We start from the raw sequence: 45,181 nt of genomic DNA on the forward strand, positions 1-45,181 counted from the left end.
CCGCGAGGCGCGACGGCGACGAGTGGGTCATCAACGGGGCGAAGACCTTCATCTCCAACGGCATCCTCGCCGACTTCGTGATCGTGGTCTGCAAGACCGATCCCGAGGCGGGACCGCTGGGATTCACCCTGATCGCCGTCGAGCGCGGCACCGAGGGCTTCGAGCGAGGCCGCAACCTCGACAAGATCGGCCTCAAGGCGCAGGACACCGCCGAGCTGTTCTTCGACAACGCCCGCGTCCCGGTCAGCAACACGATCGGCGAGGAGGGCAAGGGCTTCCTGCACCTGCTCGAGAAGCTGCCGCAGGAGCGCCTGACGATCTCGGTCGTCGCCGCCGCCGCGTGCCGCACGATGCTCGACATGACGCTGGACTACGTCAAGGAGCGCAGGGCGTTCGGCAAGCCGATCGGCTCGTTCCAGAACTCGCGGTTCACCCTCGCCGAGCTCGAGACCGAGCAGCAGATCGCCCAGGTGTTCGTCGACCGCTCGATCACCGAGCTCAACGCCGGCACCCTGACGGTCGAGGACGCCGCGATGGGCAAGTGGTGGACGACCGAGCTGCAGAAGAAGACCGCCGACCAGTGCCTGCAGCTGCACGGCGGCTACGGCTACATGTCGGAGTACCCGATCTCGAAGGCATACCTCGACACTCGCATCCAGACGATCTACGGCGGCACGACCGAGATCATGAAGGAGATCGTGGGACGCTCGCTGGGCGTCTGACCTTCACTCCACAGCCCGCCCCTCGTCTCCTTCCAAGCGGCGAGGGCCGCGGCTATTCTGGCCGCATGAGCGACGCGCAGACCTGGACCACGATCGGCGGCATGTTCACGTTCATGCTCGCCTTCGTGGCGCTCCTCGTGCGCATGTTCGGTCAGAACCTCGATGTCCGGTTCGACGCCCTGACGGCCGTGATGACGGCAGGGTTCGAGCAGGTCGACGCCAGGTTCGAGCAGGTCGATCGCCGGTTCGAGCAGGTCGATCGCCGGTTCGATCAGGTGGAGCGCCGGCTCGACCGCATCGAGGGGCGCGTCGACGCGCTCGACCGCGACGTCACGGTCATCACGCGGCGCCTGATGGGCGGGCCCGACACGGCCTAGGTGCGCCGGCGCACCGTCTCGCGCTTGGCCTCGTCGACGGCCGTCTCGTACGCCGTCACGAGGGCCTGGATCGTCAACGGCTTGAAGCGCTCGACGAGGGCCGTGATGTCCTCGGGCGGACGTCCGGACGAGCGCAGCTGGGGCCACCACATGGTGCGGAAGACCTCGGTGATCTCTTTCGCGACGGCCTTGCCGGCCTCGTCGAAGATGCGCCGCGATGCGAGGGCGACCTCGATGGGCATGTCGGTCTCGATGAACTGGATGCCGACCGCGAGGTGCGCGGGGGCCACGTGGAAGACGTCCTCGGTGGGCGTGGGCTCGACGACGCCCAGCGCGATCAGCATCTCCAGGTCGTCATCGCTGAGGGCGCGCCCGGCCCGCACCTCCAGGGCCGCACGGTCCAGCTGCTCGGGCCGGTCGGCCATCCACGGCGCAAGCAGCGTGCGGTGCAGCGCGACCTGCTCCGGGGTCGCATTGCCGGGGATGTTCTCCAGGTAGCCCTCGATCGCCGACAGCGTGAACCCGTGCGCCTGGAGCTCGCGCACGAGCTCGAGGCGAGCCAGGTGGTCAGGTCCGTAGAACCCGTTGCGACCCTCGCGGCGCGGAGGCGGGATGAGCCCGCGGCCGGCGTAGAAGCGGACGGTGCGCACCGACATGCCGACGCGCGACGCGAGCTGCTCGACGCTCATCGTCTCGGCGGGGGTCGCGATCATGCTGTTGAGACTATTCCACGCCGTCCTTCGTGACGTGTGCCACACCGACCCGTCCCTTGGACTTTGACAGTGTTGGTGTCACAATCGAGGGTGTCACTGTTGGTGACGACACTCTTCTGATCCTGTGAGGAACCCCCATGACCGAGGCCTTCGTCTACGACGCCATCCGCACCCCGCGTGGTCGCGGCAAGAAGACCGGCTCACTGCACGAGGTCAAGCCGATCTCGCTCGTGACCGGCCTGATCGACGAGATCCGCACGCGCAACCCCTCCCTCGACACCGACGGCATCGAGGATCTCGTCCTCGGCTGCGTGTCGCCGATCGGCGACCAGGGCGGCGACATCGCCAAGACCGCCGCCTCCGCGGCCGGTCTGCCCGACACCGTCGCCGGCGTGCAGCTCAACCGCTTCTGCGCCTCGGGCCTGGAGGCCGTCAACCAGGCCTCGGCCCGCGTGCGCTCCGGCTGGGAGGACCTGATCCTCGCCGGCGGCGTCGAGTCGATGAGCCGCGTGCCGATGGGCTCGGACGGCGGCGCGTGGGCCATGGACCCGCACACGGCGTTCACCAACGACTTCGTGCCCCAGGGCATCGGCGCCGACCTCATCGCGACGATCGAGGGCTACAGCCGCCTCGACGTCGACACGTTCGCCGCCGAGTCGCAGGCGCGGGCCGCGAAGGCCATCGCGAACGGCTACTTCGCCAACTCCGTCATCCCGGTCAAGGACGGCTCGGGCCTCACGATCCTCGACCACGACGAGTTCGTCCGCGAGGGCACGACGGCCGAGAGCCTCGGCGGCCTCCCCGCGTCGTTCGCGCAGATCGGCGACCAGGGCGGGTTCGACTCCGTTGCGCTCGAGAAGTACCACTGGGTCGAGAAGATCGACCACGTCCACCACGCCGGCAACTCCTCGGGCATCGTCGACGGCGCGGCGCTCGTGCTGCTCGGCACCGAGGCCGCCGGCGAGCGTCACGGCCTCAAGCCGCGTGCGCGCATCCTGTCGGCCGCGGTCTCGGGCTCCGAGCCCACGATCATGCTGACGGGCCCCGGACCGGCCAGCCTCAAGGCGCTCGACCGGGCCGGCCTGAGCATCGGCGACATCGACCTGCTCGAGATCAACGAGGCCTTCGCGGCCGTCGCCCTGCGCCTCATGAAGGACCTGGGCGGCTACCCGCACGACCAGACCAACGTCAACGGCGGATCGATCGCGATGGGTCACCCCCTCGGCGCGACCGGCGCGATGATCCTCGGCACCCTGATCGACGAGCTGGAGCGTCGCGACCAGCGGTACGGCCTGGCCACGCTGTGCGTCGGCGGCGGCATGGGTATCGCCACCGTCGTCGAGCGCCTCAGCTGATCCTCCTCCCCCTTTCGAAAGAGACACACCTATGACTGAAGCAGTGCGTTACGAGGCCGAGGGCGGCATCGTCAACCTCGTCCTCGACGACCCCAACCAGAGCGCCAACACGATGAACCAGGACTACGCCGACTCGATGGCTGCCGCCGTCGACCGGCTGGCCAAGGACATCGCGAACGACCCCGAGTCGGTCAAGGGCGTCATCATCTCCTCGGCGAAGAAGACCTTCTTCGCCGGCGGTGACCTCAAGCTCATGACCCAGGCGACCCCGGCCGACGCCGAGCGCCTGTTCGACGAGGTCGAGGCCATCAAGGCCACGCTCCGCAAGCTCGAGACGATCGGCAGGCCCGTCGTCGCGGCGATCAACGGCGCGGCCCTCGGTGGCGGCCTCGAGATCGCGCTCGCGGCGCACCACCGCATCGCGGTCGACGGCGGCTACTCGGTCGGCCTGCCCGAGGCGACCCTCGGCCTGCTGCCCGGCGGTGGCGGCGTGACCCGCACGGTCCGCATGTTCGGCATCTCCGACGCGCTGATGAAGTTCCTGCTCCAGGGCCAGCAGCTGCGTCCGTCCAAGGCGCTCGCCGAGGGACTCGTCGACGAGCTCGTCGCGACACAGGACGAGCTCCTTCCCGCCGCGAAGGCGTGGATCGAGGCCAACGTCGACAACGAGGAAGCCGCGACCCAGCCCTGGGACCGCAAGGGCTACCGGATCCCCGGCGGCACGCCGTCGACGCCGAAGTTCGCGGCGTTCCTGCCGGCGTTCCCCGCCAACCTGCGCAAGCAGACCAAGGGCGCGCCCTACAAGGCTCCGCGCAACATCATGAGCGCCGCGATCGAGGGCTCGCAGGTCGACTTCGAGACCGCGACCCGCATCGAGTCGCGCTACCTGGTCGAGCTCATCGTCGGCCAGCAGTTCAAGAACATGACGCAGGCCTTCTTCTTCGACCTCGGTGCGATCAACGCCGGCAAGTCGCGGCCCGAGGGCATCGCGCCGACCAAGGCCGAGAAGATCGCCGTCATCGGTGCCGGCATGATGGGCGCCGGCATCGCGTACGTCTCGGCGAAGGCCGGCTTCCAGGTCGTCCTCAAGGACGTCGAGCTCGCCGCCGCCGAGAAGGGCAAGGCGTACAGCCAGACCATCGTCGACAAGGCCGTCTCGCGTGGCCGCCTGACGCAGGAGAAGGCCGACGAGCTGCTGGCCCGCATCACCCCGACGGCGGACTACTCCGACCTCGAGGGTGCCGACTTCGTCATCGAGGCCGTCTTCGAGTCGGTCAAGCTCAAGCACGACGTGTTCGGCGAGCTGCAGAAGGTCGTCAAGCCCGACGCCCTGCTGGGCTCCAACACGTCGACGCTGCCGATCACGATCCTGGCCGATGGCGTGGAGCGCCCCGAGGACTTCATCGGGATCCACTTCTTCAGCCCCGTCGACAAGATGCCGCTGGTCGAGATCATCGCGGGTGAGAAGACCTCGGACGAGGCCATCGCCCGGGTCATCGACTACACCAAGGCGATCAAGAAGACCCCCATCGTCGTCGGCGACAGCCGTGGCTTCTTCACGAGCCGCGTCATCGGCACGTTCGTCAACGAGGGCATCGGCATGCTCGCGGAGGGCGTCTCCCCGGTCAGCATCGAGCGGGCCACGACGCAGGCCGGCTTCCCGGCTCCCGTCCTGCAGCTGACCGACGAGCTCAACATGGAGCTCATGGTCAAGATCCGCAACGAGTCCAAGGCCGCCACCGAGGAGGCCGGCGGCACGTGGGACGCCCACGCCGCCGAGAAGATCATCGACACGATGATCGAGCTGGGTCGCCCCAGCCGCCTCAAGGGCGCGGGCTTCTACGAGTATGTCGACGGCAAGCGCCAGGGACTGTGGAGCGGCCTCGCCGAGCAGTTCCCCGTCGCGGAGACGCAGCCGGCGTTCGAGGACCTCAAGGAGCGCCTGACGTTCATCATGAGCCTCGAGACGATCAAGTGCCTCGACGAGGGCGTGCTCCGCACGACCCAGGACGCCAACATCGGCTCGATCTTCGGCATCGGCTTCCCCGCCCTGCAGGGCGGTGCGATCCAGTACGTCAACGGCTACGAGGCCGCCGACGGCTCGATCGGCATCGAGGCCTTCACGGCTCGCGCGCAGGAGCTGGCCGCGACGTACGGGGACCGGTTCACCCCGCCTGCCTCGCTGCTGGAGAAGGCCAAGAACGGCGAGACGTTCGTCTGAGTCGTTCGACCGTCTGACCACGACGCCCCCGGGACCGCGAGGTTCCGGGGGCGTCGTGCGTCCCGGCGCCGGTGCACCAGTCGCCTCGCCGGCCCGGGAGGTGCATGAGTCGCCCCATCGGGTGAGTGGCGGTGCACGAGTCGCCTCATCGGGCGAGGTAGGGCGACTGATGCACCGCCCAGGGACGGCTGGGGCGAGGTGGGGCGACTGACGCACCGCCCTGCGGGGCCCGGCCCGGAACTTCGCGAAGTTGGCTAGGCAACCCTAAGTTAGAGTGGGAGCATGACCGTCCTTGACCGCCCGGCGAGCGCCCGCGAGGCGTCGCCGCGTCAGCGGTCGACCGCGACCCTCGCGACGGGGCTGGTGATCCTGATCGGGATCCTGGCGGTGATCTGCTTCCTCAGCATCACGTGGGGATCGCGTGGCGTCGGACCGACGACGATCTGGAAGGCGTTCGCGGACTACGACCCCGACAACGCTGCGCAGACCGTGATCCGCGAGCTCCGCGTCCCCCGCACCCTGATCGGGCTGTTCGCGGGTGCGGCCCTGGGCCTCAGCGGCGTGATCCTGCAGGGCGTGACCCGCAACCCGCTCGCCGACCCCGGAATCATGGGCATCAACGCGGGCGCAGCGGCATTCATCGTGTTCGCGATCATGGTCCTCGGAGCGCAGGACGTCAGCACCTACGTGTGGTTCGCGTTTCTCGGCGCGGGGCTCGCGACCGTCACCGTCTACGGCATCGCCTCGCTCGGCCGGGAGGGCGCGACCCCCGTCAAGCTGGCCCTCGCCGGGGCCGCCGTCACGGCGATCCTGACCTCGCTGACCTCCGCGATCGTCATGACGAACGTCGAGGCGCTCGACCAGCTCCGGTTCTGGCAGGTCGGTTCGCTCGCCGGGCGCTACTTCCCGGTCTTCTGGCAGACCGTCCCGTTCCTCGCGGTCGGCCTCCTGGTCGCGCTGGGCTCGGGCCGGGCGCTCAACGGGCTGGCCCTCGGAGAGGACCTGGCCCATGCCCTGGGCCAGCGCGTGCGGCTGACCCGCCTGGTCCTGTTCGTGACGGTCGCGGTGCTGTGCGGAGCGGCCACGGCGGCCTGCGGGCCGATCGTCTTCATCGGCCTGATCGTGCCGCACGTGGCCCGAATGCTGTGCGGGCCCGACCACCGGTGGCTCCTGCCGTACGCCCTGGTGCTGACGCCCAGCGTCCTGCTCGCCGCCGACGTCATCGGCCGACTCGTGGTGTCGCCCGGCGAGCTGCAGGTCGGCGTCGTGCTGGGCCTGCTCGGCGCGCCGGCGTTCATCGCCCTCGTCCGCTACCGCAGCCTGACGGAGGTGTGAGTCGCATGACGATCCAGCTCGACGCACCCGCGGTCGTCCGCGCCGGCCGTCGCTCCCGCCGGCGTCGCTCGGCCGTCGTCACCGCGGTGCTGGCCGTCGCAACGTTGGGGCTGTTCGTCCTGACCCTGATGGTGGGCAGCTTCGCGGTCTCGGTCCCCGACGTCGTGCGGTCCCTGCTGTCCCCGGGCGCCGACCCGTCGGCCGACTTCGTCGTCCGGGACCTGCGCCTGCCGACCGCCGCCACGGCCCTCGGGGTCGGGATCGCGCTGGGGATCGCCGGCACGGTGTTCCAGAAGCTCCTCGGCAACCCGCTGGCGTCACCGGACTTCGTCGGGATCTCGTCGGGGGCCAGCATGTGCGCGGTCTCGACGATCGTCCTGTTCGGTGCCAGCAGCACCGTCGTCTCCGGCTCCGCGCTGGCCGGCGCCCTCGCGACCGCCGCGCTGATCTACGTCCTGGCGTGGCGCGACGGGATCTCGGGCTACCGGTTCGTCCTGATCGGCATCGGCGTCTCCCAGCTCATGCTGTCGATCATCGGCTACATCGTGGCCCGCGCCGACATCCACGAGGCGCGCGAGGCGATGACGTGGCTCGTCGGCACGGTCGGGCTCGCCGGGACCGGCGAGCTGCGGGTCCTGCTCGGCGCGCTGATCGTGCTGGTCCCCACGGCCCTCCTGCTGGAGCGCCCGCTGCGGTCGCTCGAGCTCGGCGACGGCGCCGCCACGGCACTCGGCACCCGGGTCGAGCTGAGCCGGTTCGCCCTCCTGGCCCTGTCGATCGTGCTGGTCGGCCTGTCGGTCGCGGTGGCCGGTCCGATCATGTTCGTCGCGCTCATCGCCGGTCCCATCGCCCAGCGGCTCGCGGGCCCCGCAAGCAGCGTGCTCGCGTCCGGGCTGGTCGGTGCCGTCATCGTCCTGGCCGCCGACCTGGTCGCTCAGCACGTCGCACCGACGGCCCTGCCGACGGGTGTCGTGACCGGCATCGTCGGCGCCCCCTACCTCATCTGGCTCCTCGCCACCGTCAACCGGGAAGGACGCGGCGGATGACCTCACACGACCTGCGTGCCACCAACCTCACGCTCGGCTACGCCGGCACCGACATCGTCAGTGACCTGGACGTCACGATCCCGGACGGCCGGATCACGGTCATCGTCGGCGCCAACGCCTGTGGCAAGTCCACCCTGCTGCGTGGCCTGGCGCGACTCCTGCGCCCCCGTGGCGGTGAGGTCCTGCTGGACGGGAAGTCCGTGCAGGACATGCGCAGCGTCGACGTCGCCAAGGTGCTGGGCCTGCTGCCCCAGGCGCCCGTCGCGCCCGACGGCATCACGGTCGGTGACCTCGTGGGGCGCGGCCGCTATCCGCACCAGGGCTGGTTCCGTCGCTGGAGCGACGAGGACGGCCAGGCCGTCGCGGCGGCGCTCGAGGCGACCGGGACGGCCGATCTCGTCGACCGCCACATCTCCGAGCTGTCCGGCGGCCAGCGTCAGCGGGTCTGGGTCGCGATGGCGCTGGCGCAGGACACCGACCTGCTCCTGCTCGACGAGCCCACGACGTACCTCGACATCAATCACCAGGTCGAGCTGCTCGACCTGCTGACGGACCTCAACCGGGCCTCGGCCAAGACCGTCGTCATCGTGCTGCACGACCTCAACCTGGCCTGCCGCTACGCCGATCACATCATCGCGATGAAGCAGGGCGCGATCGTCGCGGAGGGCCCGCCGCGCGAGGTCGTCACCGCGGAGGTCGTGACCGACGTCTTCGGGCTGGCGTGCGAGGTCGTGCCGGACCCGGTGAGCGGGACACCCATGGTGGTGCCCCGGGGTCGCCACCACGCGGCCCGTGAGGTCGTCGAGGCGCTGGCGTAGCGGTCGCCTCCGTCCAGTGGTTGGCTGGACGGATGGACGACACTGTCGAGCTCGCGATGTTCCCGCTCGGCTCGGTGCTGTTCCCGGCCATGCCGCTCGCGCTGCGGGTCTTCGAGCCGCGCTACCTGCAGATGCTGCAGGACGTCCTGCCCGACGAGACGTCCGAGTTCGGCGTCGTGCTGATCGAGCGCGGCCAGGAGGTCGGCGGCGGGGAGAAGCGCTTCGACCTCGGGACGATCGCCCAGATCGCCGACCTCAAGGTGGCCGACGGGCATCTCGCGCTGATGGGCGAGGGCACCCGACGCATCGAGGTGGTCGAGTGGCTCGCCGAGGACCCCTACCCCCGGGCCCGGGTCCGAGAGCTCCCGCCGCTGGTGTGGGACGACGCCGAGCGGGAGCGGCGCGACCAGACCGAGGCGCTCGTGCGGCGGACCCTGGCTCGGGCCAGCGAGTTCGACGACCAGGCCTGGTCGCCGAGCGTGCAGCTCAGCGCCGACCCCGTCGACGCCCTCTGGCAGCTGGCCGCGATCGCCCCACTGGGTCCGCTCGACCAGATCGGGCTGCTGCGGTGCGAGACCTCCCGCGACCTGCTCGACGCGATCTTCACCGCGACCCAGGACGCCGGCGAGATCCTCGACGCCCGCGGCCCTGTCTAGGCTCGGACCATGCTGATCCTGCGGGCCGCCGGGGGCACGGTCGAGATCTCCGAGCACGGGGCCGAGCCGCACTCCCTGCGCGGCCCCGACGGCCACGAGTACCTGTGGCAGGCCGGGGAGGCGTGGCGCCGGCACGCGCCGATCCTCTTCCCGATCGTCGGGCGGGTGCCGGACGACACGATCACGGTGGATGGGCGCACGTATCCGCTGACGCAGCACGGCTTCGCCCGCGACCTGGAGTGGGACGTCATGGCGACCGACGACTCGTCCGCCACGCTCCGGCTCCGCGACAGCGACGGGACGCGGGCGCGCTTCCCGTTCGGCTTCCAGCTGACGGCGCACTACGCCGTGGACGACGACGGCCTGCTCACGACGTACGAGGTGACCAATCCCGGTGACACCCCACTGCCGGTGTCGCTCGGCTCGCACCCCGCGTTCGCCTGGCCGCTGGAGCCGGAGGCCGCCAGGACCGAGCACGTGGTCGTGTTCGACGAGCCCGAGCCGGCACCCGTCCGGCGGCTCGACCACACGCTGGTCCTGCCCGGCTCGGAGCCGACGCCCGTCGACGGGGCGGTCCTGCGACTCGATCCGACGCTGTTCGTCGCCGACGCGATCGTCATGGACCGGGTCGTGAGCCGTGGGCTGCGCTACCTCGCGCCGTCCGGTCGGGGTGTGCGCCTGACGTGGGACGACGCGTTCGACGTCTTCGTCCTGTGGTCACCCCCGGACGGCGCGAACCTGCTGTGTCTCGAGCCCTGCGTGGGCGGCGCGGCCCCGGTCGACTTCGCCGGGGAGCTGCGCGACAAGCCCGGCGTCCGGCTGGTCGAGCCGGGTGCCACGTTCCGGGTGTCCTACCGGATCGACCCGCTCACGCCGTGACCCGGCGACGCCGGTGGCGTCACCTGACCGGCGCGACGTCCTCGTCCCCGTCGACGTCGGCCTGGCGCAGGCCACGGCCGAGCCGGGACGACCGGTAGCCGTACGCGAAGTAGACGACGAAGCCGATCGCCAGCCAGATCAGGAAGCGCACCCACGTCTCGACCGACAGGTTGACCATGAGCCACAGGCAGGTCACGATCGACAGGATCGGGATCAGGGGCACGGCCGGCACCCGGAACGGGCGGTGCAGGTCGCTGCGGGTGCGGCGCAGGATGATGACGCCCGCCGACACGAGCATGAACGCGAACAGGGTGCCGATGCTGACCAGCTTGGACAGCTCCGACAGGGGCACGAAGCCGGCGAGCGCGGCGACGAAGACGCCGGTGGCGATCGTGATCCGGTAGGGCGTGCCGAACCGCGGGTGCACCTTCGCGAACGCGACGGGGAGCAGCCCGTCACGCGACATCGCGAACAGCACCCGGGACTGACCCAGCATCAGCACGAGGATGACCGTCGTGAGTCCGGCGATGGCGCCGGTCGAGATGAGCTTGCTGGCCCACTCCAGGTCGTTGGCCTTGAACGCCTCGGCCAGCGGGGCCGCGGTGTTCATGCGCTCGTCGCTGTACTTCAGCATCCCGGTGACGACGAAGGACACCGCGGCGTACAGCACCGTCACGATGGCCAACGAGCCGAGGATGCCGCGGGGCATGTCCCGCTGGGGGTTCTTGGTCTCCTCCGCGGACGTCGCGACGATGTCGAAGCCGATGAACGCGAAGAACACGACCGAGGCGGCGGCGATGATGCCGTAGACCCCGAAGACCGAGGGCTCGACGCCGAACACGGACTGCAGCAGCGTCGAGTCGAGGCCCGACTCGGTCTCGGCGGGCTTCGAGTCGGGGATGAACGGGGTGTAGTTCGACAGCTTGATGAAGAACAGCCCGGCGACGATCACGAACGTCACGACGGCGACCTTCACGATGACCAGGACGCTCGTGAAGCGTCCCGAGAGCTTGGTGCCGAGCACGCCCAGCACCGTCAGCGCCAGGACGATCGCGATCGCGCCGAAGTCGGGGGTCGCCTCGTCACCGGCGAGCCACGTCGGCAGGTCGAACAACGACTGGAGGTACGCCGACCAGCCCCGCGAGACGACGGCGGCACCCAGGGCGAGCTCGAGCACGAGGTCCCAGCCGATGATCCAGGCGATCAGCTCACCGAGGGTCGCGTAGGAGAACGTGTAGGCGCTGCCGGCGACCGGCACGGTCGAGGCGAACTCGGCGTAGCAGAGCGCCGCGAGGCCGCAGGTGATGCCGGCCAGCGCGAACGAGATCACGATCGCCGGGCCGGCGTTGCTGAACGCCTGCTCGCCGGTCAGGACGAAGATCCCGGTCCCGATCATCACGCCGACCCCGAAGACCGTCAGGTCCCACGCGGACAGCTCCTTCTTGAGCCGGTGCTCGGGCTCGTCGGTCTCCTCGATCGAGCGCTCGACGGACTTGATGCGGAACAGATCCATGCGTCCCATCCTGTGTGGGCGGCCGGACGACCGCAACCGGCCCCAGGTGCTCGCCGCCTCAGCGGGTCTTGACGTAGCGCGCCCAGGCCAGGCAGAACGCGCCGAATGCCGCGAGCCCGATCGCGACGAGGGTCAGCAGCACGGGTCCGTACGGCTGGTCCCGCACGGTCTTGAGCGCGTCGTCCAGGCCACCGGCCTTGTCGGAGTCGTACGACAGCGCGGCCCAGCCGAACAGGATGCCGACGACGCCGATCGCGACGCCCTTGCCGACGTAGCCGATCACGCCGACCAGGACGATCCCGGAGCCGGTCGTGCCGGTCGTCGCGGAGTCCTCGAGGTCGTGGGTGAAGCCCTGCGTGACGCCGCGGTGGACGTGACGGGCCGCGACGGCGAGGATCGCGAGACCCACGACCACGACGAGGACCCGGCCCGCCGGCGCCGACAGCAGGCTCGCCGTGAACCCCTCCTCCTTGGAGTCGCTGCCGCTGGACCCGCCCGATCCCATCGCGACGCGCGCCGCCGAGAAGGCCAGCACGGCGTAGACCACGGCCCGGCCGAGCTCGCTGGCCCGCTTGAGGTTCCGCTTGGTGTCGTCGTCCTCCGACTGGTGCCCCCACGCGGCGGTCAGCAGCTGCCACACGACGAGCGCCGCCAGGCCGACCGCGGCGATCCACAGCAGGGTCTGGCCGAACGGCTGCTCGGCGATCGTCCGCAGGGCACCGCCGCTGCTGGCGTCGCCCCCGCCGCTCCATGCGATCTGCACCGCGATCCATGCGATCAGCAGGTGCACGACCCCGTACGCCACCAGCCCGATCCGGGCCGCGGCCTTGACCGTCGTGCTGTGCCGGGCCTGCTGGCCGGCGTCCCGTCCCTGTGCTGCCATGTCTGTCATGCGTGCTCCCTTCCGAACGTCCTGATCCTGCCACCGCCGGTCCGGGAGCGCCTGTTCTACGCGCGTCGCTGCAGTTCCTCGGCGGCCTTCGCGATGTTGCGCTGCATCGAGCCGAACACGATGCCGTGGAACGGGAAGATCGACCACCAGTAGAGGTGGCCCAGCAGCCCCTTGGGGTGGAACAGGGCGCGGTGGTGGAACGTCGTGGTCCCACCCTCGGTCGACCCGACCTGCATCTCGAGCCAGGCCAGGCCCGGCAGCTTCATCTCGGCACGGAGCCGCAGGAACGTACGACCGTCGGTCTCCTCGACCCGCCAGAAGTCGACGGCGTCGCCGACGGCCAGGTGGCGCGGGTTGCGCCGGCCCCGGCGGAGGCCCGGTCCGCCGACCAGCCGGTCGAGGACGCCGCGGACCCACCACGCCAGCGCCCAGGAGTACCAGCCGTTGCGGCCGCCGATGCCCTCGATGACGCTCCACAGGTGCTCGGGGCCGGCCTCGACCTCGCGGGTCCGCTCATCCTTGTAGAGCGAGCCGCCGGCCCAGTCCGGATCGGTCGGGAGCCCCTTCGCGGGGGCGCCGGCCGTCGATGCGGACGACCAGCTGGTCGGGACGTCGAGGTCCTGGATCCGGGTCAGCGCCAGCTCGACCGAGCGGTCGAACGTCGTGAGCCCCTCCGGCGGGTCCGGCACGTGCTGCTTGATGTCGGTCTCGCCCGCCACGACGGTGTTGCGCAGCGACTCGACCAGCGGGCGCGCCAGGCTCGCGGGCACCGGGGTGATCAGCCCGATCCAGTGGCTCGACAGCCCCGGTGTCAGGATCGGCACCTTGAGGATGCGCCGCTTGGGCAGCCCCGAGATCTCGGCGAAGCGCTGCATCAGGTCGAGGTACGTCAGGACCTCCGGGCCACCGACGTCGAACCGACGGCTGACCTCCGGCGGCATGTCGGCCGACCCGACGAGGTAGCGCAGCACGTCCCGGATCGCGATCGGCTGGATGCGGGTGTTGACCCACGTCGGCGTGACCATGACCGGCAGCCGCTCGGTCAGGTAGCGGAGCATCTCGAACGATGCCGAGCCCGAGCCGATCACGACCCCGGCCTGCAGGACCGTGGTCGGGACGCCGGAGCCGAGCAGGACGTCGCCGACCTCCCCGCGCGAGCTGAGGTGCTCCGACAGCTCCTCGTCGTCGGGGATCATCCCGCCGAGGTAGACGATGCGGCGGACCCCGGCGGCCTTGGCCTCGGTGGCGAACCGCTCGGCCATCTCCCGCTCGGTCGCGCCGAAGTCGCCGCCGGTCCCGATCGAGTGCAACAGGTAGTACAGCACGTCCACGCCGTCCATGGACGCGCGAACCTGGTGGGTGTCCGAGGCGTCACCGACGCAGATCTCGACCGACTCGGCCCAGTCGTGCGCGCGGGCCTTGCGCTCGTCGCGCACCAGCACGCGCACGTCGTGGCCGGCCTCGAGGAGCTGGGGGACGAGGCGACCGCCGACGTACCCGGTCGAACCTGTCACGAGACTGCGGGTGCGGGGCATGTGTCCAGTGTGGTCGGTCCGCCCCGACCCGCACGGTGACTCGGGCTCAGCCCTGCTTGCGGGCCCGCTCCTCGTACGCCGCCCGGGCTGCGGGGTCGGCGTCGGCGAGCACGCTGTCGGCGTGCATCGACCGGGTCAGCGCCTCGCGCAGGACGCGCGGCATGAGGTTGGCCGACTTCATGATGGTCTGGCTCCAGCGGGGGACCCACGTCTCGGCCCGCGGCTTGCGGATGACGCCCTCGATGACCGCGGCGACGTCGTCGGCGCTGACCGGCTTGACCCCGCGCGCGGCGGGGACGCCGGCGGACAGCTCGGTCGTGACGACGGTCGGCAGCACGAGGCTCACGTCGATGTGGTGTGGCGCCAGCTCGGAGCGCATCGCCTCGCTGAAGCCGACGACGGCGAACTTGGAGGCGGAGTACGTCGCACCGTCCGCCACCGCGAGCCGGCCGACGGCCGAGGACACGTTGACGACGTGGCCGCGGCCACGCTCGAGCATCCCGGGCACGACGGCCTTGGTGCCATGGATGACGCCGTGCAGGTTGACGTCGACGATCGCCTGCGTGACCTCGTCGGGCTCCTTGAGCAGCGAGCCGAGCGGCATGATGCCGGCGTTGTTGACCAGGACGTCGATCGGCCCGATCGACGCGACCTCGGCCAGGAACGAGCGCCACGAGGCGGCGTCGGTGACGTCGAGCGCCCCGGCCACGGTGCCCCCGCCGATCTCGGTCGCGACGGATCGGGCCAGCTCGGCGTCGCGGTCGCCGATCGCGACGCGGGCGCCGGCGGCGACGAGCCGCTCGGCCGTGGCGCGGCCGATGCCGCGCGCCCCGCCGGTCACGACGACGGTCAGGGTCGAGAGGTCGTTCTTCATGCGGTGGTCCTTCCGGGACTCAGGGGGCGCAGGTCGATGGGCTGGCCGTCCTTGGGGTACGGCAGCGAGGTGTAGCTCATGGGGGTCGTGTAGTCCGGGTCGACGGTCCACTCGAAGCGGCGCAGCAGGTGGTGGACGATCGTCTTGACCTCGGCGCCGGCGAAGAAGATGCCGAGGCACTTGTGGACGCCGCCCCCGAAGGGCTCCCACGCGTACCGGTGCACCTTGTCCTCGCGGCGGTCCTCCGCGAACCGGCTGGGGTCGAAGCGCTCGGGGTCGTCCCACAGCTCGTCCATGTGGTGCGACAGGTGCACCATGACCGCGACGAGCCGGTCGGCCGGGATCGTGCGACCCATGACGACGGTCTCCTTGACGGTCTTGCGGGCCAGGACCGGGACCGGCGGCACGAGGCGCAGGCTCTCCTTCATGACCAGGTCGAGCGACGTCAGACCCTCGAGCTGGCTCATCGTCGGATCGGCCGGCAGGCCCATCGACTCCTCGCGGCAGCGCTCCTGCCACTCGGGGTGCTGGCCGAGGAACCGCATGATCGTCGAGACCGTGATGGTCGACGTGTCGTGGGCGGCCATCAGCAGGAAGATCATGTGGTTGACGATGTCGTCGTCGCTGAACCGCTCGCCGTCCTCGGTCGTGATGTGGCACAGCACGGAGAACAGGTCGTCGCCCTCGGCCGCCCGCTTGGTCGCGAGGTGGCGGCGCAGGAACTCCTCCAGCACGGCCCGACCGCGCAGCGCCCTGCCCCAACGGGTGCCGGGGACGTCGGCCCGGATCAGCGACGTGGCGGACTGGACGCAATCGATGAACGCGTGGTTCAGCCGGTCCATCTCCTCGCGCGACGCGAGGTCCTCGCCGCCCATGAAGATCTTCATCGCCAGGTCGAGCGTCAGCTCTTTGAGGGCCGGGTACGCCTCGAAGCCGTTGCGCGGCTGCCACTCGTCGAGGCCGCGCTCGACGGCGGGCTGGAGCGCGGCGGTGTAGCCCTCGAGCCGGTCACGGGTGAAGGCCGCCTGCATGATCCGGCGGTGCCGGTGGTGCTCTTCGAAGTCCAGCAGCATCAGCCCGCGGTCGAAGAACGGGCCGACCAGGTAGCCCCAGCCGTCGCCGCTCGCGAACGCCTTGTCGGCGTTGCGGAGCGCCGCCTCGCACGCGTCGGGGCCCAGCAGGACGGTCCAGCGCTTGCCGATGAAGTCGATGTCGGAGACCGGGCCGTAGCCGTCGTAGTGGCGGCGCATCATGCGCAGCGGGTCGCGGATGTACGCCAGCGTGCTCCCGATGTAGGGGAGGCCTCGCTTGCGGGGTGGTGTCGTGCCGATCGTCGTGCTGGCGTCGAGTGCCATGTGGTTCCCCTATCTGACAGGATGCCCTGTCAGTTTGTGGTGTGGGCTCCCCGCCTGTCAAGATGTTGGGCATGGTCGAGGTCAAGCGCAGCTACGGCGGGGTGTCCGCCGCCGATCGCTCCGCCGGTCGTCGCGCCAAGCTGCTCGAGGCGACGATCGCGGTGCTGGCCGACGGGGGCGAGACGCGCACGACGATGACCGCGATCTGCGCCCGGGCGGGCCTGACCGAGCGCTACTTCTACGAGAGCTTCGCCTCGCGGGACGAGGCCGTGCTGGCGGCGCTGGACGCCGTCGCGGTCGAGATCGCGTCGGTCGCGGTCCAGGCCGTCGCCGACACCGGCGGGGACCCGGCCGACCGTGTCCGGGCCGCGCTGAGCGCGGTCGTCTCGCTCGTCGCCTCCCAGCCGGACAAGGGCCGGGTCGCGGTCGTCGAGTCGAGCGCGACCCCCGAGCTGCGGGCCCGCCGGCACGCCCTGCTCGGCTCGTTCGCCGAGCTCGTCGCGCACGAGGCGGCCGCGCTGTTCGGCGACGCGGCGTGGCCGGAGGACCGCGCCAGGGTGCACGGCCTGGTCTATGCCGCCGGGGTCGCCGAGCTCGTCGCGGCCTGGGTCGTCGGCGACGTCGAGCTGGAGCAGGACGAGCTCGTGGCCGCCGCGACAGACCTGTTCGTCGCGGTCGCCCGACGCCACTGACCCGGAGGCGCTAGCGTCGGGACAGGCCCCGTCCGCAGGAGGATCTGACATGTCCAGTGACACCGAGCGCTCCGTGGCGCTGACCCGCACGGGCTCGTCGCGCTACCGCGCGACCAACGTCCGCGGCACGACGCTCGACATCGGGGACGGGTCGAGCGACGACTTCACGCCCGTCGAGCTCCTGCTCGCCGCGCTGGCGGCCTGCACCGCGATCACGGTCGATCCGATCGTGGAGCGCCGGGCCGCGCCGGACGTGTTCGACATCGCCGTGCGGGCCGACAAGATCCGTGACGAGCTCGGCAACCGATTGGTCGACATACGGCTGCTGTTCGACGTCGCGTTCCCCGAGGGTGAGGCGGGCGACCGGGCCCGGGTGCTGCTGCCCGATGCGCTCCGTCAGGCCGAGGAGCGACTGTGCTCGGTCAGTCGCACCGTCGCGATCGGCACCCCGGTCGAGGTCGAGGTCCGCGACGCGCGCTAGGCGTGGTGGCGCAGCCGGACGTCCTCGTAGGCGAAGCAGTTCCAGAACTGGTGCGCCGGCTGCGGGGCCCCGGTGTGGCTGACCCGGCCCGGGCTCGCCGGAACGGGGGGACACGGCCGGTCGTACCAGTCGTTGCGCCGCACGAACCGGTCGTCCACGACGGTGCCGAGGTAGTGACCCTCGAGGTCCGCGGCGTCGTTGTCGTCCCAGGGGAACCAGCCGATCCAGTGGCCGTCGAGGTCGAACACATAGGGATCCGTCCAGGTGCGCCGAAACGCGACGGTGTGCCCTTCCATGTCGAACAGATAGACGCTCATCCGGATCCCCTTCCCTCCCCATCGACGTTACGTCGGGCCGGGGTCGGGACGCGGGAGTTTGGTGTGCGCGCCGCAAAATTGACTCGAAAGGACTAGTCCGTTCGGATCCGTGCCGGGATCAGGAGCTCCCGTCGAAGGCGTCCTGAAGTCCCTGGATGTCGATCTTGTGCATCTGCATCATGGCGGCCTGTGCGCGCCCGGCGGCCTCCCGGTCCGGGTCGGCGAGCAGCCGCTGCAACGCGGTGGGGACGATCTGCCATGACAGGCCGAACGCGTCGACGAGCCACCCACACTGCTGCTGCGTCCCACCGCCCTCGAGCAGCGCCGCGGTGAGGTCGTCGACCTCCTGCTGGGTCTCGACGCTGACGGCCAGGGAGAACGCCTCGGTGAGCCGGTAGTGCGGGCCGCCGTTCATCAGGGTCAGGCGCTGGCCCTGCAGGCTGATCTCGGCGATGAACAGCGAGCCGTCGGGGTGGCGCTGCTCCGAGAGCAGCTCGGTGGTGTCGAACACCTCGAGGTAGCGCTGGAGCGCCGCCTCCGCGTCGTCGTCGAACCACAGGAACGGGGTGACGGTGATGTGGCTGGTCATGACTGGCCTCCGTCGACCGGGGCGTGACGGAACGTGGCGGGGGTGGCCAGGAGGGCGTCGAGCTTGTGGAACGACTGGTTCCAGCCGACCTCGCTCATCTCGCGCAGCTGATCGGAGAACGGGCCCTGCCTCAGCTCGAGCCGGGTCCCGTCGCCCTCGGGGATGAACTCGATCGACAGCGACAGGCGAGTGCCGTCCGGCAGTCCCGGCACCCCCTGCGCCTCCTCGTAGCCCACGAGCAGCTGGTTCTCGACGACCTCGGTGAACGTCGCCGACACGGGAGCCCGCCAGTCGGGGTCGTCCTTGCCGACCATCGTCAGACGCCAGTGCCCGCCGGCGCGGGCATCGACCGACACCGTGTCACGGGGCACCCCAAAGGCCAGGGGGCCGAACCACGTCGCCAGCTGGTCCGGGTCCGTGAACGCCTCGTACACGAGCTCGGGTGGGGCGTCGAAGTAGCGCGAGATCGAGACCTCGTACGTCGCGTCAGTCATGGTGGATGCCTTCCGTGTCGATGGCGGCGGCCTGGTCCCGCCTCGCCTGCGTGATCTGCGCCAGATGGGCGTCGAGCCGGTCGAAGCGGTCGTCCCAGACGCCTGTCAGGTGCTCCATCCAGGACGTCGCCTCCTTCAACGGCTCGGGACGGAGGCTGTTGCTCCGCCACTGGGCCCGCCTGTCCCGGGCGATCAGGCCCGCGGCCTCCAGCACCTTGAGGTGGCGGGAGATCGCGGGCAGGCTGATCGGGAACGGCTCGGCCAGCTGCGACACGGTCGCGTCGCCCTGCCCGAGGCGGGAGAGGATCTCCCGACGGGTCGGGTCGGCGAGGGCCGAGAAGATGGTGCTCAGGTGGTCGGTGGCCATGTATTTAACGTATCGGTTAAATACAGGAAATGTCAACGACGGGCTCCGCGGAACGCGGTGGGCGGGTCAGTGCAGGGACAGGCTGGGGTCGTGGGGGCCCTTGGGCTCGACCCAGAAGTCCAGCGCGAGCTCCTCCTCGGTGCCCCCGTTGAGGTAGATCGAGAAGTCCGTGACGCCGGCGGCCTCGAGCACGTCGTCGTCGATCAGGAACCGGCCGGTGTAGTCGCGGCTCGGCTGGACGAGGATCTCGTACGCCGCGTCCGCCATGATCGCGGGTGTCCGCGAGTGTGAAACCAGGTCGGCGCCGACGACATTGCGGACCGCGGCGGTGTCGATCGCGGTCCGGGGCCACAGCGAGTTGGCGGCGATGCCGTGCTCCCGCAGCTCCTCGCTGAGCCCCAGCGTCACGAGGCTCATGCCGAACTTGGCGATCGTGTACGCCGTGTTGGTCGCGAACCACTTGGGGTCGAGCGTGATGGGCGGCGAGAGGGTCAGGATGTGGGCGTTGTCGGACCGCTTAAGATGCTCGATCGCGGACTTGGCCAGCAGGAACGAGCCGCGGGAGTTGATGTCGTTCATGAGGTCGTACTTCTTCATCGAGATGTCCTCGGTGCTGGACAGGTCGATCGCCGAGGCGTTGTTGACGACGATGTCGATCCCGCCGAATGCCTCCGCGGTCCGCGCGACCGCGTCGAGCACGAACGCGTCGTCCCGGATGTCACCCACCAGGGGGAGGGCATGGCCGCCGGCCGCCTCGATCGCCGCGGCCGCGGTGTGGATCGTCCCGGGGAGCAGCGGGTGGGGCTCGGTGGTCTTGGCGAGCAGGGCGACGTTGGCCCCGTCCTTCGCGGCACGGACCGCGATCGCCTCGCCGATCCCTCGGCTGCCTCCGGACATGATGATGGTCTTGCCTGCGAGTGACATGCCTCGATAGTGCCACCACTACTGTCAAGGTGGCCAGGGGTCCTCTAGCCTGAGGTCACCTAGGAGGAAACACATGTCTGAATCCGTGCTGGTCGAGGACGCCGACGGCGTCCTCACGATCACCTGGAACGATCCGGAACGACTCAACGGGATGACCGGCGACATGCTCGACGCCGCCTCGGACGCCGTCGAGGGTGCCCCCGCCGGCACACGGGTCATCGTCTTCACCGGCGCCGGCCGGGCGTTCTCGACCGGGGCCCGTCTCGGCGGAGAGCTCAAGGGCACCGAGCCGATGGACGTGGCCAACCGGCTGATCCGCGCCGTGACCTCGAGCCCCGTCCCGGTCGTCGCGGCCGTCAACGGTCCCGCCGCCGGCTTCGGCTGCTCGGTCGCGCTGGCCGCCGACATCACGATCGCGAAGCAGTCGGCGTACTTCCTCCTGCCGTTCACCAACATCGGCCTGATGCCCGACGGCGGCTCGACCGCGGTCGTCGCGGCGTCGATCGGGCGGGCTCGCGCGTCCGCCATGGCGCTGCTCGGCGAGCGGCTGCCGGCGGACGAGGCGGCCCGCACGGGTCTGATCCACACCGCCGTCCCGGACGAGGAGTTCGACGCCGCGGTCGAGGGCATCGTCGCCCGCCTGGCCGCCGGCGCCTCGGTGTCCTACCGCGCGACCAAGGAGGCCATCACCGCCGCGACCCTGGGCCACCTCGACGAGGTGCTCGACCGCGAGCGGGACCTGCAGGTCGAGCTGTTTGGCACGACCGACTTCGCCGAGGGCGCGACGGCGTTCATGCAGAAGCGCGCACCGAAGTTCGTGGGGGCCTGATGAGCACCGACTACGACGTCATCAACCAGGTTCTGACCAACCGGCGCAGCTGCCGGGGCTACCTCGAGGACGAGGTGCCCCGCGAGACGCTCGAGCAGGTCCTCGCCGCGGCGCAGCACTCCGCGTCGTGGTGCAACACCCAGCCGTGGCAGGTCCACCTCGTCTCGGGCGAAGCCCGCGATGCCCTGTCGAAGGCCGCGGTCGAGAACGTCATCGCGACGTTCGGCCAGCCGGCCCCGTCGGACTTCCCGTTCCCCGCGGCGTACAACGGCGTGTACGACCAGCGGCGCAAGGAGGTCGGCTGGCAGCTGTACGAGGCCGTCGGCGTGCAGCGCGGCGACCGCGACGCCTCGGCGATGCAGATGCTGCGCAACTTCGAGTTCTTCGGCGCCCCGCACATCGCGATCATCACGACGGACGCCGACCTGGGCGTCTACGGTGCGATCGACTGCGGGCTGTACGTCGGCTCGTTCATGCTCGCGGCGGAGTCTCTGGGGCTCGGGACGTGCGCGCAGGCCGCGATGGGGCAGGTCGCGCCCGCGATCCGCGAGTTCCTGGCCTTGCCCGACGACCGCCGGGTCGTGTGTGGCATCGCGCTGGGCTTCCCCGACCCGGAGCACCCCACGGCGCAGTTCACGTCGACCCGAGCCGCGATCAGCGATGCGGTGACGTTCGTCGACTAGGGGCGTCGCCGGTGGTCGTGCGTCACCCTTCCAGTGGTGGGGCGGTGCGACAGTCGCCCCATGTCGCCGGGATGGGCGATTCGCGCACCGCTCACCGGGGCTGGTGGCCGGGCCAACCCGCTCAGCAGGATGCGACCGAAGGTCGTCGAGTCAGTCGGTCCAGGAGTCCAGCACGTCGAGGTTGCGGAAGATCGCCGGCCCGTCGCACAGCTCGGTCATGCGGGCGGCGAAGGCCGTGGTCTCGGGGCGGTTGGAGTTCTCCATCGCCGTCTCGAACGACTCGAACTCGACGATGTTGAGGTAGGTGTTGGGACGGTCCCGGTCGGCCGTGATCGTCCCACGCAGGGCCAGGCCGCCGTCGGCCTTCTCCCGCCACTCGTCCCCGAGCGCTCTCACCTCGTCGATGCGCGTCGTGGTGAACTCAATGATCTGCACGAACCCAGCCATGTGGCCCTCCTCGGTAGAACTCGGTCCTAGCCAGCGTCGCGCGGGAGGAGGGCGAGCGGCCAGAGGCCAACGTCCTCGGGACACGATCACACCGGCGCGCCGGGGGAGTGCGCTCAGCCCCGCAGGGCGCCGATGCCCAGGACGGCGGCGAGGCCCAGCGCGCTGCGGGGCTCGTAGGCCGCGGTCCACAGCCCGCCGTGGGCGGCGTTGACCGCTTCGTCCTGCCACGGCTCGGCCTGCGGCGCGGCGCCGGCGCGCAGGTCGTACGCCAGCAGCGCGGCCATCAGGGTGTTGCTCGTGGCCGGGTCGAACACCTCGACGCCGAACCGGTGCGCCCCGGCGTACGCCGCGGCGAGCGCCTTGTTCTTGACGACCGAGCGCGTGCGCGTCGCCGGCGCGACGTTGAGCGAGACCATCGAGCCGTCGTGGCGGGCCGTCGTCGCGCGCCAGCGCTGGAGCCGCTTCGCGAGCGCGTAGTTGGGGCCCTGCTGGGGGACCAGGGCGTCGCAGAGGCCCGGATCGGCGTGCGGCGGATAGTTGCGGGTCAGCAGCCGCCCCCGGCTGACGACCCGCAACGGCGTCCGCAGGACCTTGGACACGCTGCGTCGGTCGTACGCCTCGTTGGCCATGGCGACCTCCTCGGCCGGCACCGCGAACGTGTCGGTCGGCGTAGCGAGGAACGCCAGCGCCGTGTCGGGCCGGTGGTGGGTGAGGTGCTCGGCGAGCGCGTCGGCCGCCATCGAGACCCGGACGTGGGTCGCGCCGTCGGCGTAGCAGTAGTTGCCCAGCACGAGTCGACCGCCGAAGCCGTCGAGCCAGTGGGCGACCGCGGGCAGCTCGGTCAGCAGGTCGGCGCCCGAGTCGTCGTCGCCGTTGGTCACGATCCGCGCGGGCAGGTGGGTACGCCCGGCGGACTCCTCGGCGAGCGTGCGGATCCGGCCCTGGACGTCGGCGCGGGGCAGGTCGAGCGCGACGACCTCGGCACCCCACCGCAGGAGCGCGCGGTAGGGCCCCATCTCGGCGCCGGCGCCCAGCACCACGACGGTGTCCCCCTCGAGCCGCAGCCAGTCCGGGTTGTCCTGCACGGTCTGGATCGCCTCGGAGAACGAGCGGGTGACGACACCGTTGCCGACCCACACGTCGAGCTGGTCCAGCAGCGCCCTACCGCTCAGCCGCTCCCCGCGGTAGGGGACCGACAGCTCGGTCTCGGCCGGACCGGTGCCCTGGACGGTCCGGGTGTGGAACGCCTGCGTCAGGGCCGTGCGGTCGATCGCGTCGTCGAGCGGCACGTCGTTGAACCGCATGAGCTCGTGAGCGCTGCGCAGCCCGTCCGCCGCGATGCTGTGAGCGGCCGGCGCCTCACCGATCCCGGCCTCGACCGTGCGGCGGAAGTGCGTCAGGTAGTTGCGGCGCCAGTTGGTCTCGTTCTCGACCGCCCGGGCGCCGACCGGATCGGCCTTCCTCAGGGCGGCGGAGACGACGGTGCGGGCGGCGGACGACGTGCTCTCCGATGGGAACGACACTCCCTCAAGCGGGCTCATGGCCCCCAGCCTAGGAGTGTCCTCGGGTTACTCACGAGTTCGACGACGGGCCGCGGATGCGCAGCGTGTGCGCACCCGCGGCCCGTCGAGCGGATGCCGGCTGTCGTCACGGCACGACCTTGACCGACTTCTTGGTGCTCGTCTTCTGGTTGAGCTCCGTCGTGCTGACGAAACGCACGCTGAGCGCGACCGTCCCCCTCTTGGTGAACACCGGCAGGGCGATCTTGACCTTGCCCTTGTTGGCCGCCTGGAGCGACGTGGTCGCGATGACCTTGCCCGCGGCGTACACCCGCAGCTCACCGACGGGCACGACCTTGGTGCCGGCGACGCTGACCCAGGTCGTGAGCTTCACCACGGTCTTGTTGACCTTGGGCCTGGTCGTGCTGCGGATGAACGACACCGTGGGGGTGGCCTTCTTGACCGTGAGCTTGACGGCCTTGGCGGTGCCCGGCCGGTAGACCGTGTTCCCCGAGTACGTCACGGAGACCGTGTGGCTCGCCACCGACAGCAGCGTGCCCGGCAGCGTCACCGCGGCCTTGCCCTTGACGAGCTTCGCCGGCGCCAGCGCCGTGCCGTCGACCGAGACCGTGACGGTCCCCGTCGGGGTGGCCGCCTTCTTGGTGGGGGCCGGCACGGCCACGGTCGCCTTGACCGTCTTGCCGTACGTCGTGCTCGTCGTGCTCAGGGACAGCCCGACCTTGGCCGCGGTCCGCCCGGGGACCGTGACCGTCTTGAAGGCGGACTCGTTGCCGGCCTTGTCGAACGCCCTGACCTCGACCTTCGAGGCGTCATCACCCACCGCGAGCGGCCCGGACAGCGTCGCCCAGGCGCCACCGTTGATCCGTCGTTCGACCCGGTCGACCGTAGACGTCGCGTCGGTGGCCGTCACGGTCATCTTGCGGGTCGTCTTGTCGAACGTTGCCGACGAGATGACGGGCTTGACGGTGTCGACCTTGGCGGCGAGGGTCTTGGTCGCCCCCTTCTCGTCACCGTCGACGGTCCGGTAGCGCAGGGTCTGCGCGCCGTCCGGGACGTCGACCGGAGCCGTGTAGGCCTTCCAGGCCGTGCCGTCGAACGAGTACTCCAGGGTCGCCGAGGCGGCGCCGCTGGCCTTCGTCAGCGTGACCTTCGGTCGGGTGACGTACCACCCGGCCAGGCCGTCGGGCGAGTCCTTGGCGATCGACGCGGAGGCGATCAGCGCCGCCGGCACCGCCACGGTCCCGATCTCCGAGACGTTGCCGGCCTTGTCGACGGCGCGGAACTCGATCGAGCTCGCCTCGTCACCCATCGGGAGCGGATCGGTGTACGTCACCCACTCGCCGCCGGCGGTCCGACGCTCGATCCGGTCGATGCCGGAGGTCCCGTCGGTCGCCGTCGCCTTGACCGTGCGGGTCGACGTGTCGTACGTCGGCGTGACGACCGGGTTGACCGTGTCGACCGTGAGGTCCAGCGCGTGGGCGGGCTCCTTGTCGTCGCCGTCCACGGTCCGGTAGCGCAGGGTCTGCGTGCCGTCCGGGACGTCGATGGGTCCGGTGTACGCGGTCCAGGTGTCCCCGTCGAACGAGTACTCCTGCGTCGCCGAGGCGGCGCCGCTGACCTTCGTCAGGGTGACCGTCGGCCGGGACTTGTACCAACCCGCGGCACCGTCGGGCGCGGCCGCGGAGACCGAGGCCGAGGTGATCAGGGTCGCCGGGACCGCGACGGTCGCGGTCTCCGAGACGTTCCCGGCCTTGTCGGTCGCCCGGAAGTCGACCGTCGCGGCGTCGTCACCCAGCGTGATGGGCCCGGTGTGGGCCTCCCAGCTGCCGCCGTTGACGCGCTGCTCGATCGTGTCGACCGCGGCGCCGCTGTCCGTCGCGGACGCCTCGACCTTGCGGGTCGCCTTGTCGAACGTCGAGGTGACGACGGGCTTGACCGTGTCGACCTTGAGGTCGAGCGTGTTGGTCGCCTCCTTCTCGTCACCGTCGACGACCCGGTAGCTGACCTTCTCGGTGCCGTCCGGCACCGGGATCGGTGCGGCGTACGGCGTCCAGGTCGTGCCGTCGAGCGAGTACTCGATCGTCGAGGTCGGGGTGCCGCTGACCTTCGTCAGCGTCACCTGCGGCCGGGTGAAGTACCAGCCCGCGGAGCCGTCAGGCGCTCCCGGGGTGATCGACGCGATCGAGACCAGCGCCACCGGGACCGACAGCGGGACCGTCGCCGAGACGTTCCCCGCGGCGTCGGTGGCCCGGAACTCGAGCTCAGCGGCCTCGTTGCCCGCGACCACCGGAGCCGTCACGGGCTCCCACGCCTCGGTGCCGACGACCCGCTTCTCGATCGAGGCGACGCCGGACCCGTTGGTGTCGGTCGCCGTCGCGTCGATCTTGCGGGTGGCCTTGTCGAACGTCGGGGTGACGACCGGCAGGGAGGTGTCGACCTTGACGTCGAGGGTGCGGGTCTCCTCGACCAGGCTGCCGCTCGTGGAGCGGTAGCGCAGCGGTCCGGCGCCGTCCGGGACGCTGATCGGTGCGGTGTACGGCGTCCACGTGGTGCCGTCGAGGGAGTACTCCGTCTGGGACGTCGCGCTGCCCGCGTCGACCGACAGCGTCACGCTCGGGTGCGTCTTGTACCAACCACCGGCGCCGTCGGGGGCCGCCGGCAGGATCGTCGCAGAGGTCTTCGGGGTCGCGTCGGTGGTGGAGAGCGAGAAGTCGTCCACCACGAGCGTGCCGTTGGAGAACATGTTGAGCCCGAAGCTGATGCCGGTGTAGCCGGCCGGGATCGCCTCGGTCGTCCACGTCGCCTGGGTGTAGTTCGCCGCAGCGGCGAAGTACGGGCTCGAGGTCCAGTACGTCCACCCGCCGGCCGCGGTCCGCAGGTACACGTCGTACTGCGTCGGGGCCGTCGAGGTGTACCAGCCCCGCAGCACGTACGACTTGCCCGGCGTGGCCGCCGGGGCGCACGTGCCGAGGTCCAGCGAGGGCAGCAGCTTGGCGTCGCCGTCCTGGTAGTCGGTGACGGTGACGCGCCCGGCGCGCTGGCCGGTGCGTCCCGGCGTCACGGTGTCGAGCACCGCGGTGTTGACGCCGAAGCCGCCCTTCTGCCAGCACGAGGGCAGCCCGGTCGAGCTGAGGGTCTCCATCCCGGGGTTGTTGAGTCCGCTGCCGTCCTGGGTCGGGACCGGGTCCGGGACCGTGACGACGGGCTTGACGTCCCCGCCGATCACGTCGCCGACGGTCTTGACGGTCGTGTTGTTGGAGGCGGCGCGGAGCTGCAGCCAGTCGAGGAACTCGGTGAAGACCTGTTCGGTGACCGACAGCTCGCCGCAGACGGCGCCGCAGAAGTTGTGGAACGTCAGCTGCACCCAGCCGCCGCCGGAGGATTCGGCGTTGGTCACCGAGTCCTGGAGGTCCTGCAGGGTCCACGTGCTGTCGACCTGGTCGACGGCCTTGGTCTCGTACGGCGCGGAGGGCGTGAACGACTCGGCGTACCCGCAGTCGTCGCAGCCGAAGCGGGACTTGATGTCGCCGAGGTTGCGGCCGCTGTTGTAGCCGCAGTCCCGGACCATCTCGTCGATCGCGGTCGTGGTCTCGGCGAACGGGTACGCGAAGCTGCGCACGGCGTAGCCCCACTCCGTCAGGTTGGCGCGGTCGAGGCAGATCTGCCGCTTGGCCTCGTCGGCCGGCAGGGAGGGCAGGCTCGTGTGGTTGAGCGTGTGGCCGCCGATCTCGTGACCATCGGCGGCGAGCGAGGCGACGTTCGCCTTGGTCAGGTAGCCGGCCATGCCGACCGTGCCGGAGTTGATGTAGAACGTCCCCGCCATGTTGTGCGCCTTCATGATGTCGGCGGCCGGCATCTGGTCGGCGTTGCCGTCGTCCCACGTCAGGCTCACGACGGTGGGTGGGTCGTCCGCCGCGGCGCCGGCCGGTGAGACCACGACCAGTGGCGCGAGGGCGAGAACGATGGCGGTCCACCACGCGATCCGGATCCGGCTGCGGCGACTGGGCCGGTGGCTGACACTTGACGATGCTGTTGACGTGCTCACGTTCCACTCCCCTAGGCGGACCCACGCCCGCGGTGGATCGACAAGGCCAGCATTCGGAGTCCGCAGCACGACCCGTGGTCGATTGCGTCAGCCATGTGGTCACTTGCACCGCGGCCCTGCGGGATCCCGCAGGGTCCGCAACGGGGGTGGCGGGGCGGCCCGGCAGGAGGCCGCGCGAGCCCCGCACATTCTTTTTTCGGGGTCCGACCCATCCACCGGGGGCGGGGTGACGAAGCAGGAGTGTGACCACGACCGCATCAGCACCCCGCACCGAGGCGCCCTGGTGGACCGGCGCCATCGCCGGCTTCCTGGCCGCCGCGTCGGGCGTCGCCGTGGGCACGGGCGTCGCGGCCCTCCTGCAGGGCGTCCCGTCACCGATCGAGTCGGTCGGCAACCGGGCGATCGACTACGCGCCGCCGTTCCTCAAGGAATTCGCGGTCAAGCAGTTCGGGACGGCGGACAAGCCGATCCTCATCGGGAGCGTCGTCGCAGCCCTGGCGCTGCTGGCGATCGTCGCCGGCGTCCTGGGTCGTCGTCGACCGCGGGTCGCGGTCGGCCTCGTCGCGCTGATCGGCGCCGTCGCGGTGCTGTGCGCCGCAATCGACCGCACCACGACCGCGAGCCGCGGGTTGACCCTCGTCCCGTCGATCCTCACGGTCGTCGTCAGCCTGGGCGCGCTGCTGCTCCTGCTCGCCAACCTCCGGGAGCGTGAGGCCGCAGCCGCCGCACACCCCCTCGGCCTGGGCCGCCGCGGCTTCCTCAAGGCGGCGGTCGGCGTCTCGGCGCTCGTCGTGGTCGGCGGCGTCGTCGGCCGGGCGTTCGGCACCGCCGCGGCGGCCGCCTCCCGTGCCGGCATCCGCCTGCCGGGTGCCGCGAGTCCCGCCCCCGCCGTCCCGTCCGGGGCGCAGGTCGACGTCAAGGGCGTCAGCGAGTTGGTGACCCCCAACCGCGACTTCTACCGGGTCGACACCGCTCTGCGCATCCCCGACGTGCCGGCCGAGGGCTGGAACCTGCGGATCCACGGCATGGTCGACCGCGAGCTCAACCTGTCCTACCGCGATCTCATGCAGATGTCGCTCGAGGAGCACCGGGTCACCCTGACCTGCGTCTCCAACGAGGTCGGCGGACCGTACGTCGGCAACGCCCTGTGGCTCGGCGTGCGTACCGCGACGCTGCTGGAGATGGCCGGCGTGCAGCCCGGCGCCGACGCGATCAAGTCCACCAGCGCCGACCGCTGGACCGCCGGCAGCCCGCTCGAGACCGTGACGGACGACCGCAACGCGATGGTCGCGATCGGGATGAACGGCGAGCCCCTCCCGCTGGCCCACGGCTTCCCGGCGCGGCTCGTGATCCCCGGCCTGTACGGCTTCGTGTCCGCCACCAAGTGGCTGACCGACATCGAGGTCACGCGGTTCGCGGACTTCAAGGGCTACTGGACGACGCGGGACTACACGGCGCTCGCGCCCATCAAGTTCTCGTCCCGGATCGACGTCCCGACGTCTTTCCAGGCGTTCCCCCAGGACCGGGTCCGCTTCGGCGGCGTCGCCTGGGCGCAGACCGTCGGCATCGCCAAGGTCGAGGTCAGCCTCGACAAGGGCGACTGGGTCGAGGCGGACCTCGCCCCCGAGGACACCGTCGAGACCTGGCGGCAGTGGAGCTACGAGTGGCGCGACGCCACCCCCGGCAACCACCAGCTCACGATCCGCGCCACCGACAAGGACGGCACGACACAGACTTCCGAGCGGGCACGCATTCGCCCGAACGGGACGACCGGCTGGCACAGCGTCCAGTTTCGCGTCGAGTAGCACGACACCCACCCACAAGGAGAAATTCAATGCGTACTTCCACCAAGAGCTTCGCCGTCGCGGCGGTCGCGTCGCTGTCCCTGTTCACGGCTGCGTGTGGCTCGAGCGACAGCGAGGGCGCCTCGGCCCCCGCCGAGGAGACCTCCTCGGCCGCACCCATGGACGACCCGGCCGCCGACCTCGTCGGCCCGGGCTGCGCCGACTACGCCAAGGCCGTCCCCGACGGCAAGGGCTCGGTCAGCGGCATGTCGAAGGACCCGGTCGCCACGGCTGCCAGCAACAACCCGCTGCTCAAGACCCTCGTCGCGGCCGTCAGTGGCAAGCTCAACCCCGACGTCGACCTGGTCGACACGCTCAACGGTGACGAGTTCACGGTCTTCGCGCCGGTCGACGAGGCCTTCGCCAAGCTGCCTGCCAAGACCGTCAAGGCCGTCTCGGAGGAGAAGGGCGGCGCCACGCTGTCCAGCATCCTGACCTACCACGTCATCCCCGGCCAGATCGCGCCCGCCGACATCGACGGCTCGTTCAAGACCGTCAACGGCGAGGAGCTCACGGTCTCCGGCTCGGGCGACTCGATCGACGTCGGCGACGGCCAGGCCACGGTCATCTGTGGTGGCGTCAAGACCGCCAACGCCACGGTCTACCTGATCGACTCGGTCCTCATGCCGCCCGCGGCCAAGTAGTTCAACACCCACGACCGGCGGGTCGGCCACCTCTGCGGATGGTCGGCCCGCCTCGTGCTGTCCCGGCCCGGCTAGGCTCCGGGGATGGGATCGATCCACCTCATCCGGCACGGCCAGGCCTCGTGGGGGGCGGCGGACTACGACCAGCTGTCCGAGCTCGGCGTCCGTCAGTCCACGGCGCTCGGCACGTCGTGGGAGGCGTCCGGCTGGTCCCCGACCGAGGCGGTCGCCGGGGGGATGAAGCGACACGCCCAGACCGCGATCGCCACGATCGACGCGTGCGGGGAGGGTGACGGCTACGACGTCGATGCCGGCTGGGACGAGTACGACCACGTCGCGCTCGCCCGGGCGCACGACCCCGACGCGGTGCACGTCGACGCCAAGGCGTTCCAGGTCGTGCTCAACGGCGCGATCGACGGATGGATGGCCGGTGACCACGCCGACGGCGAGACGTACGTGGACTTCCGGGACCGGGTCCGCGCGGCGTTCGACGCGGTGGCCAAGCGGGCGACCTCCGGGCGTACCGTCGCGGTCTTCACGTCCGGCGGGCCCGTCGCGCAGGTCGTGTCGCACCTGCTGGCCGGTGACGACTCGCTGTTCCAGCGGCTCAACGACGTCGTGGTCAACGCCGGCGTCACGACCGTCATCGTCGGGCAGTCGGGGCCTCGCCTGCTGGCGTTCAACGAGCACGTCCACCTGCCGCGGGACATGGTGACGTTCCGCTAGGTCAACGGGTCTCGCGGTTCGGATACCGGTAGTATCCGAACGGTGAAGATCGCCCCGCAGTCCCGCGTCCTGGTCACCGGAGCAGCCTCCGGCCTCGGGCTGGCCCTCGTCCACCGACTCGTCGAGCGTGGGTGCCGGGTGCTCGCGACCGACGTGCACGCCGACCGACCGTCCTCGCTCGCCGCGCTCGACGTCACCTACCGGACGCTCGACGTCACGCGGGACGTCGACTGGGCGACGGCGCACGACTGGGTCGTCGGGGAGTGGGACGGGCTCGACCACCTGTTCAACAACGCCGGCGTCGCCGCGGGCGGTCGCATCGAGCTGTCCGAGCTGGACCAGTGGCAGTGGATCGTCGACATCAACCTGCTCGGCGTCGTGCGCGGCTGCCGGACGTTCACCCCGATGCTGAAGGCGCAGGGCAGCGGCCACATCGTCAACACGGCATCCGCCGCGGGACTGGTCCACCCGGCCCGGATGAGCGAGTACAACGCGGTCAAGGCCGCGGTGGTAGCGCTCAGCGAGACGCTGTTCCACGAGCTCAAGCCGTACGGCGTGGACGTCTCGGTCGTGTGTCCGACGTTCTTCCGGACCAACCTGACCGAGTCGCTGCGCGGCAAGGACGAGGCGTCGCAGCGGATGGCCGCCAAGCTCATCGACCGTTCGCCGGTCTCGGCCGACGACATCGCGGCGGTCGTGCTGGCCGGTGTCGAGAAGGGCCGGCACCTGATCCTGACCGACCGGAACGGCAAGGTGGCCTACGCCGCGAAGCGTTTCGCCCGCCCGCTCTACTACCGGATGATGGCCAAGGCCTCGACCAGAATGTCCAAGGGAGACTGACATGCGCAAGAACGTCCTCATCACCGGCGCGAGCTCGGGGCTCGGCGCCGGCATGGCCCGCATCCTCGCCGCGAAGGGTCACCACCTCGCACTGACCGCCCGCCGGGTCGACCGGCTCGAGGCGCTGCGCTACGAGCTGCTCGCGGCCCACCCCGACATCGAGGTCGCGGTCCACGCCCTGGACGTCAACGACCACGACGCGGTGTTCCGGGTCTTCAAGCAGGCGATCGCCGACCTCGGTGGTCTCGACCGGGTCATCGTCAATGCGGGACTCGGCAAGGGGGGCCGGATCGGCACCGGCAAGTTCCAGGCCAACAAGGAGACCGCCGAGACCAACTTCATCGCAGCGCTGGCGCAGTGCGAGGCCGCGATGGAGCACTTCTACGAGCGCAAGGCCGGTCACCTCGTCGTGATCTCCTCGATGTCGGCGATGCGCGGGATGCCGTCGTCCATGACGACGTACGCCGCAACGAAGGCCGGCATCGCGATGATCGCGGAGGGCATCCGCTCGGACCTGATCGGGCGCAAGGGTGTCGACATCAAGGTCACGACGCTCTACCCCGGTTACATCGCCTCGGAAATGAACGAGGGAGTCCAGCAGGAGACCCGGATGATGGTGGACACCGAGACCGGCTGCCGGGCGCTGGTGAAGAAGATCGAGGCCGAGGTCGTCGACGCCGCCGTGCCGTCCTGGCCGTGGGCGCCGATCGGCCAGGTCATGAAGCACGCGCCGCTCGGCATCGTCCGCCGCATGGTCTGACCCCCACCCCTGGTGACGCGTGGGTTGCGCCCAGTGACGCGTGGGTTAGGGACAGTGACGCGCGGGTTGCGCCGGGCGCAACCCACTCCCCACCGGGCGTAACCCACTCCTCAGCGGGTGCAACCCACTCCTCAGCGGGTGCAACCCACGCGTCAGCGGGGGAGGTCGATGCGCAGGAAGCGGGGGCGGTAGAGGAACGGGTTGTCGTCGATCTTGCCGACGTCGGTGTTGTTCTGGCTGAACGAGACGACGACGGTGCCCTGCTTGGGCAGCAGGTCGGGGTGCGCCAGCGGCATGTAGCGCAGCGTCCCGGTCTCCTGGTCGGACGGGATCTTCGCGACGACGGGGCCGGCGACGAACGGTCCCGTGGGTCCCGGTGACGACCACACCACGAGGTCCGAGCCGAGGAACTCGTCGCGCTTGCTGACGGCATACCACCGGCCGCGCTGCTCGAAGACGCTGAGCGTCTGGGAGACGCCGCCCTGGGCCGGGATCAGCGTCGCCGCCCGGGCCGCCTGGGACTGCCAGGTGCTCCCGTCCCAGAAGCGCCAGCGCCTCGGGTCGAGGATGTCGTCGGGGCGGACCCGGGCCACCTCCAGGGAGAAGCCGAAGACGAGGTCCTCGCCGGGGGTCGCAGTGCCGTAGACGTACACCCAGCCGTCCTCGACCGTCGTCGCCGCACCCCACGTCGTCCGACCGGGATCCTCCGAGTCCGGGCCGATGTCCTTGACCTGCAGCAGCTGCGGGGTCTCGCCGCGGCGGACGATGAACAGGGCGATCGCCGGGCCGAGGTTCTCGAAGGCGGCGGCACCGTCGGGCTGGGCGGCCCCGCGCACCCGCTGTGACGCGACCCCGACGAGGTCGTAGCCCTTCTTCTCGACCTTTGCGATCGACATCGGCCAGTATCCGACCCCGTCGTCACGGTCGGGGATGAGGGCGCCGTGATCGGCCGGCAGCACGATGTCGGCACAGCGGTCGGTGAACACCAGCATCGAGTTGCGGACGAACCGCTGCCCCGCGAACGAGGCCGCTCGAAGCGTGTCGCCGAAGACCCACAGGCGCCGGCCGTCCTGCAGCGTGACATCGGCACCGACGTCCGCGCCCTGGAAGCCGGCGTCCCCGCGCAGCTTGGAAGTCAGCGTGTTGAGATCGCCCACCGAGGTCAGCGGGGTGATCGGCAGGCACTGCGTCTCGGAGGCCCGCGGGACGTCGGCGACCGACGGATCCCGGGGCGGGGACGCGAGCGAGATCGCGGTGAACATCACCGCCGCGGCGGGCAAGGTCACGAGCGCGACGCGCCACCGCCACGGCACGCGCTGGATGCTCATGCGGCCCACGCTTCCACACCCGCGTAGGTTCGGTGCCCATGAGGGGACGCCAGCTCACCGCAGCCGTGCTGCTGGGCCTGCTGCAGCTGGTCGTCGTCGTGACGCTCGCGCTGGACGGCCCTGACGACGACACGCACGCCGCACCGGTCAGCGTCGTCGCCCCACCCGTCGTCGGCACGACGGTCGTCGACCGGGTCAACGCCCTGCCGGGGCGACCCGTCGACGCGGTCGCGCTCTCGTCGCGGACCGTCGCGCTCGAGCGCGTCCGCACGGGACGCAGCGTCGCGGCGATCGTCGTCGACCTGCGCCGCGACACCGACACGGTGTACGTCGCGGGGGCCAACGGCACGCGGCTCAACCGGGTCGTGCGGCGCCAGATCGCCGCGGTGGAGGCCTCGTACGGACGGACCGTGCGGGTCCGGGACCTGGTGCCGGCGCGCAGCGGCGACGGGGACCGCCGGTACGTCTACGCGCTCACCGGGCTCGGCCTGCTGGTCGGCCTGCTGTCGGCGGTCGTCATCACGTGGCACCAGGGCCCGCGGGCGCCGACGCTGGCCCGCGGCGTCCGGCGGCTCCTGGTCAACACCGCGGTGGCCGTCGTGGCCGGTGGGGTGATGGCAGCGGCGGCGGCCGGCTACTACGACGCGCCCTTCGCGCTCTGGTGGCTGGTCACCGGGCTGACGGTGCTGGCCGGCGCGACGACGATGCTGGCGCTCGAGAGCCTGTTCGGGGTCTACGGCATCGGCGTCGCGACGACCGTGCTGGTCCTGGCGGCAGCCCCGCTGGTGACCCTGGTGCACCCGCTTCTCCTCCCCGAGCCGTGGGCCTCGATCACGCCGTGGATGCCGCACGGGGCGGCGTTGATCGCCGGGACGAACGTGGCGTACTTCGGTGGCGAGCAGCTGCTCCGCCCCGTGCTGGTGCTGGTCGTGTGGTCGGCCATCTCGGTCATGACGAACGTCGTCGCCCGCCGTGAGCTCCAGCGGGACGCCGCCACCACCCCGACCACGCCCACCGCTGACGGGTCACTTCCTACCCACTGACGGGTCACCGGTCGCCGGCGTGACGGCATTGCGCCAGCGGCTGACGACCGGGGCGCTGGACCCCATGAGGACCGCGGCGCGGTCGACCGGCTCGACGAGCGTCGCCCGCACGTCGGGGGCGATGCGATAGGGGCGGTGGCCGATGACGGACCCCATGACCTTGCGGAGGCGGGACACCTCGGCACGTACGGTCACGGTCCGGGCCGGGTCCCCGAACAGGTCCTCCGCCAGCTCGGACGCCGACCGGCCCCGGGGGTGGAGCAGAAGGGCCAGCAGGATCTCGCCGTGCCGGGGCGAGAGGTCGTGGGTCCACCGGACCCCCGCGGCGTACAGCGTGACGGTCGGGGCGCCGGCCGACAGGTCCAACGTGACCTCGGTCGGGAATTCCGCCGCGTTGTCGTCGACGAGCCGCAGCAGCCAGCCGCCCGGAAGCGGCTCGGACGAGACGAGGCCGAAGCCGGCGACCCAGGCGTCCCCGCCGATGAAGCCCGCCGGCAGGGCGACCCGGTCCGGTGGCACGAATCCCGTGGCGGCGGCCGTCGTGCCCTCCGCCGACACGACCAGCGCGCGGCCGCCGAGGCGGGCCAGGACCGGGGCCGCGATCGACCGCAGGGCCTGCAGGCGCTCCTGCGCCGCCGACCGGATCTCGAGCTCGGCCAGGCGGGCGGCGAGGGTCACCATCGACAACGTGCCGGCGTGCACCGTGTGCGCCGGCCCGCTCAGGTCGACGACGCCCAGGACGCGCCCGGTCGCCGGGTCGCGCAGCGGTGCGGCGGCGCACGTCCATGGTGTGTGCGACTCGGCGAAGTGCTCGGCGGCATGGATGTGCACCGGCGCCTCGGTCACCAGGGTCGTGCCGATCGCGTTGGTCCCGACGTTGCCCTCGGTCCACGCCGACCCGCCGACGAAGCCCAGCCGGTCGGCGTGCCGCAGCACCCCGGGCTGGCCCTCGCGCCACAGGACCCGGCCCTCGGTGTCGGCCACGACCATGAGCTGTCCCGTCGCCTCGCACGCTGGGAGCAGGTGCTGCCGCAGCAGCGGCATCAGCGGACGGAGCCCGCTGACCTCGCGCCGGCGGAGCAGCTCGTCACTGGCCAGCGGGGCGATCTCGGGTGCCCCGGCCGGGCTCATGCCCTGCGCGCGCATGCGCCGCCACGAGGCCCGGATCACCGAGCGGATCGGGCCCGAGGGGCGCTGGTCCTCCAGCACGGCCTCCCGGGTCGCGTGGGTCGCCCGGGTCCGGTCGTTCCCGTCGTACGGGGCCTGTCGGTCGGCGGACATGTCTCATCGTGCGGGCGCCGCGGTTGCGGTCCCGTTGCAACCTCCTGCAACTCTGTCGCCGCCCGGACAGGTGCGATGTGCTGTGGATCACACCCGAGGAACGGAGAGAGTCGACCATGACTCAGACCATCGAGCGCGGAACCGCCGCGCGTACCCCGCAGGAGCGGGTCGACCACTGGCTCGCGACCTTCGAGCACGCGCTGGCGGCCCGAGACGTCGAGGCCGCGGCGGCGTTGTTCGCGATCGACAGCTATTGGCGCGACCTCGTCGCGTTCACGTGGAACATCGCCACGGTCGAGGGTCGGGACGGCGTGGCCGACCTGCTCGGCGAGCGGCTCGCCGACACCGATCCGACGCGGTTCGTGACGACCGAGACGCCGACCGAGGCCGACGGCGTCACCGAGGCGTGGATCGAGTTCGAGACCGCGACCGGCCGGGCCAAGGGGCACCTGCGCCTCAAGGGTGACGAGGCGTGGACCCTCTTGACGAGCCTGCGCGAGCTCAAGGGCCACGAGGAGAACCTCGGCGAGCGGCGTCCGCAGGGCGTCAGCCACGAGCTGTCCAAGGGGCGCTCGTCATGGAAGGAGGAGCGCGCCGCCGAGCAGGCCGACCTGGGCTACGGCACCCAGCCGTACGTCGTCGTGATCGGCGGTGGGCAGGGCGGCATCGCCCTCGGCGCGCGACTGCGTCAGCTGGGCGTGCCGGCGCTGGTCATCGACCGTCACGACCGGCCGGGTGACCAGTGGCGCTCGCGCTACAAGAGCCTGTGTCTGCACGACCCGGTCTGGTACGACCACCTGCCCTACCTGCCGTTCCCCAAGAACTGGCCGGTGTTCGCGCCGAAGGACAAGATCGGGGACTGGCTCGAGATGTACACCCGGGTCATGGAGGTGCCGTACTGGTCGCGCTCGACGGTCCGCGGGGCGACGTACGACGAGGCCGCCGGGGCCTGGAGCGTCACGGTCGACCGGGACGGCGAGTCGGTCGAGCTCCGGCCGACGCAGCTCGTGTTCGCGACCGGGATGTCGGGCAAGCCCAACCTGCCCGAGCTGCCCGGCATGGACGTGTTCAAGGGTGAGCAGCAGCACTCGAGCCAGCACCCGGGCCCCGAGGCGTACGCCGGCAAGAAGGTCGTCGTCATCGGGTCCAACAACTCGGCCTTCGACATCTGCGGCGCGCTGTGGGAGAACGACGCCGACGTGACGATGGTGCAGCGCTCGTCGACGCACATCGTGAAGTCCGCGTCGCTGATGGACATCGGCCTGGGTGACCTCTACTCCGAGCGGGCCGTCGAGTCGGGGGTCACGACCGACAAGGCCGACATGATCTTCGCGTCGCTGCCCTACCGGATCATGCACGAGTTCCAGATCCCGCTCTACCAGCAGATGGCCGAGCGGGACCGCGACTTCTACGAGCGACTCGAGGCGGCGGGCTTCGACCACGACTGGGGGGACGACGGGTCGGGCCTGTTCATGAAGTACCTGCGCCGCGGCTCGGGCTACTACATCGACGTCGGCGCCGCCGAGCTCGTCGCCGACGGGGAGGTCAAGCTCGCGCACGGCCAGGTCGACCACCTCACCGAGACCTCGGTCGTGCTCGCGGACGGCACGGAGCTCGAGGCGGACCTCGTGGTCTACGCGACGGGCTACGGCTCGATGAACGGCTGGATCGCCGACGTCATCGACCAGGAGACCGCCGACCGGGTCGGCAAGTGCTGGGGGCTCGGCTCGGACACGACCAAGGACCCCGGTCCGTGGGAGGGCGAGCAGCGCAACATGTGGAAGCCGACGCAGGTCGACAACCTGTGGATGCACGGTGGCAACCTGCACCAGTCACGGCACTACTCGCTCTACCTCGCGCTGCAGCTCAAGGCGCGCTACGAGGGCATCCCGACCCCGGTCTACGCCCAGCAGGAGGTCCACCACCTCTCCTGACCTCCGCCAGGCCCACCCCAAGGTGACGCGTGGGTTGCACCCGGTGAGGAGTGGGTTGCGCCCGGTGACGCGCGCACTACGTCGCTCCTCACCGGGCGCAACCCACGCGTCACCGGGGTGGGGGGTCAGGTGAGGAGGGTGCGGGCGAGGGTGCCGACCTGGTCGGACTCGACGAGGAAGCCGTCGTGGCCGTGGGGCGACGCGACGACCGCGAGCGGTCCGGAGCCGGCGATCCCGTCCGCGAGCTCCTGCTGCTGGTGCAGGGGATAGAGCCGGTCCGAGTCGATCCCCGCGACGACGGTACGCGCGGTGATCCGCGCGAGCGCCGCCTCGGTGCCGCCGCGGCCGCGGCCCACGTCGTGACTGCTCATCGCCGCGCTCAGCACGACGTACGAGTTGGCGTCGAAGCGGCTCACGAGCTTGGCCCCGTGGTGCTGGAGGTAGGACTCGACGGCGTAGCGGCCGTCGGGCTGGACCTCGCGGCCGAAGCGCTCGGCCAGCTCGGCCTCGCTGCGATAGCTGATGTGCGCGATGCGCCGGGCCAGGTCGAGTCCGGCCGACGGCCCCTGCGGCCCGTCGTAGTAGTCCCCGTCGAAGTACGCCGCGTCGGCGCGGATCGCGTCGATCTGCGTCGAGGTCAGCGCGATCTGGTCGGCGGACGCCGCCGCACAGGTCGCGAGCAGGAACAGCCGCTCGACCCGCTCGGGGTGCTCGATCGCCCACTCCAGGGCCCGCATCCCGCCCGCCGACCCGCCGATGACGCCCCGCCAGCGGGGGATGCCGAGCCGGTCGGCCAGGGCGACCTCGGCACGCACCTGGTCGCGCACCGTCAGGGCCGGGAACGACCCGCCCCACTGGAAGCCGTCGGGGTCCCGCGATGCGGGTCCGGTCGACCCCTGGCACCCGCCGAGGATGTTGGCGGCCACGACGAAGAACCGGTCGGTGTCGATCGCCTCGCCCGGCCCGACGACCGCGTCCCACCAGCCCGGCGTCGGGTGACCCGGCCCGGCCGGTCCGTGCACGTGGCTGTCACCCGTCAGGGCGTGCAGGACCAGGACCGCGTTGGAGCCGTCGTACGTCCCCCAGGTCTCGTAGGCCAGCTGGACGTCCGGCAGCGTCACGCCCGACTCGAGGACCAGGTCGCCGAGGTCCTCGAACGCCCGGGAACCGGCAGGATCCCCCTCCCGCCACGCACCCGTGACGAGAGAGGGATCGATGGCCGCGCTGAGTGTCACTTGGCCGCGCGGAGTCCGGCGTCGAGATCGGCGAGGATGTCGTCGATGTGCTCCAGGCCCACAGCGAGGCGCACGAGCCCGGGCGTCACGCCGGTCGCGGCGTGCTCCTCGGGCGTGCCCTGCGAGTGCGTCGTGCTGGCCGGGTGGATCGCGAGGCTGCGGACGTCACCGATGTTGGCGACGTGGCTGAACAGCTCGAGCGCGTCGATGAACGCCTTGCCGGCCTCGACCCCACCGGACAGCTCGAACGTCAGCACGGCTCCGGAGCCCTGGGGGACGTACTTGTCGGCGAGCGCCTTGTAGGGGCTGCTGTCGAGCGAGGCCCAGGTGACCTTCGCGACGTCCTCACGCGCCTCGAGCCACGCGGCCACCTTGCGGGTGTTCTCGACGTGGCGCTCGATGCGCAGGCTCAGTGTCTCGAGGCCCTGGGCCAGCAGGAACGCGCTGAACGGGCTGATCGCGGCCCCGATGTTGCGCAGGTACTGGACCCGCAGCTTGGCGATGAACGCGGCCGGTCCGAGCGCGTCGGCGAAGACCAGGCCGTGATAGCTGGCGTCGGGGGTCGTGAAGCCGGGGAACTTGTCGCCGTGCGCGGCGTAGTCGAACGTGCCGCCGTCGATGACGACGCCGGCGACCGTGGTGCCGTGTCCGCCGATGTACTTCGTCGCGGAGTGCACGACGGTGTCGACGCCGTGCTTCAGCGGGTTGAGCAGGAACGGCGTCGCGACGGTGTTGTCGACGATGAACGGCACGCCGACCTCCTTGGCGACCGTCGAGATGGCCTCGAGGTCCAGGATGTCGCCCTTGGGGTTGCCGATCGTCTCGCCGAAGAATGCCTTGGTGTTGTCCTGCGCGGCCGCGCGCCAGGCGTCGGGGTTGTTGCTGTCCTCGACGAAGGTCACGGTGATGCCGAGCTTGGGGAACGTGTGGCGCAGCAGGCTGTCGGTGCCGCCGTAGAGGCTCGCGGAGGCGACGATGTGGTCGCCGGCCTCGGCGACGTTCGTCAGGGCGCCGGTCGTGGCGGCCTGGCCGGAGGCGAACAGCAGCGCCCCGATGCCACCCTCGAGCGCGGCGAGGCGCTGCTCGACGGTGTCCTGCGTCGGGTTCATGATGCGGGTGTAGATGTTGCCGGGCTCGGCCAGGCTGAACAGGTCGGCAGCGTGCTGCGTGTCGCGGAACTGGTAGGACGTCGTCTGGTAGATCGGCAGCGCCCGGGCTCCGGTCGTCGGGTCGGGCACCTGACCCGCGTGGATCTGCTTGGTCTCGAATGACCAGTTGTCGCTCATGGTGTCTCCTGGGGTACGAAGGTCTGTGTCCCGAGCCTGCCAGCCTCCCGCAGATTGGGCACCCTGTCTCACCATGTGAGCGGGTCCGGAACCTCAGCCCATGAAGAACGGCTGGGCGGTGCTCTCCAGCACCGACAGCCACAGGTCGCCGTCGGGGGAGACGCTGTGCGACCCGGCCGTGACGAACGGGATCGGGACGTTGACGAAGCGGTGTCGCCGGCGCCCGACGACCATGTCGGTACGCCCGGCCATCGCGGCGTGGACCGCGGTCTGCGCCAGGCGGGCGCAGTAGACCGAGTCGGAGGCGTCGGCGGGGACCGACCGGATCGCGTAGCCGGGGTTGAAGTAGCGCATCGTGAGCGGCTGGGCGCGGTTGGCGAAGTCCTTGCCGATCTGCTCGCGCAGGAAGCCCGCGATGTCGCCGAGGACCGCGTTGCCGCTGGCGTCGGTACGATCGCTCGCCGGGATCAGGTCCTGGCCGGCGCCCTCCGCCAGGACGATGACGGCGCTGCCCTTCTCCGCGACGCGCGCGGCCAGCAGCGCCAGCAGGCCGTTGTCCCCGTCGAGTGAGAAGTCGACCTCCGGGATCAGGACGAAGTCGGCGTCGTGGTTGGCCAGCGCGGCGTAGCAGGCGATGAAGCCGGCGTGTCGGCCCATGACCTTGACGATCCCGACGCCGCCGACGGCCGCCTCGACCTCGACCCGCGCGGCCTTGATCGACTCGGCGGCCTTGGCGAACGCCGTCGAGAAGCCGAAGCTCTGCCCGATGTGCGGGATGTCGTTGTCGATCGTCTTGGGGACGCCGACGATCCCGATCGACAGCCCGCGGCGCTCGATCTCGGTGCCGATGTCGTGGGCGCCGCGCATCGAGCCGTCGCCGCCGATGACCATGAGGATGTCGATGCCGACCTCGACGAGCCGGTCCACGATCGCGACGGGGTCCTGCGCCCCGCGCGAGGAGCCCAGGATCGTGCCGCCGCGCTCGTTGATCCGAGAGACGTACTCCGGCGTCAGCGTCACGACGTCGTGGCCGTTGGCCTCGATCAGGCCGGCGTAGCCGTGCTGGAAGCCGACGACGTCGCGGACGCCGTAGTGCGTGTGCAGCTCCAGCACGATGGCCCGGATGACGTCGTTGAGGCCCGGGCAGAGCCCGCCGCACGTCACGACGCCGACCCGGGTCGTGGCGGGGTCGAAGAAGATCCGTCGCCGCGGTCCGCCCGCCTCGAACGTCGGCAGCTCGGCCAGCGGGACGCCGCGCGCCGCGATCAGCTCGAGCGTGTCGTCGTACAGGATCCGGTCGGTCTCGCCGACGTAGTACTCGTTGGTCTCGCGACCACCGACGTACAGGGCGAGGGGGCTGTCGAGCGTGCTCGCGCCGAGGGAGCGGACCTGGAGATCGTCGAGGGTGACCACCCGCCCCATGCTATCCGAGGGAATCCTCAGGTTTTGCCGGGCTTCCGGCCGGTTCTCAGGGCGTGATGACCAGGCACGTCGACGTCGCGGTCGCCAGCAGGCGCCCCTGTGCGTCCTTGATGTCGGCCTCGACGAACGCCGCCCGCGACCCGGGCTTGGTGACCCGGCCGGTCGCGACGACGCGGCCCGTGTCGCTCGAGATGCCGCGCAGGAAGCTCACGTTGAGGTCGAGCGAGGTGTACGCCGTGCCGACCGGCAGCGTCGTCTGCACCGCGCAGCCGCACACCGAGTCGAGCAGCGTCGCGAAGAAGCCGCCGTGGACCGAGCCGATGGGGTTGTAGTGCGACTCGTCCGGCACCGCGGCCATGACCGCGGTGCCGGTGGAGACCTCGACGATCTCGAGGTTGATGTGGCTCGCGATCGGCGGGGGCGGGATCGTGCCGTCGACCATGGCCTGGAGGTAGTCGAGCCCGCTCATGGTCAACGCCTGCAGCGCCTGCGGCCGGGGGTCGACCCACGTGATGGTCTTGCTCTGCTGCGTCAGCTCGGTCATGGCGGCCTCTTTCGGTGCGGATCCGGATACCGTAGCATCTAAGTCTGCCATCCAAACTCAGAGGTGACGCACGTGACCTGGTCCGACTATGACTCGACGAGCTGCTCCATCGCGCGCACGGCGCAGGTCCTGGGCGACCGCTGGGCGGTCCTCGTGGTCCGTGACCTGTTCAACGGCGTGCGTCGGTTCGACGCGCTGCAGGCCCACCTCGGCATCGCCCGGGACGTGCTGACCAAGCGGCTCGCGCTGCTGGTCGACGAGGGCCTGGCCGTGCGGCGGCCGGTCGCGGTGCCGGGCGAGCGCACCCGGCACGAGTACGTCCTGACGCCCGCCGGCCGCGACCTGCGGGTCGTCATGATCGCGCTGATGGACTGGGGCGACCGCCACCGCGCGGGCCAGGACGGCCCCCCGATGCAGATCCGGCACCGCGACTGCGGCGCCCCGGTCCACGCGCACCTGGTCTGCGACGAGGGCCACGAGATCGTGCCGGCGACCCGCACCGAGCTCGTGCCGCTGGACGGCGCCCGGCTCCGCAGCGCCTAGCGTCCCCGGGCGGTCGCTAGGCGTACACGTAGTCCTCGAGTGGGAACGACCGTGCCTCGCGGAACGCGTTGAGCGTCGAGGTCGGGCGCAGCAACGTGGCCTCGCCGTGCTGGTTGAAGTAGTAGCTCCGCGACGTCGCGCAGCTGCCCTGCACGAACACCGAGTCGGTCAGGTTGGCGGTCATCCGGTCCAAGAACGCGGTGTTGGCCCGCTCGGTGACCTCGAACGTCGTCGCGCCTCGCCGCGCGACCTCCGACAGCAGCCGGTCCATGTGCAGCATCTGCGACTCGATCGTCGTGAAGTAGGACAACCCGGAGTAGGAGTACGGGCTGTTGAGCGAGATGAAGTTGGGGAATCCCGGCACGGCGACGCCCTCGTACGCCTGGAAGCGGCGCTCGCGCCAGAACTTCCCGAGGTCGACCCCGCCGCGCCCGATGACCTCGAACGCCGGGAAGTTGGTGTCCCACAGGTTGAACCCCGTCGCCAGCACCAGGGTGTCGATCTCGGTCCGACCGCCGTCGGTCGTGACGATCGCGTCGGGCTCGATCCTGGCGATGGGGGTCGTCTCGAGACGCACGTGGGGCCGGTTGAAGGTCGGGAAGTACGTGTTGGAGAACGTCGGCCGCTTGCAGCCGAACGAGTAGTCCGGCGTCAGCTGCTCCCGGGTCGCGGGATCGTCGACCTGGCGGCGCAGGTGGCGCAGCGCGAGCTTCTCGACGCCGCGGTTGAGCGCCTTGGCCCGGCGATAGCGCAGCACGCCGCTGACCATGATCGCCTCGAGGATCCCCGACCCGACGGTTCGGACGAGGCGCTGCGTCAGGGGCGCACGGGCGTACAGCCGCTGCAGCCACCGCGGGACCGCACCGTCCTGCTTGGGCGTGACCCAGATGGCGGTGCGCTGGAACACCGTGAGCGCGGCCAGCCGTGGCGCGATCTCGGGGATCAGCTGCACCGCGGTCGCGCCCGTGCCGATCACCGCGGCCCGGCGCCCGTCGAGGTCGAGGTCGTCGTCCCACTGCGTCGTGTGCACGACCGCGCCGGCGAACGACTCGATCCCCTCGATGTCCGGCAGCCGGGGCTGAGACAGGAAGCCCGTCGCGGTCAGCAGGAGCCGGGCGTGGACCCGCTCGCCGCCGGCGATGCCGACGGACCAGTGGCTGCGGTCCTCGTCCCACACGGCGCCCTCGACGACGGTGTCGAAGCGCATGTGGCGGCGGACGTCGTACTTGTGCGCGACGTGGGCCGCGTACTGCTTGAGCTCGGCGCCCGGCGCGTAGAGGCGGGACCAGTACGGATTGGGCTCGAACGAGTACGAGTACGTCGACGACGGGATGTCGACCGCCAGGCCGGGGTAGCGGTTGACGTGCCACGTGCCGCCGAGGTCCGACTCGCGCTCGAGGATCAGCAGGTCGTGCAGGCCGAGGCGGTGCAGCTGGATCGCGGCGCCGATGCCGCCGAAGCCTGCACCGACGATCACGGCGTCGTGGACGGTCCCGGGCATGGGCGCTCCTTGTTCAGATAATGTGACTATCTGAACAATAGCCGACCTTCGGGCAGGATGACGGCATGACGCTCGAGATCACGGTCCGCGGCACGGCCGAGCAGCACCACCCGGCGGAGCGCGCGACCGTGACGCTGGCGGCCGCGATCGAGGGCTCCGACAAGCGCCAGGTGTTCACCGACGCCGTGGCGATCCAGGAGCCCCTGGCCGGCCAGCTCAAGGACCTCGTGGGGCTGCAGGCGGTGCAGACCTGGTCGAGCGACCAGGTGCGTGTCTTCAGTCACCGGCCGTGGGTCGGCGACGGCGAGCGCGGCGACATGGTCCACGTCGCTCGCGTGCAGGTCCGTGCCGAGTTCACCGACTTCGAGCGGCTCAGCGGCTTCCTCGACTACTGGTCGGGGATCGAGGGCGTCGAGATCGGCGGCATCGGCTGGGACGTCACGACCAAGAACCGGCGCAGCTACGAGGCCGAGGTGCGCAAGGCCGCCGTCGACGACGCCGTCGCCAAGGCGCAGTCGTACGCCAACGCGGTCCGCCGCGGCAAGGTCACGGCGGTCCAGCTCGCCGACCC

General features: G+C 70.8%; 43 protein-coding genes. 22 read left to right on the plus strand and 21 right to left on the minus strand.

Annotated elements, in window-relative coordinates; genetic code table 11:
- Nucleotides 1–722 (plus strand): acyl-CoA dehydrogenase family protein (locus JWQ91_RS13300; RefSeq protein WP_297784936.1); only part of this gene is annotated, 722 nt, incomplete at its 5' end.
- Between the two features lie 65 nt (nucleotides 723–787).
- Entirely contained in the window at nucleotides 788–1,099 is a 312-nt protein-coding gene (locus JWQ91_RS13305) for a hypothetical protein (protein ID WP_297784939.1), read from the plus strand.
- Here the strand turns inward: JWQ91_RS13305 and JWQ91_RS13310 are convergent.
- Nucleotides 1,096–1,812, minus strand: coding sequence for a MerR family transcriptional regulator (locus tag JWQ91_RS13310; RefSeq protein ID WP_297784942.1), 717 nt, complete (start codon nucleotides 1,810–1,812; stop codon nucleotides 1,096–1,098). The genes JWQ91_RS13305 and JWQ91_RS13310 overlap by 4 nt on opposite strands.
- A 137-nt stretch (nucleotides 1,813–1,949) precedes the next feature.
- On the opposite strand from JWQ91_RS13310, the gene JWQ91_RS13315 reads away from it, so the two are divergent.
- The 7 genes from JWQ91_RS13315 to JWQ91_RS13345 all read left to right on the plus strand — a co-directional run bounded on the left by JWQ91_RS13315 (nucleotide 1,950) and on the right by JWQ91_RS13345 (nucleotide 10,122).
- Entirely contained in the window at nucleotides 1,950–3,167 is a 1,218-nt protein-coding gene (locus JWQ91_RS13315; protein WP_297784946.1) for an acetyl-CoA C-acetyltransferase, read from the plus strand.
- 31 nt (nucleotides 3,168–3,198) lie between these two features.
- A complete protein-coding gene (locus JWQ91_RS13320; RefSeq protein WP_297784949.1) occupies nucleotides 3,199–5,388 on the plus strand; it encodes a 3-hydroxyacyl-CoA dehydrogenase NAD-binding domain-containing protein in 2,190 nt (729 codons plus the stop codon).
- A 282-nt stretch (nucleotides 5,389–5,670) separates the two neighbouring features.
- Nucleotides 5,671–6,723 carry an iron chelate uptake ABC transporter family permease subunit gene (locus JWQ91_RS13325; protein WP_297784952.1) on the plus strand — a complete coding sequence of 351 codons (1,053 nt, stop codon included), beginning with the start codon at nucleotides 5,671–5,673 and terminating at the stop codon, nucleotides 6,721–6,723.
- A 5-nt stretch (nucleotides 6,724–6,728) separates the two neighbouring features.
- Entirely contained in the window at nucleotides 6,729–7,769 is a 1,041-nt protein-coding gene (locus JWQ91_RS13330) for an iron chelate uptake ABC transporter family permease subunit (RefSeq protein WP_297784956.1), read from the plus strand.
- Nucleotides 7,766–8,587, plus strand: coding sequence for an ABC transporter ATP-binding protein (locus JWQ91_RS13335; RefSeq protein WP_297784959.1), 822 nt, complete (start codon nucleotides 7,766–7,768; stop codon nucleotides 8,585–8,587). Before JWQ91_RS13330 ends, JWQ91_RS13335 begins: the two co-directional genes overlap by 4 nt.
- A gap of 32 nt (nucleotides 8,588–8,619) precedes the next feature.
- Nucleotides 8,620–9,243 (plus strand): LON peptidase substrate-binding domain-containing protein, encoded by a 624-nt coding sequence (locus JWQ91_RS13340; protein WP_297784962.1) that lies wholly within the window; start codon nucleotides 8,620–8,622, stop codon nucleotides 9,241–9,243.
- A gap of 9 nt (nucleotides 9,244–9,252) precedes the next feature.
- Nucleotides 9,253–10,122, plus strand: coding sequence for an aldose 1-epimerase family protein (locus JWQ91_RS13345; RefSeq protein ID WP_297784965.1), 870 nt, complete (start codon nucleotides 9,253–9,255; stop codon nucleotides 10,120–10,122).
- A 19-nt stretch (nucleotides 10,123–10,141) separates the two neighbouring features.
- Here JWQ91_RS13345 and JWQ91_RS13350 read toward each other — a convergent pair whose 3' ends face one another.
- From JWQ91_RS13350 to JWQ91_RS13370, 5 genes are read right to left on the minus strand one after another with little or no spacing between them, the layout of a single operon-like run.
- Entirely contained in the window at nucleotides 10,142–11,635 is a 1,494-nt protein-coding gene (locus tag JWQ91_RS13350; RefSeq protein ID WP_297784967.1) for an amino acid permease, read from the minus strand.
- A 58-nt stretch (nucleotides 11,636–11,693) separates the two neighbouring features.
- Nucleotides 11,694–12,527 (minus strand): DUF1206 domain-containing protein, encoded by an 834-nt coding sequence (locus JWQ91_RS13355; protein WP_297784969.1) that lies wholly within the window; start codon nucleotides 12,525–12,527, stop codon nucleotides 11,694–11,696.
- Between the two features lie 56 nt (nucleotides 12,528–12,583).
- Entirely contained in the window at nucleotides 12,584–14,062 is a 1,479-nt protein-coding gene (locus JWQ91_RS13360) for an SDR family oxidoreductase (protein WP_297784971.1), read from the minus strand.
- A 46-nt stretch (nucleotides 14,063–14,108) separates the two neighbouring features.
- The gene (locus JWQ91_RS13365) at nucleotides 14,109–14,936 is read right to left on the minus strand and encodes an SDR family oxidoreductase (RefSeq protein ID WP_297784972.1); all 828 of its coding nucleotides are present in this window, start codon (nucleotides 14,934–14,936) and stop codon (nucleotides 14,109–14,111) included.
- Nucleotides 14,933–16,291, minus strand: a complete 1,359-nt coding sequence (locus JWQ91_RS13370) for a cytochrome P450 (protein WP_297784974.1) — start codon at nucleotides 16,289–16,291, stop codon at nucleotides 14,933–14,935. The genes JWQ91_RS13365 and JWQ91_RS13370 overlap by 4 nt, the downstream gene beginning before the upstream one ends.
- A 71-nt stretch (nucleotides 16,292–16,362) precedes the next feature.
- Here JWQ91_RS13370 and JWQ91_RS13375 point away from each other — a divergent pair, with 71 nt between their 5' ends.
- Both JWQ91_RS13375 and JWQ91_RS13380 read left to right on the plus strand, forming a co-directional pair.
- Nucleotides 16,363–16,983 carry a TetR/AcrR family transcriptional regulator gene (locus JWQ91_RS13375; RefSeq protein WP_297784976.1) on the plus strand — a complete coding sequence of 207 codons (621 nt, stop codon included), beginning with the start codon at nucleotides 16,363–16,365 and terminating at the stop codon, nucleotides 16,981–16,983.
- A 49-nt stretch (nucleotides 16,984–17,032) separates the two neighbouring features.
- Nucleotides 17,033–17,464 carry an OsmC family protein gene (locus JWQ91_RS13380; RefSeq protein WP_297784978.1) on the plus strand — a complete coding sequence of 144 codons (432 nt, stop codon included), beginning with the start codon at nucleotides 17,033–17,035 and terminating at the stop codon, nucleotides 17,462–17,464.
- Here JWQ91_RS13380 and JWQ91_RS13385 read toward each other — a convergent pair.
- The 5 genes from JWQ91_RS13385 to JWQ91_RS13405 all read right to left on the minus strand — a co-directional run bounded on the left by JWQ91_RS13385 (nucleotide 17,461) and on the right by JWQ91_RS13405 (nucleotide 20,155).
- Nucleotides 17,461–17,781 carry a hypothetical protein gene (locus tag JWQ91_RS13385; protein ID WP_297784980.1) on the minus strand — a complete coding sequence of 107 codons (321 nt, stop codon included), beginning with the start codon at nucleotides 17,779–17,781 and terminating at the stop codon, nucleotides 17,461–17,463. The genes JWQ91_RS13380 and JWQ91_RS13385 overlap by 4 nt on opposite strands.
- Nucleotides 17,782–17,899: 118 nt before the next feature.
- On the minus strand, nucleotides 17,900–18,370 hold the full coding sequence (locus tag JWQ91_RS13390; protein WP_297784982.1) for a VOC family protein: 471 nt from the start codon (nucleotides 18,368–18,370) through the stop codon (nucleotides 17,900–17,902).
- Nucleotides 18,367–18,864 (minus strand): SRPBCC domain-containing protein, encoded by a 498-nt coding sequence (locus JWQ91_RS13395; protein ID WP_297784984.1) that lies wholly within the window; start codon nucleotides 18,862–18,864, stop codon nucleotides 18,367–18,369. Before JWQ91_RS13395 ends, JWQ91_RS13390 begins: the two co-directional genes overlap by 4 nt.
- The gene (locus tag JWQ91_RS13400; protein ID WP_297784986.1) at nucleotides 18,857–19,231 is read right to left on the minus strand and encodes a metalloregulator ArsR/SmtB family transcription factor; all 375 of its coding nucleotides are present in this window, start codon (nucleotides 19,229–19,231) and stop codon (nucleotides 18,857–18,859) included. Before JWQ91_RS13400 ends, JWQ91_RS13395 begins: the two co-directional genes overlap by 8 nt.
- A 66-nt stretch (nucleotides 19,232–19,297) precedes the next feature.
- On the minus strand, nucleotides 19,298–20,155 hold the full coding sequence (locus tag JWQ91_RS13405) for an NAD(P)-dependent oxidoreductase (protein ID WP_297784989.1): 858 nt from the start codon (nucleotides 20,153–20,155) through the stop codon (nucleotides 19,298–19,300).
- Nucleotides 20,156–20,228: 73 nt separating this feature from the next.
- On the opposite strand from JWQ91_RS13405, the gene JWQ91_RS13410 reads away from it, so the two are divergent.
- Complete coding sequence (locus tag JWQ91_RS13410) at nucleotides 20,229–20,984, plus strand: enoyl-CoA hydratase (protein WP_297784992.1); 756 nt, start codon at nucleotides 20,229–20,231, stop codon at nucleotides 20,982–20,984.
- Nucleotides 20,984–21,667, plus strand: a complete 684-nt coding sequence (locus JWQ91_RS13415; protein WP_297784995.1) for a nitroreductase — start codon at nucleotides 20,984–20,986, stop codon at nucleotides 21,665–21,667. The genes JWQ91_RS13410 and JWQ91_RS13415 overlap by 1 nt, the downstream gene beginning before the upstream one ends.
- A gap of 150 nt (nucleotides 21,668–21,817) precedes the next feature.
- Here the strand turns inward: JWQ91_RS13415 and JWQ91_RS13420 are convergent, their stop codons facing one another.
- From JWQ91_RS13420 to JWQ91_RS13430, 3 genes are all read right to left on the minus strand, one after another.
- Nucleotides 21,818–22,114: a hypothetical protein gene (locus JWQ91_RS13420; RefSeq protein ID WP_297784998.1), complete on the minus strand. Its 297-nt coding sequence runs from the start codon at nucleotides 22,112–22,114 to the stop codon at nucleotides 21,818–21,820.
- Between the two features lie 113 nt (nucleotides 22,115–22,227).
- Complete coding sequence (locus tag JWQ91_RS13425) at nucleotides 22,228–23,655, minus strand: hypothetical protein (protein ID WP_297785002.1); 1,428 nt, start codon at nucleotides 23,653–23,655, stop codon at nucleotides 22,228–22,230.
- A gap of 106 nt (nucleotides 23,656–23,761) precedes the next feature.
- Complete coding sequence (locus tag JWQ91_RS13430) at nucleotides 23,762–27,679, minus strand: polysaccharide deacetylase family protein (RefSeq protein WP_297785005.1); 3,918 nt, start codon at nucleotides 27,677–27,679, stop codon at nucleotides 23,762–23,764.
- A 242-nt stretch (nucleotides 27,680–27,921) separates the two neighbouring features.
- On the opposite strand from JWQ91_RS13430, the gene JWQ91_RS13435 reads away from it, so the two are divergent.
- The 5 genes from JWQ91_RS13435 to JWQ91_RS13455 all read left to right on the plus strand — a co-directional run bounded on the left by JWQ91_RS13435 (nucleotide 27,922) and on the right by JWQ91_RS13455 (nucleotide 32,493).
- Nucleotides 27,922–29,484 (plus strand): molybdopterin-dependent oxidoreductase, encoded by a 1,563-nt coding sequence (locus JWQ91_RS13435; protein ID WP_297785007.1) that lies wholly within the window; start codon nucleotides 27,922–27,924, stop codon nucleotides 29,482–29,484.
- A gap of 29 nt (nucleotides 29,485–29,513) precedes the next feature.
- Entirely contained in the window at nucleotides 29,514–30,167 is a 654-nt protein-coding gene (locus tag JWQ91_RS13440) for a fasciclin domain-containing protein (protein WP_297785010.1), read from the plus strand.
- Nucleotides 30,168–30,251: 84 nt separating this feature from the next.
- A complete protein-coding gene (locus JWQ91_RS13445; protein WP_297785013.1) occupies nucleotides 30,252–30,893 on the plus strand; it encodes a histidine phosphatase family protein in 642 nt (213 codons plus the stop codon).
- A 42-nt stretch (nucleotides 30,894–30,935) separates the two neighbouring features.
- Nucleotides 30,936–31,733, plus strand: a complete 798-nt coding sequence (locus JWQ91_RS13450; protein ID WP_297785016.1) for an SDR family NAD(P)-dependent oxidoreductase — start codon at nucleotides 30,936–30,938, stop codon at nucleotides 31,731–31,733.
- A gap of 1 nt (nucleotide 31,734) precedes the next feature.
- The gene (locus tag JWQ91_RS13455; RefSeq protein WP_297785019.1) at nucleotides 31,735–32,493 is read left to right on the plus strand and encodes an SDR family oxidoreductase; all 759 of its coding nucleotides are present in this window, start codon (nucleotides 31,735–31,737) and stop codon (nucleotides 32,491–32,493) included.
- Between the two features lie 152 nt (nucleotides 32,494–32,645).
- Here JWQ91_RS13455 and JWQ91_RS13460 read toward each other — a convergent pair whose 3' ends face one another.
- Nucleotides 32,646–33,821 (minus strand): DUF4185 domain-containing protein, encoded by a 1,176-nt coding sequence (locus JWQ91_RS13460; RefSeq protein WP_297785022.1) that lies wholly within the window; start codon nucleotides 33,819–33,821, stop codon nucleotides 32,646–32,648.
- A 38-nt stretch (nucleotides 33,822–33,859) separates the two neighbouring features.
- On the opposite strand from JWQ91_RS13460, the gene JWQ91_RS13465 reads away from it, so the two are divergent.
- Nucleotides 33,860–34,864 (plus strand): hypothetical protein, encoded by a 1,005-nt coding sequence (locus JWQ91_RS13465; protein ID WP_297785025.1) that lies wholly within the window; start codon nucleotides 33,860–33,862, stop codon nucleotides 34,862–34,864.
- Here JWQ91_RS13465 and JWQ91_RS13470 read toward each other — a convergent pair.
- Entirely contained in the window at nucleotides 34,847–36,145 is a 1,299-nt protein-coding gene (locus JWQ91_RS13470) for a helix-turn-helix domain-containing protein (RefSeq protein WP_297785028.1), read from the minus strand. The two genes, JWQ91_RS13465 and JWQ91_RS13470, sit on opposite strands and share 18 nt — an antisense overlap.
- Before the next feature lie 116 nt (nucleotides 36,146–36,261).
- On the opposite strand from JWQ91_RS13470, the gene JWQ91_RS13475 reads away from it, so the two are divergent.
- Entirely contained in the window at nucleotides 36,262–38,079 is a 1,818-nt protein-coding gene (locus JWQ91_RS13475; protein WP_297785031.1) for an NAD(P)/FAD-dependent oxidoreductase, read from the plus strand.
- A 125-nt stretch (nucleotides 38,080–38,204) separates the two neighbouring features.
- Here the strand turns inward: JWQ91_RS13475 and JWQ91_RS13480 are convergent, their stop codons facing one another.
- The 4 genes from JWQ91_RS13480 to JWQ91_RS13495 form a co-directional block, all read right to left on the minus strand.
- On the minus strand, nucleotides 38,205–39,314 hold the full coding sequence (locus JWQ91_RS13480; protein ID WP_297785034.1) for a homoserine O-acetyltransferase: 1,110 nt from the start codon (nucleotides 39,312–39,314) through the stop codon (nucleotides 38,205–38,207).
- Entirely contained in the window at nucleotides 39,311–40,600 is a 1,290-nt protein-coding gene (locus JWQ91_RS13485; RefSeq protein WP_297785037.1) for a bifunctional o-acetylhomoserine/o-acetylserine sulfhydrylase, read from the minus strand. Before JWQ91_RS13485 ends, JWQ91_RS13480 begins: the two co-directional genes overlap by 4 nt.
- Before the next feature lie 93 nt (nucleotides 40,601–40,693).
- Complete coding sequence (locus JWQ91_RS13490) at nucleotides 40,694–42,013, minus strand: ATP-dependent 6-phosphofructokinase (protein WP_297785040.1); 1,320 nt, start codon at nucleotides 42,011–42,013, stop codon at nucleotides 40,694–40,696.
- Nucleotides 42,014–42,068: 55 nt separating this feature from the next.
- Nucleotides 42,069–42,617, minus strand: coding sequence for a PaaI family thioesterase (locus tag JWQ91_RS13495; RefSeq protein ID WP_366521387.1), 549 nt, complete (start codon nucleotides 42,615–42,617; stop codon nucleotides 42,069–42,071).
- Between the two features lie 21 nt (nucleotides 42,618–42,638).
- Between JWQ91_RS13495 and JWQ91_RS13500 the strand changes: the two genes are divergently transcribed.
- On the plus strand, nucleotides 42,639–43,109 hold the full coding sequence (locus JWQ91_RS13500; protein WP_297785046.1) for a helix-turn-helix domain-containing protein: 471 nt from the start codon (nucleotides 42,639–42,641) through the stop codon (nucleotides 43,107–43,109).
- A gap of 16 nt (nucleotides 43,110–43,125) precedes the next feature.
- Here JWQ91_RS13500 and JWQ91_RS13505 read toward each other — a convergent pair whose 3' ends face one another.
- Nucleotides 43,126–44,610: an NAD(P)/FAD-dependent oxidoreductase gene (locus JWQ91_RS13505; protein WP_297785049.1), complete on the minus strand. Its 1,485-nt coding sequence runs from the start codon at nucleotides 44,608–44,610 to the stop codon at nucleotides 43,126–43,128.
- Between the two features lie 65 nt (nucleotides 44,611–44,675).
- Between JWQ91_RS13505 and JWQ91_RS13510 the strand changes: the two genes are divergently transcribed.
- Nucleotides 44,676–45,181: SIMPL domain-containing protein (locus JWQ91_RS13510; protein ID WP_297785053.1), on the plus strand; the 506-nt coding region annotated here is incomplete at its 3' end.

Source organism: Aeromicrobium sp. (assembly GCF_025965075.1).
In the GTDB taxonomy this organism is placed as follows: domain Bacteria; phylum Actinomycetota; class Actinomycetes; order Propionibacteriales; family Nocardioidaceae; genus Aeromicrobium.

What these genes read in the sequence shown, in the direction of transcription:
- JWQ91_RS13440 (WP_297785010.1), top strand. Translation starts at nt 29,514, where the DNA reads ATGCGTACTTCCACCAAGAGCTTCGCCGTCGCGGCGGTCGCGTCGCTG.
- JWQ91_RS13310 (WP_297784942.1), bottom strand. Translation starts at nt 1,812, where the DNA reads ATGATCGCGACCCCCGCCGAGACGATGAGCGTCGAGCAGCTCGCGTCG.
- JWQ91_RS13305 (WP_297784939.1), top strand. Translation starts at nt 788, where the DNA reads ATGAGCGACGCGCAGACCTGGACCACGATCGGCGGCATGTTCACGTTC.
- JWQ91_RS13345 (WP_297784965.1), top strand. Translation starts at nt 9,253, where the DNA reads ATGCTGATCCTGCGGGCCGCCGGGGGCACGGTCGAGATCTCCGAGCAC.
- JWQ91_RS13330 (WP_297784956.1), top strand. Translation starts at nt 6,729, where the DNA reads ATGACGATCCAGCTCGACGCACCCGCGGTCGTCCGCGCCGGCCGTCGC.
- JWQ91_RS13420 (WP_297784998.1), bottom strand. Translation starts at nt 22,114, where the DNA reads ATGGCTGGGTTCGTGCAGATCATTGAGTTCACCACGACGCGCATCGAC.
- JWQ91_RS13360 (WP_297784971.1), bottom strand. Translation starts at nt 14,062, where the DNA reads ATGCCCCGCACCCGCAGTCTCGTGACAGGTTCGACCGGGTACGTCGGC.
- JWQ91_RS13405 (WP_297784989.1), bottom strand. Translation starts at nt 20,155, where the DNA reads ATGTCACTCGCAGGCAAGACCATCATCATGTCCGGAGGCAGCCGAGGG.
- JWQ91_RS13485 (WP_297785037.1), bottom strand. Translation starts at nt 40,600, where the DNA reads ATGAGCGACAACTGGTCATTCGAGACCAAGCAGATCCACGCGGGTCAG.
- JWQ91_RS13495 (WP_366521387.1), bottom strand. Translation starts at nt 42,617, where the DNA reads ATGGCAGACTTAGATGCTACGGTATCCGGATCCGCACCGAAAGAGGCC.
- JWQ91_RS13335 (WP_297784959.1), top strand. Translation starts at nt 7,766, where the DNA reads ATGACCTCACACGACCTGCGTGCCACCAACCTCACGCTCGGCTACGCC.
- JWQ91_RS13350 (WP_297784967.1), bottom strand. Translation starts at nt 11,635, where the DNA reads ATGGATCTGTTCCGCATCAAGTCCGTCGAGCGCTCGATCGAGGAGACC.
- JWQ91_RS13465 (WP_297785025.1), top strand. Translation starts at nt 33,860, where the DNA reads ATGAGGGGACGCCAGCTCACCGCAGCCGTGCTGCTGGGCCTGCTGCAG.
- JWQ91_RS13410 (WP_297784992.1), top strand. Translation starts at nt 20,229, where the DNA reads ATGTCTGAATCCGTGCTGGTCGAGGACGCCGACGGCGTCCTCACGATC.
- JWQ91_RS13390 (WP_297784982.1), bottom strand. Translation starts at nt 18,370, where the DNA reads ATGACCAGCCACATCACCGTCACCCCGTTCCTGTGGTTCGACGACGAC.
- JWQ91_RS13355 (WP_297784969.1), bottom strand. Translation starts at nt 12,527, where the DNA reads ATGACAGACATGGCAGCACAGGGACGGGACGCCGGCCAGCAGGCCCGG.
- JWQ91_RS13325 (WP_297784952.1), top strand. Translation starts at nt 5,671, where the DNA reads ATGACCGTCCTTGACCGCCCGGCGAGCGCCCGCGAGGCGTCGCCGCGT.
- JWQ91_RS13320 (WP_297784949.1), top strand. Translation starts at nt 3,199, where the DNA reads ATGACTGAAGCAGTGCGTTACGAGGCCGAGGGCGGCATCGTCAACCTC.
- JWQ91_RS13475 (WP_297785031.1), top strand. Translation starts at nt 36,262, where the DNA reads ATGACTCAGACCATCGAGCGCGGAACCGCCGCGCGTACCCCGCAGGAG.
- JWQ91_RS13315 (WP_297784946.1), top strand. Translation starts at nt 1,950, where the DNA reads ATGACCGAGGCCTTCGTCTACGACGCCATCCGCACCCCGCGTGGTCGC.
- JWQ91_RS13445 (WP_297785013.1), top strand. Translation starts at nt 30,252, where the DNA reads ATGGGATCGATCCACCTCATCCGGCACGGCCAGGCCTCGTGGGGGGCG.
- JWQ91_RS13425 (WP_297785002.1), bottom strand. Translation starts at nt 23,655, where the DNA reads ATGAGCCCGCTTGAGGGAGTGTCGTTCCCATCGGAGAGCACGTCGTCC.
- JWQ91_RS13340 (WP_297784962.1), top strand. Translation starts at nt 8,620, where the DNA reads ATGGACGACACTGTCGAGCTCGCGATGTTCCCGCTCGGCTCGGTGCTG.
- JWQ91_RS13415 (WP_297784995.1), top strand. Translation starts at nt 20,984, where the DNA reads ATGAGCACCGACTACGACGTCATCAACCAGGTTCTGACCAACCGGCGC.
- JWQ91_RS13460 (WP_297785022.1), bottom strand. Translation starts at nt 33,821, where the DNA reads ATGAGCATCCAGCGCGTGCCGTGGCGGTGGCGCGTCGCGCTCGTGACC.
- JWQ91_RS13400 (WP_297784986.1), bottom strand. Translation starts at nt 19,231, where the DNA reads ATGGCCACCGACCACCTGAGCACCATCTTCTCGGCCCTCGCCGACCCG.
- JWQ91_RS13385 (WP_297784980.1), bottom strand. Translation starts at nt 17,781, where the DNA reads ATGAGCGTCTATCTGTTCGACATGGAAGGGCACACCGTCGCGTTTCGG.
- JWQ91_RS13370 (WP_297784974.1), bottom strand. Translation starts at nt 16,291, where the DNA reads ATGGCACTCGACGCCAGCACGACGATCGGCACGACACCACCCCGCAAG.
- JWQ91_RS13380 (WP_297784978.1), top strand. Translation starts at nt 17,033, where the DNA reads ATGTCCAGTGACACCGAGCGCTCCGTGGCGCTGACCCGCACGGGCTCG.
- JWQ91_RS13505 (WP_297785049.1), bottom strand. Translation starts at nt 44,610, where the DNA reads ATGCCCGGGACCGTCCACGACGCCGTGATCGTCGGTGCAGGCTTCGGC.
- JWQ91_RS13375 (WP_297784976.1), top strand. Translation starts at nt 16,363, where the DNA reads ATGGTCGAGGTCAAGCGCAGCTACGGCGGGGTGTCCGCCGCCGATCGC.
- JWQ91_RS13470 (WP_297785028.1), bottom strand. Translation starts at nt 36,145, where the DNA reads ATGTCCGCCGACCGACAGGCCCCGTACGACGGGAACGACCGGACCCGG.
- JWQ91_RS13395 (WP_297784984.1), bottom strand. Translation starts at nt 18,864, where the DNA reads ATGACTGACGCGACGTACGAGGTCTCGATCTCGCGCTACTTCGACGCC.
- JWQ91_RS13365 (WP_297784972.1), bottom strand. Translation starts at nt 14,936, where the DNA reads ATGAAGAACGACCTCTCGACCCTGACCGTCGTCGTGACCGGCGGGGCG.
- JWQ91_RS13455 (WP_297785019.1), top strand. Translation starts at nt 31,735, where the DNA reads ATGCGCAAGAACGTCCTCATCACCGGCGCGAGCTCGGGGCTCGGCGCC.